Raw genomic sequence first — 57,671 nt, forward strand, 5'->3', positions numbered from 1 at the left:
GGCTACTGCGGCAACTTCCAAACCAGCTGCAACCTCGCCTGCCAAACCTGTAGCCAATGCTGTTCCCAGCGAAGCTGAGATCAAAACTTTGTTGGCCAAAAACACCTGTACTGCCTGCCATCAGACAGACAAGAAGGTGGTTGGTCCACCGTTTGCAGAAATCGCTAAGCGCAACTATACGCCTGAAAAGATTGTGGACCTGATCTATAATCCCAAGCCGGAAAACTGGCCTGGCTATGCGACGCCTATGGCTCCCATGCCCCAGGTACTACGTGAGGAAGCTCTCAAGATCGCCAGATGGATCAATTCTTTGAAGTAAGAATCTGGCTACATCACATCAAAAAACCGAAGTCTAGAGCTTCGGTTTTTTTGTGTTCTTTACTTGTGAAGAAAAGCATCGCAAAGAAGGACGTCACTGATTTCGCGCCTGCTCCCCACGTCCTTGTTGGCGAATTGAGTGGTGGTTTCTGTCAGTTAAGCTTCAATTCAAATCCAAGGCTTTAGTTTGGAAAACATACTATCTTGAGCTTGAGATCTAACCCCCAAAAAAGCTCCACAGCTCGAACAAAAATGAGATACATTTTGCCCACGATTGTCATTGCACAGTTTTTTTGTACATCACTTTGGTTTGCGGGCAACTCAATTATAGCTGACCTGGGAAAGGAATTGGAGCTGGATCAGGGTTTTTTGGCACATCTTACCAGCTCGATCCAGCTTGGGTTTATTGCAGGTACTTTGGTGTTTGCAGTGTTTACGATTGCCGACCGATTTTCGCCTTCATTGGTTTTTTTCCTCAGTGCAATCTTTGCGGGACTTTTTAATCTTGGGATTACCCTAGACGGGATTGGCCCCGCCGAAATCCTGGCATTCAGATTTTTGACAGGTTTCTTTCTTGCAGGAATCTACCCTGTTGGAATGAAAATCGCTTCCGATTACTATCAAGCAGGCCTGGGAAAATCGCTTGGTTTTTTGGTTGGTGCATTGGTTATGGGAACTGCTTTTCCGCATCTTCTGAAATACCTTACCCTCGGCCTACCCTGGAAATTTGTAATGTATGGCACATCTGTTCTGTCGCTGATTGGTGGGATGGGCATTTGGTTTTTTGTGCCGGACGGTCCCTTCCATAAATCCGGACAGGGCATTAAGCTCACTGCCTTTATGAGAGGGTTTAGAAACCGGGATTTTCGGGCATTCGCTTTCGGCTACTTCGGCCATATGTGGGAGCTGTATGCCTTTTGGGCTTTTGTCCCGGTGATGCTATCAACCTACAACAGGTCCTATCCCGAGCTTGGGCTAAATGTTCCCCTGTATGCTTTTCTGATCATTGCCTCAGGCGCATTTGCCTGCATTTTAGGTGGGGTTCTTTCGCAGTATTTTGGGGCAAAGAAGATAGCTAGGTTGTCTCTGCTTATTTCCTGTATCTGCTGTTTGGTTTCGCCTATCTTCCTGTTATCCAGTTCGCCAGTGCTGTTTTTGACTTTTCTGTTTGTTTGGGGACTTTCTGTCATTGCCGATTCTCCCTTGTTTTCAACATTGGTCGCAACGCATGCTCCTGCGGAATCTCGGGGTTCTTCCCTTACCATCGTGAATTGCATAGGATTTTCGATCACCATTGTCAGCATTCAGGCGATCAATCTTCTGTCGTCACGCATGGGCTTCCAATACCTTTATCTCTTGCTGGCAATTGGGCCATTACTGGGATTGCTGGCGCTTTCGAGAAGTGGCGAGGCATCGCGCGGTCGATCGATCGCCAACCAATGGTCATCCGGACCGCTAGGGGATAATCTAGGAAAATAGGGCCATGGGGGTCAAAAATGGAAGAAATTTTGGATCCTCGGGCTTAAATTCCCAAAGCCTTGTGAAACCAACCACCAAAGAAAATTCCACCTAAAAGCGAAAAGCTCGCAGGGGGAATTTTGATACTTGGACTGGTTTTGGGCTATTGTTGCACAAGCTGAAAAAATGCAGTGTTAAGTTGTATTGAGCTCAAAGCAGCTGCTCTCTCAGCATCAGTTTGGCTTTAATCAGGTGGTTTTTAACGGTGTTTTTTGAAATCATCAGCTTCTCGGCTATTTCCTGGTAAGAAAGGTTTTGGAAGTAGGAGAGTTCGATTACCTTTTTGCGCTGAACCGAAAGCCCTTCCAGTGCATACTCCAGGTTGGTGAAGATCTCCTCCTCCTCAGCGGCGGTCATCGAGTCGCCGGATTCAATCCGATTTTTGTAATAATCCTCGATGCGTTCCCTGTCTTTTTTGAGTTTTTTGAAGTAGTCGATCACTTCATTCTTCGCAATGGTGAACACGTAGGCGTTGATGCCGTCATCCGTGCAAAGCTTCTCCCTTCTGCGAATGATCTTCATGATCACTTCATGGAAAATGCTTTCTGAGTCGTTGGTATCCTTGACCATGGATACAATAAATCGCATGACAGGCGCTTTGTAGAAGGTATAGACCGCCTCGATGGCGTGCTTTTCTCCGTTCCTGAATGCTTCAAAAATTGATCGATCAAGTGGGTTCATTTTTATTGTGTTTTTCTTTCGGGTGAAATTTTCAAAAAAATAAACACAAGTTCTTACGCATATCACGCATATTAGACCTCAATTTGCGAAAAGTTTGTCGGCCCAAGATTACTGGTATATGTCTTAAAAATCAGAAGGTTGGCGTCGTTTTACCAAGAAGTTATCATTCTGGGAATTTTTGGATGGTTTTGTTGGTGAATTAGCAAGGATAGACCGAAATGTTAACGGGATGTTGTCTTCTGCGACCTCTTGGCAAAAAGTAGAAATCATGGTTCGGGCACCGGCCAGTCGACGTCACCTCTAGGTGTTTTCAGAAGAAAAAAAAGGAAGACAAGAAACCCGTCTCCCTTTTTCGATAGTTAATCCGCCATAGTTATTGGATGACTTCCAAGTATCTGCCCATCCAGTAGGGAAGAAGCCAGATATCGCCTGGACTATATTCGACCCGTCCATCATTGCCGCCATCTAGGGCAAAGCGGTTGGCATTGTGTCTTGCGATGCGTGCCTCGCTAGGCGGAAGCACCTCCTTGGTCGTCTGGTTTCGAAAGTTCGGCTCCATCAATTCTATGTCTTTTCTGTGGCTGTTTTTGACATTCCAACTGATCAGGTCGATAGGATGTCTTTCGAGAAACCAGATCGCTTCCTCCAAGTCAAAGTTTTCGGGCTGAACTAACGCAGTCATGATATTCCAAAGCCCTTCCTTTTCCGGACGTTCTGCTTCCCAATGATCTACGATGCTTTCCTTGTACTTTGCTTTGAGCTTTTCATCAAAGGCATAGCGGTACAAGCCCCAATACCCGACGTAATACATTTCATCGTCTGAATGGTTCCAGCCGTCTGATAGCATTTTGCTCCAGTCATCGCTGCCCTCGCCGGATCTGCCGATGCCAGCCATCGGACGCATCATGTTTTCTAGATAGCCGTACTTGTCCATCAGCTCAAAAGCCTTGTCCTTGTACATTTGTTTGCCGGTAAAATAGTAAGCGGTCTGAAGCATACCGGTGATGTTGGAGGAATTGAGTTTGCGGTCGCCTACGCTTGTGGGGAAGCTGTTGACGTAGTCCGGGTTCCACTTACCCCAGAGTGTTGGCTTGCCGTCGTAGTCGATGAGGTACATGTCGTTTTTCACGATGTGGGTCATGAGCGCGTCAAGAAGCTCTATAGATTTGGCTTTGACCCAGGGGTCATCGACTACCTCAGCAAGTACTCCGAAAACAAATACGTGTCCGATGGCCTCATCCGATGAAGTGGTAGCCTTCCAATCCCACTCCGGGTCAGAGGCATGCTGCCATCTCTCCGGATCAGAAAGCTGCTCGATATAGCCTCTGCGCTCAAAGGATCTGGAGGGAAAGCCCTCGACTGGATTGATGGTGAACAAGCGCTCCATTGCCAAGAGGGACTCTTTGCAGTTCTGCAGGGCTTCAGGAGATTTGGTGACCGCATAGCGGAAAGCTTCTCCGGCAAGGTACATCGTGGTCCAAAGACCGTCGTTGTCGGAATCGGTCAGTCGGGCGGTGCCAAGATTCCCCGGCTCCAGGAGGTCTATGGAGGAGTTGAAGCCATGGCGGATATGGCGCTCCCGCATCTGTCTGTCGAGGATGGCAGCTTTTTGTTCCAGAGTCATTTCCTCAAATACGATAGTTCCAAGGCCATTTTCGGTCAGCACGTGGGTCTTGTTGTCTTGGACGATGAGGTCTTTTACCTGCTCGCCGGGCATCCATCGCTTGCCGTGGTAGTAGCTGAAATGACCGCCCGCATCCATTTTGAAAGCCCCCATGCTGGAGCCAAACCAGATGTCGTCGCCATTGCTCTGCACCGTGGTGATCTCCGTCCACGGGAGTTTTTGGTTTATTTCGCTTTGTTTTTTAGCCTTGACGTCGTAGGTAAAGTAGCCGTTTTTCGTGCCTACGACCAATTGGTTTTTGGCAGGGTGAAAAGCCAAGGCAGTCATCCTCTCCGCGCTCAGGGCTTTGTTGACCGTTTTTCCGCCAGGAGAAAAGGAGTAGATCTCTTTCTCGGTCAGGATCCAAAACAGGTTTTCGCCAGCGTCAAAGACAATGTCCAAGACTGTGAAGCCCGCAGGCAGCTCAAAGGCGTGGGGTGCTTGGTCTTTTTGGAGAAGCTGCAGTTTGTTTTTTGCGGCAGCCAAGAAGACGAAGTCTTTTCCACCGACAAAGGCAGTAGGAGCTACGAGACTATGCTGAAAGTAGACTGACCCAGCCCAAGCATTGCTGAACACAGCCTTGTCGTCCAGATAAACCAGTTGGTCTTGGTAGCGATCTATCGCCAGGACCTTTTTGTCCTTCATGGGAAGGTAGGTTTTGTCCGGGACAAGTTTGCCATCCAGCTGGAAATACCCCCCATAGGGCATCAGAAGTTGGTTTGCCTCCAAGACTTGCACTACTCCGTTGCGGTCAGCGGCGAGGCTATACTGGTGGGCAGTGCTGAGACTTGCGTTATTCTTGACCGCATAGTCCTGCAAAAACACCCGGTCTTTGTGAACCTCTTTTGTGGCTGCATTCTGTGCCGAGGTCTGCATCCCAACTTGGGTAGCCAGAGCCAAGGCCAGCATCAGTGGTTTTTTCTTCATCTTACTTTAGTGATTCGGGATTGATACGCTTATATACAATGGTTTTGCCTCCAGGCTTATGGCTGGAGTAGGTGATGTGGATCGTCCCAGACACGTCCTGAATGAGGGACGGGTAGGAGAAGCCTCCATTTTTGGTTGTGTCATTCTCCAAGTAGAGGGGCTGACTGGACCAAGTTTCCCCTTCGTCGGAGGATATCCAGAGGGCAAGTTGGTAGCGCCCATCGGGAATGTCATTGCCCACAAGTATCCACCTGCCATCCGCAAGCCGAAGCAGTTCCACGCTTGCGGTGTTGGGCAGGGAGGTTTTGGTAGCGGGTGTCCAGCTTAGTCCTTGGTCTTTGGAAATACTCTTTTGGATAAAGTTGGGGCCGTCACCCGAGTCCCGGAGCATGGCTACGATTTCGCCGTTTTTGCGCTGGGCCAAAGCTGGCTGGATAGGGCCTCTGCCAACCAGTGGCAGACTGGGCTTCCAGGTCTCCCCATGGTCTTCCGAGATTGCCATGAGCGAAAGGTTGAATCCGTCGGAGTAGAGCGGCAAGATGATTTTTTCTCCCATCACCAAAGGCTTGATTCGCGTCATCCATCCAATGCTGCGGTATTTGGGATTTTTGGAGGCCTCGACCGTGAGTTTGTCGTAGTCGGGCGCATAGGCTGACCATCCGTGGTGGCTGTCGGGAAGTTGTTTCAGTTTTGTCTCCACTTCTTTTGCAAATTCCTCACCGGGCTTAAGAAGAATATTGTCCTGCCAGTTCCAGATAGGTGCTCCGGCTTGGTCGTAGTTGTTGCTTTTGCGGGTTCTCAGGATGGACTGTTCCCATTGGTTGCCCAATACGGCGATCCAAGCGAGGGTCAGTTCGTTTTTGGAATTGAGAAATAGTACCGGGTTGCAGTCGGGGATTCCCGGCGTATCGGCCATTGGGAAAGGAGCGGACCAGGTGGAAGCGCCTTTGCTTTTACGCGCGCCCAAAATCCGTACATCATCCGCTGTCCGTTCTCCCGACCCTTGGAACCAAGCTGCAAGAAGGTCTCCATTTGGTAAGGCTACAATGCTGCTGCCGTGGGCATGCTCAGCCTGGGGGGTGAAAATTTGCTGGCTGACCTCTGTCTGGACGACTGTTTGTGCCGCGAGTTCCCCAATTGCTACCATGAGAAAAAGGATTGGTAAGCATCGGGTTATTGTGCGCTTGAACTGCATCTTTTGATTTTTTTGAGACAAATCCGCCTAGCCCCCTTTGATTCCGTGAGCATGCGGGAGGGGAGTGCGGTACTACAATGTTGAATGTTGTTTCTTTACTTTTCAGCCAGCGGTATCCGCAGCTGAGACTACAGTCCTTCGACCTTGAATTTCCAGAAGGCGACTTTCTGTCGGTTCCAGGTGTAGGTCATGATCAGATTTTCACCATCGAAAATGATGCTGGGGTAGGAAAACTCGGTCTCGGGATCTTCGCCTTTTTCAATGGTCTGGTCAATGGCCCAGGTTTTTCCGTTATCCAGGGAGATGGCGAGGTTGATCGGGTTTCGGTCACCCCAGTTTTCACCAACGGGGTTGTAGATAAGGGCGATTTTTTCTCCTCCAAGATGAGCGACATCAATCCCGCTGTTGTTGTTTGGCAGGTCGGTCAGGTAAATGGGTGACCAGGTTTTCCCATAGTCTTTGGAGTCGGTGCGGGCGATTTTTCCACCGGACGTTCTGAGTAGGGCGTGGACATTGCCAGGAGAGGATTCCCAAACCGTAGGCTGTATGACGCCTTCTTCGGGAATGAGTGTTCTGTCCAGTTCGATGAAGGGTGTGGCTTCCCAGGTTTTTCCGCCATCAGTACTTCTGTCCATAAAGGCATTCCAGACTTTGTTTTTCTCGTTGGAAGCTGGAGCTAGCCAAGTACCGTCCGACAATACGATATTATGATTTCTAACAGGGCCTCTTCCGCCTTTGTCACCGGGTACCAGTTCCACGGGTGTGGTCCAGGTTTTTCCCTTGTCTTCGGAGGTTTGCACCCAGGTTTCCCAATCGTCGATTTCCTTCCCGACTTTGAAATACAGGTAAATCTTTTCGTCGGGAGCGTTGAAAAGCACCGGATTCCAATGCGGGTCGTTTCGGATCTTGGCTACTTTCCGGGGAACTTCCCAGTTGTTTCCATCGCCTTTTGCCATCCAGATGCTCACATCGTCGTGCTTTTCGTGTGTGCCTCCAAACCATGCCACTAGGTATTCTCCGGGATTTGCCTCTATAATCGTGGAGGCATGTCCTTGGGCAAATTCCGGATGGCTGTCAAAGATCTTGCTCGAGCTGACCTGGGTCAAGCTCAGGGAATCAGAGGCCACAGCATCGGATTCTTCGGAGCTGCTGGAGCCAGCACAGCAGACAAAAAGTAAAGAGCTCGCAAGGGCGCAGCAGACTACGGACAGCAGGCGAAATGGAAAAGGTGTCATTCGTTTCTTTATTTTGGATTAAATACTAGATGAGCTTCAATTAGGACTAATCCGCCCACATAAAAATGGGTTTTTGCCAAAAAATATTTCCCCTTGCAGTATGAATAATTAATAGAAACGAGTCATTATTGGAGGTCTAAAAAATCGCCCGTCCCCCACCCATGAAGAAAAGAACTTCCTTACTTCTTCTGATTTTCCTGATCTTCTTTGTAATCTCCCTCATGTCCAATATCCTGGGGCCGATCATTCCGGACATCATCAACAGCTTTTCCCTGAGCCTCTCCCTGGCGGGATTTCTGCCCTTTTCCTTTTTTGTTGCCTATGGGGTGATGTCCCTTCCATCGGGGCTTCTGGTGGAAAAGTACCGGGAAAAACCCGTCCTTCTTCTGGCTTTCGGGCTGGCCGCGCTTGGGGCCTTGGTTTTCGCCTTCAACCCGCAGTTTAGCTTTGCACTTATTTCCCTGTTTGTGATCGGCTTGGGCATGGCCATGTTGCAGGTCGTGATCAATCCCTTGCTGCGTGTGGCAGGAGGTGAGGAAAACTTCGCCTTCAACTCGGTCTTGGGACAGCTGGCTTTCGGAGCGGCCTCCTTCCTTAGTCCCTGGCTCTACAGCTACTTGGTTCAGAATCTCCACACGGGAAATGATGCCTTCCATTTTCAGTTTTTGGAAAGGCTCGTGCCCGCCGACTTGTCCTGGGTTTCGGTGTATTATCTCTTTGCCCTGATCGCCCTTTTGATGTTTTTGTTGATCCTGGGGGTGAAGTTCCCCAAAGTCGAACTCAAAGAAGATGAAAAAGTCGACCTAGGACAATCTTTGAAGGCCTTGATGGGACAGCGCAAAGTCTGGCTGTTTTTTATCGGGATATTCTGCTACGTAGGATCCGAGCAGGGAATAGCCAACTGGGTGAGCAAGTTTCTTCAGGAGTATCATGGTGCCGATCCGGCGACTACCGGCGCGCAGGTCATTTCCTATTTCTGGGGATTGCTTACTATTGGCTGTCTGCTGGGATTGCTATTGCTCAAGCTGATGGACAGCAAGCACGTGTTGATGCTTTTTTCCCTCGCTGCAATCGCCGCGTTGGTCATAGGTCTCACTGCCGGGGGAAACCTCGCCTTGATTGCTTTTGCACTGACCGGATTTTGCCTTTCCGTGATGTGGTCCATCATCATTTCCCTTTCGCTCAACTCGGTGTCTTTTGCCCACGGAACCTTTGCGGGGCTTCTGTGCAGCGGGATCATCGGAGGAGCGGTCGTCCCTTTGGTGATCGGAGCAATCGCGGATTTCACTGGGCTGAGGGTGGCAATGTTTTTCCTGCTGATTCCACTGGGCTATATCTTTTCTATCGGGATTTGGGCGAAACCCCTGATCTCCAATGCCCGTGTGGGATCATTAAAAGAGCTTTTCTCCTAGCGCCACATGTACAAAGTCATCCTGCTACTCGATTTCGGGGAGGAATACAGCAAAGCCCTGCTAAAGGGCATTAGCAAGTATTCTTCTGAAAACGGCAACTGGAGCTTTTGCCGAATGCCGCTCTACTATCGGGAGACTATGGGCGTGAAGGGCATCGTCGAATGGGCCAAGGAATGGAAAGCCCACGGCATAATCGGGCAGCTGTACAACGAAATGGAGACCGAGTTTTACGAATCCCCGTTCCCAGTCATCGCACAGGACTTCAAGGAACGATTTAAAAAGCTTCCCAACATTACCGGACTTTACCGACAGACGGGAAGGATGGGGGCGGAGTATTTTTTGAAGAAAGGCTACCAAAACTTTGCCTTTTATGGCTTCAACAACATCGTGTGGTCCCGGGAGCGTGCGGAGGGTTTTGAGACGGCGGTGAACAAAGCCGGCTATCAGGTCCATTACTTTGAGCACAAAAAAGCCCGATCCACAGACATCTGGTACTACAAAAGCAAGTCACTCAGTAAGTGGCTAAAAAGTCTTCCCAAGCCGGTCGCACTGATGGCTTGTGACGACAACCAAGGTGTACACATCACCGAGACCTGCAAGCACAACGACATTCGGGTGCCACAGGAAGTGGCAGTGCTGGGCGTGGACAACGACGTGATGCTCTGTGAGCTCTCCGACCCGCCGCTGTCGAGCATAGAATTGGATATCGAAAAAGGCGGATATGACGCGGCCCGGGCCTTGGACCTGATGATTCAGGGAAGGGTGAAGTTCTACCGGGATATCCCCGTGCCACCGCTGAAGGTCATCACCCGCACCTCGACCAATATCTACGCCTCCTCGGACGACCATGTAGCCGACGCGCTGGACTTTATTCACCGCAATATTGAAACCAACCTGCAGGTGAGTGACATCGTCAAGGAGGTTCCCATGTCCAGGAGATCCCTTGAAAAGCGTTTCCTAGAGGTGACAGGCATGCCCGTGTACAAATACATTTCCAATCTGAGAATAGAGAAGATGGCCGAGAAGCTGATCAGTTCCGACCAGACCATTTTTGAGATAGCCCTGGACATGGGCCTACAGGACAGCAAAAACATCGCCCGCCAATTCCGACAAGTGATGGGCTACACACCGGTGGACTACAGGAGGGTTTTTGGGGAAAAGAAGGCGGTGGGGACGAAGCAGTGATCAGTAGTACAGTATGAAATTTAGTGGAAGGGATAAAATGCGAAAGTCGTCAATTGAGACCTCGACTCCGTTCGGTCTAGCAGAAAGCTATTTCAATGGCATAGACTTCGACTTGGCTTCGGCAAACTTCCAGACAGATAGCTTTGAGACAGGATTGACGAAACTCTCCCTTACCCCTACTACTTCCCATTAGCTTTTCTACTCCAAGACAGGATTTCAATGGTCTTGTGAGGCAAGCTTAGGGTAGTAATTAGCAGCAGACAGGAATATTTTTTTGATAGGGGTAGCTAATAGGAGCTCAAAAGACAGAGGATTAGCCCTGCTACATTTGATGGGGGGATCACACAGCCACGCTCTCCTTAAAAACGGATGTTATATCTCGTTAATAGCCTTGTTTATCATTGGGGAGAGGCGGGAATTAATCTATCTTCCTTGAAACATTGGCATGGATTCTTAATTTCTCATTGGCCATTGCTCCCGGACAAAGATGTCACGGGGATCAACAGGAGTATTTCTTCGGGATTGTCTTTTTGGATCTGGTTTATTTATTGAGTCTTTAAAATCGAATAGAATGAAAAATTTATTTTTTACCGCCATGCTGTTTGGTTTTTGGGTAAACCTGGCTCTTGCCCAATCTTTTGACAAAGCGAAACTGGACAGATACTTTGACGCGCTGGAAGAGAGCAATAGGTTTATGGGGAGTGTAGCGGTTTCAGAGAATGGACACGTGATTTATTCCCGTTCCCTCGGCTATGTGGATGTGGAGAGAGCAGTTAAGGCAAATGAAAACTCCAAATATAGAATTGGGTCCATATCCAAGACTTTTACGTCAGTTTTGGTCCTAAAGGCTGTAGAGGAGAATAGACTGGGTTTGGACCAGACGATTGAGAAATATTTCCCTACTGTTCCAAATGCAGAAAAAATCACCTTGAAGCAATTGCTGTCCCATAGAAGCGGCATTCATAATTTTACCGATGACCAGAGTTACATGACTTGGTTTACCCAGCCCAAGAGTGAAGCGGATATGGTAGCTATCATCGCAGCTGGAGGTAGTGATTTTGAGCCTGAAAGCAAGGCTTCCTACAGTAATTCCAATTATGTCCTCCTTACCTATATTCTTGAGAAAGAGTTCGGAAAATCCTACGGAGACCTAATTCAGGAAAACATTGTACAGCCCATCGGATTGAAGAATACCTATTTCGGTGGCACTATAGATTCTGCTGATAATGAATGTAAGTCCTACAGTTTCGATGGAGCCTGGGTGCTACAACCTGAAACGGACCTCTCCATTCCTTTGGGAGCGGGAGGGATTGTTTCCACCCCGATAGATTTGAATAAATTCAGCGATGCCTTGTTTGGAGGGAAGATACTTCAGCCGGAAAGCCTAAAACTGATGACCGCCATGAGAGACAATTTTGGATTTGGCTTGTTTCCGATTCCTTTCTATGAAAAGATTAGCTATGGTCATACTGGGGGCATTGATGGGTTTACTTCCGTGTTCTCACATTTTTCGGATGGTAGTGTCAGCTATGCCCTGACTTCAAACGGCAGCAATTACAATGGAAATAATATTACCATTGCGGTGCTGAGTGCTTTGTTTGACAAGCCCTACGAAATCCCAACTTTTAACATCTACGAGGTTTCTTCCGAGGAGCTGGATTCTTACTTGGGAGTCTATGCTTCTACGCAAATCCCCTTGAAAATCACGATTACAAGGGATAAGAACTCTCTACTTGCCCAGGCAACCGGACAATCAGCCTTCCCACTGGAAGCTACGGAAAAGAACGTGTTCAAATTTGATCCTGCGGGAATTGTCATGGAGTTTGATCCGGAAAAAAATGCCATGATACTCACGCAGGGTGGTCAGCAGGTTCAATTTAAAAAAGAATAATTCGCCCTGCTACATTTGTTTAAACACCCACACTCTTCTCCAATAGGGAGATAACCAGCTCTTTGCTTAGCGGCTTGCCTTGCGCCTTTTGCCGAAGGGTGTCAAAGGGATACCGGAAGCCACAGCCTTCCTTGTAAGCACTGCAGCCAAAGGCTGTCTTTCCCTTGATTATGGTGCCTTTCCGGCATAGGGGACAGGGGATGACAGGGGGAGTGTCTTTTGATTCCCGGGGAGTCGCTTCTTTCTTTTCTTCGAGTACGAGTTGAAACTGCCCATCGAAACGGAGCAACCCTTCCTTGTCGCCCGACTGGGTTTTAAATCCCTTCAAATTGACGGTAGACCCTTTTTGGAGCAATCGCAAATACTGGTTCCCCGAGATTTTCTTTCCTTCGAAAGAAAAGGGAAGTAAAAACTTGCATCCCTTTTTATAGCCGCTGCATCCATAGCTGGAATTGCCTTTTAGCAGCGATCCCTCCTTGCATTTCGGGCAGGTATATCCCACCACGGCTGCGGCTGTTTTTTCTTTTTCCACAGTCTTGGTCTTTTCGGCAACCTTGATTTCAGTGGGAGGGGCGATGGTCGTTTGCCTGTTCTCCCGGATTACCTCATAGACCAGATGCTCGACCATGAGCTTCATGTTTTTCACAAAGGAGCCCGCGTGGTAATTCCCCTTTTCTATCTCCCTCAGTTGCTTCTCCCATTGTCCGGTCAGCTCCGCAGAGGTAAGCAGGTTGTTGTTGATGATATCGATCAGTTGAATCCCGGTTTCCGTCGGCAGTATCAGCTTTTTGTTCCGTTCGATATACTGCCGTTTGAAAAGCGTTTCGATGATGCTTGCGCGGGTAGAGGGACGACCGATGCCGTTCTCCTTCATCAACTCCCGCATCTCTTCATCATCTACCTGTTTGCCGGCAGTCTCCATCGCCCGCAAAAGGGTCGCTTCCGTGTAGTGTTTTGGAGGACTGGTTTCTTTCTGGAGAAAGGAAGGCTCATGCGGCCCTTTCTCACCTGTGGTAAAGACAGGAAGCTCCTCTTTCTCCTTCTTTTCTTTTTCCAAGGATTCAAACACGACCCGCCAGCCCTTATCCAGGATTACCTTTCCGGTGGTCTTGAACGGAACGGTATCCACCTTTCCATGGACGATGGTATTGGCCACAGAGCAATCCTCATAAAATACCGCGATGAAGCGTCGGGCGATGATGTCAAACACTTTCTGGTGATTCCCATGCAAGCTCGCCTGTACGCCCGTGGGAATGATGGCATGGTGGTCGGTTATTTTTTTGTCGTCGAATACCTTGGCAGACTTTTTTAATTTCTTCCCCAAGATAGGCTGGGTCAAGACCTGATATTGGCTGAGCTTCTCCAGTATTCCAGATGCTTTGGGGTAGATGTCGCTTGGCAAGAACGTGGTATCCACCCTCGGGTAGGTGATGACTTTCTGTTCGTAGAGTTGCTGGGCAATCTTGAGCGTTTCATCGGCGGAAAGCCCGAGCTTGGTGTTGCAATACACCTGTAAGCCCGTCAGATCAAAAAGCTTCGGCGGGGATTCCCTTCCCTTTTTCTTTTCTACGGAGACGACTTCAAAATCATGCGCCTTTACCTGGTTGGCAAAAGCCTCCCCGTCTTCCTTTCTCTGAAATTTCCCTTCTTCGCAATTGAAGGTGGTCTCCCGATAGACGGTCTGCAATTCCCAATAGGGTTGGGGCTGGAAATTTTGGATTTCCCTGAACCGGTTCACGATCATCGCCAGCGTAGGCGTTTGGACTCGTCCTATGGACAGTACCTGTTTGTATCCACCGTATTTGACGGTATAGAGCCGCGTGGCATTGATGCCCAGCAACCAGTCGCCTATAGCTCTGGAATATCCCGCATAATACAGGTTGTCGTATTTGGAGGAGGGCTGGAGTTTTTCGAAGCCCTCTTTGATGGCCTCGGTGGTCAATGAGGAAATCCACAATCTTTTGACTTCTCCCTTGTACTCGGCCTGCTCGATGACCCATCGCTGGATCAGTTCCCCCTCCTGGCCGGCATCCCCGCAGTTGATCACCAATTTGGCCGTTTCAAATAGCTTTTTGACAATATTGAATTGTTTCTGTATCCCGGCATTTTCCACCACTTTGGTCTTGAATTTTTCGGGAAGCATGGGCAGGTGGCTCAGACTCCAGCTTTTCCAAAAGGGGTCATAGTCATTGGGCTCAAGCAAGGTGCAAAAGTGGCCGAACGTATACGTGACTATGTAGCCATTCCCTTCGTAGTACCCGTCGTGCTTGGAATTCGCTCCAAGGACAGCGGCGATCTCACGGGCCACGCTAGGTTTTTCGGCAATGCAAACTTTCATCTGAGGCGAAACTACCAAAATTTACATCAGCCTACCAGACCGCCGGAGCCATCAGCCAATATGAAATGAATGATGCGCTGTGACCCAAAGGGATAGATTCTGTTCATTCTATCCTGGCGACCTAATTTGACTACTGGGGAATGTGCCGCAGGGAATTTAGGAGCCTAATCCCAAAAGTCCCATCGGGACGGCACTTATTCCGTTGATGGCTTTGGTTCAGGTTGAGCCCATTTCGGATTGGGCCAGATTCTCCCTCACCAGCACCAGGCTATCATTAAATAGCAGCCACGAACTCCACCTGGTGATTAAGCTCGACGGGGGAGTGCATGATGGGGTAGAGCAGCAAGTGCATGACCTTTACCGGGACTAAGTGATCCAAGAATCTGAGACAAAAAAACACCCGAGAGAGTCCGGGTGTTTTTTTAAGTCCAGCCATACGATTTTTCCATTCCTGAATTCTTTGTCAAGATAGTCCATTGGGCTCCGGGCGACTTGAAGCTTCCGGCATAAAGCCTCTTGCTTTGCGGCGCTTTTTATTCGTTTTCCTTCGAGTCTTGATCGCCCAATTCATTGTTCCACAAAACCAAAAAAAGATCATGGAGACTCAAGGAAAAGTCATTGCTTATGAAGTAGCTGAAATCGCGCTGGGCTATTCGGTAAAAGTGAAGGGCATTCAACAACCCAGGGTATTTGTTAGTATTGTTGGCCTTCTACTCATTGGCTGCCACTTGAAGTTAAGCCGCTTGTAAAAGAGATAAATACACCGAATGAAGTGGTGGCTATGCTAGAACGCTCCTGTTTTTCCAGCCATTCCATGAGACTGAATTGGCGGCGTAGGATATAGTTTCGATCCTATCTGAAGATAGCATTTCCTATTTCCGGGGAAATCAAAGGCAGTTCACCAAAAAATATAAATTTATATATTTGCAATCTCCAAAGGTGTAAAGTCAAGAAGCACTATGTGAAAATTAATTTCTTTCAGACCATTTAAAGACAGCTAACCGCCAGGCAGTTAGTTGATTGTTTTCTCTTTAAAGAAAGAAATTATGTTGACCTTCCAACACCTTTCCTATACACTTCCCAATCAGGATTATCTGTTTACTGATCTTAATTTAACGGTAAACACCCATGAAAAAATCGCCTTGATAGGTAATAACGGATCCGGAAAATCCACTTTGCTGAAAATTATTGCAAAAGAGATCCAAACCTATGAAGGGCAGTTAATGCTTGAATCAGAGCCTTATTATATCCCACAGATTTTTGGACAGTTCAATCACCAGACAATTTCCCGGGCATTGCACATAGAGAATAAGCTGGAAGCGTTGCATCGCATTTTGGCGGGAGATACCTCTGAACAGTGCTTTACCGTTCTAAATGATGATTGGACAATTGAAGAGCGTTGCAAGGAAGCCTTGGAATTCTGGAGACTTGGAGATGTGGACTTTTCTACCCCACTTCAGTCACTTAGCGGAGGGCAAAAAACCAAAGTCTTTCTCGCGGGAATTTCCATTCACCAGCCTAAATTGATTCTTTTGGATGAACCCAGCAACCATCTCGATCTGTCCGGTAGAGCATTGCTTTATGACTTTATCAAGTCCACCAAAAGCACATTGATCGTGGTGAGCCATGACAGGAAATTACTCAATCTGTTAGATTGCATAGCTGAGTTGAGCAGAAGCGGTGTAAAACTCTATGGTGGCAATTATGAGTTTTATGTAGAGCAAAAGCTAATCGAAAAGAAGGCGTTAAGCCTAGATATCCAACACAAAGAAAAGGCCCTTCGGAAAGCCAAGGAAAAAGAGCGGGAGACAGCAGAGCGTCAACAAAAACTGGATAGTCGAGGAAAGGGAAAACAGGAAAAGTCCGGCGTTTCCCGGATTATGATGAATACTTTACGCAACAAAGCGGAATATAGCACCTCAAAATTAAAGAGTGTCCATACCGAAAAGATCGACGGGATTTCCCGGGAATTAAAATCTTTACGTGCCGCCGTTCCGGGAGTTGATAAAATGACTTTTGGGTTTGACAATTCTGACCTGCATCAGGGGAAAATCCTCTTTTCAGCTGACCACATCAATTTCAGTTATCACTTGGAACGTCTTTGGAAAAACAGTCTGAAATTCCAGCTTAAAAGCGGGGATCGCCTGGCTCTAAAAGGCAAAAACGGCACAGGTAAAACAACCCTGATTAACCTGATTTTGGGAGTTGTTGAGCCCACCTCCGGCTCAGCATACAGGGCAGATAACAAGACAGTTTATATTGATCAGGATTATTCTCTGATCGACAATACACTGAATGTTTTAGAACAGGTCCAACAGTTCAATGCCTCAGGACTTCAGGAACACGAGCTAAAAACCAGGCTTAACAGATTCTTGTTTACAAAAGAAGAATGGGCCAAACCCTGTGGTTCACTCAGCGGAGGGGAAAGGATGCGCTTGCTCTTGTGTTGCCTGACGGTATCTAGTTCTTCACCGGATATCATAATTCTTGATGAACCCACCAATAACCTGGACATCCAGAATTTAGATATTCTGACCGCGGCCATTAACGAATACCAGGGGACGTTGGTAGTAGTCTCACATGACGAGACTTTTTTGGAACAAATTAAAATTGAGCAGGTACTTGAATTAATCTAAGCAATCTAAAATAATGAGACATAAGACTACAAATTCAGGATTATTGCCAAATCCTCCTTCGGGTGGGATTTTTGTGGATTTCCAACCCTTTTCAAAAGAATTTCAGGTGCCCGACTACCGTTTTCGACAAGTTGTTGATTCATTGCAGCAGGGGAGCGAATATTTTGAAGATCTGAATAAACTGCCCAATGAACTGCGCGGTAAACTGGTTGATAGATTTGGTGGATCACCATTGCCATTGAAGCCAGCTTTCATCCATTCAGCTGAATTGGTTGACAAAGTCGTTTTTGAAACCAAGTCAAATGCAAAAATAGAAACGGTGTTAATAGCATCCCCCAATCCTTAGAACAGGTTTTGTCCCGTAACCCACTTTCAGGAACCGACGCATGAGGGAAAACCTTAGCCAATGAAATCACAAAACTACCTTGAGCAAAAAGGAGACGCGAGGGTGGTAAACCCCGGGTTTTCTTTTCCCGGAAGCCTGATAGGTGGCATATCCGCTATCATTGGCCCTTTGCTGCTCCTTGTCGGAGTGCTTTTGCGACTGGGATTTGATTTTTTCTTCCCCCAGCAGCTTGCTGCTTTTGAAGAACACCCCACGCTCCTGTCGAACTCCTATAATGTATTTGTCGCAGGAAACATTCTGTTGTGGCCCGCCATTGTCACGCTTGCCACGGAAATCGGAAAGAGGGGGAGCTCACTAGCGCTCTGGGGCGGCTGCTTTACGCTGTTTGGGCTCTTTGCCCGTGTTTTTCACGGGGGAATTGATCACCTGGCTTTTCAGTCGGTCCAGTTTATGGGAGTGGAGCGGTCCACGGAATTGGTGGCTGAATCCTACGGAGCGTTCAGCATCGTTTCCACGCTGAATGGGGCCATATTTGCGGGCTGGATTCTTCTGGCAATCGGGGCCTATCGGACACAAACCCTGAATATGACGTCGTCTGTTGCGCTGGCGCTGATGTCCATGCTGATGCTCGGGGTGTTGAAGGGGAGCTCCTGGACTTCGGTGGTGGCTGTTCTGGGATTGGTGGTGGCGATGGTGCCCTTTGGCGTCAGGTGCATCAGAGAAAGCCCGGCCATGGGGGTAAGGGGTATTTTAAAATGGCTTCTGATCATGCTGGCTACCCTTTGCGTATTGTATTTTTTGGGTCAGCAGGGCTAGACCGGGCAAAGTCACACGGGATCACCGACACCGTTGGATGCACATCTCCACCGAAAGGCCTCTTTCAGCCATGAAGACTGCCGAGCTACGCGCAGTTTAGGGTCGGTGAAAAATCAACTGCTCCGAGGGTATGGAGGGACTGCCCAACAAAACAAACAGTTAGTTGCAATTCAGCCGCCTATCTGCTACTTTTAGTAGGGGCATCTGGAAAGGTCTGAACATCAGGCCCGGGAAGGATAAACCCACTAACCGATTTTTTTTATGCCTTTACATGCAGCGGGGCAACCTGCCTCAAAAACATCCACCAAACCGGAATCGATAGGCAAACAGGACCTGGCGAATTCTCCTTTCCAGTTTGAGGACAATCGTCCCGAGACGGCCATGCAACTAAAATTTGGCTACATCGCCAACGGTGACCCTGTCCAGAAAAAGGAAAACAAAACCGGCCTTCCTGATGCGCTCAAGTCCGGAGTGGAGAGCCTCTCGGGCTACTCCCTGGATGATGTGAAGGTTCACTACAATTCCGGCCGGCCCGCCCAGCTTCAGGCCCATGCCTTTGCCCAGGGTATCGACATCCATATTGCCCCGGGGCAGGAAAAACACCTTCCCCACGAAGCCTGGCATGTGGTGCAGCAGAAGCAGGGACGGGTAAAGCCGACCATGCAGATGAAGGCTGGAGTGAATGTCAACGACGATTCGGGACTAGAGAGAGAGGCGGACGTGATGGGAGTGAGGGCCTTGAAGACCGAAAAACCGGGTAGCTCATCAAATCAAAACAAAAGCAAACCCCAAGCCTTTGAAAAGGGCATCATGCCTGTTTCACAAGGCCAGTTCATTCTTCAAAGGAAGGTGATTGCCCGTATCCGCACAAGGAAGGAACACCAGGATTTGCCCCGGGTTATCTCGGAATTGCGGATTGAAGGCAGGGCCCCAACCACCGTAGCTGGAGCTCAAGGTGACCACACGGTCGCGGAAACTCTCATAAACGAATCCGTAAAAAGGGAAGTTATGGATCAGCAGCCAAAAGTGGCCTTAAACAACTTGATGGTTTTGGCGAGTTTGACTTTGCCTGAAGAAGGGGTGCAAGAACTTAATGGCGATTTCTTTTCCCGCTACTGGAATATGATGGATGGTATGGAAGGAGAAGATCAAAACACGGTCATAGAGGAGATGATCCAGAGATACATCGAGCTTGCCAATAAAAGGGAAGGGACCGCTTTTTTGAGGGACGAAGAACTGACCCGGGGCAACAAAGGAGAACGAAAAGCGATTGGGGGAGTGCGTGAGCTTGCTGATAAATTAGAACAGGGAGGTCGGGTAGATACCTCCGACCTCGCCCAAGTAGCCAGCAATTTGGCTATTTTGATAGATATGCGGTATTATCCTGAGGAACATGATCGTTATAAAATGGTGGTAGAGCGTGCCGTGCAACATGCTGTATTGTCGGTTTTGCCGCAGCTGGGACCGGATCACGTACATTTTTTGCTCGCCAGGTTGATGAGCGTTGAGTTGGGGCCTAGGGACGGGATAAATTCCGAAAATCAGAATAGAATACTAAAGGAGATCATGGATGATCTTCGGAATTTGTAGCCTAATGGACTTTTAGCGATCCAATGGGTGGTAAGATGACGAAATCGCAGAGTTTTGGTCTTTGATTTAGGGGGTCAGAAGGGAAAAAGTGAAGTCTGGACGATTTTCAAATATTCCCAATCAATTATCATCGTGCCACTGAGATAGCACAGATCAAATCCCATGTCACTTTAGCAGTAGATTCATTGTCAACTTATTTGACTACAGATTTTTTGTCACTTATTAGACCCTGACCTACTCCGACAACCTTTTTTACGGTGCTTCACTACTAACTCGTCAAAGAGGAAGGGGCTCACACCAGCTGAGCGGATGCTTTGGGAAGCTCTCAAAAACAGGCAGATGGAAGGATACAAGTTCCGCCGCCAACACCCGAACTTTCGCGATATATCCGACTTCTACTGCAACGGACTCCACCTGGCGATTGAGCTCGACGGGGGAGTCCATGATGGGATAGAGCCGCAAGAGCATGACCTTTAGCGGGACCAATTGATCCAAGAATTCAGCATCTGGATTCTGAGATTCAAAAACGAGGAAGTTGTGAACGAGCTAGAGAAGGTATTGGAGAGAATAAGGGCGGTTCTGCCTTGATTTACCCCACCCTAACCCTCTCCATGTGGAGATGGGGGACAAGCCGTTAAGAAATCTTCCTGTTGAGGGCCGAGCGTAAAAAATCTTACCTGAGGAAAGATTTAGCAAGGAGCCAGTCTGCGGGGAGGGGAGGCTTGGGCCAGTCTGTAGGGTGGGCTGTGGTGGGTGAGGTATAGGAGGGGTGAGGTAGAATAGGCAGCGCCACCACCAAGGCAGTCTCCCGGTGCTCTCGAAAAGCATCGGCTGGAAGTAGCTATCGCTGGCAGCATGCGGGGTAGAATCATAGACCAATCGCTCCCGCCGATAGCACGGGACGGCGAAAACAAGAGGGAGGAATTGTTTCCTACTGCTTTACAGCCTTCCAACCAGCGGATATAGGAATTCAATGGTTTGGGACCTTTAAAAGTAGGCTTTGTAGGTGGTTTTCAATACCCTGTTGTAAACTGAATTCGGAATTTGGCCTACCATGACAAAGCCGTGTTCATAAACCAACTGTATTTGAAATCGATTGGAATTGGAATACCCCAGACCAATGACACCTGCAAAATCACTATCCTTCCATAATCCTTTGGCATCGGATCCCTTTATGACAACTTTATTGTCCCCTTCTCCAAGAACTCGCGTAGAGGTTAACAACAGGGAAGGTTGAGGTCCTCCTATAACGCTAAACTTTTCCGTCATTTGGAAATTGAAAAGCAGAGGGATATCCATGTATCCATTTCTATAGATCGTGTTGATCAGATTTAAATACTCTGTTTTGGCACCTTTGCTATTAAAGTCAAGGCCTGGCTCAAAGCGTAATTTGGATGTAAGGGGAATAGATGAAAAGGCCCCCAAGGAAAAACCGTTCCTGAAATTTGTTTCACCTCCTCCTATTTCATCCCCGCCAAAAGTAGCAATTGAAAATCCAATTCGAAGTCCATATCTGATTTCTTGGGCAGTTACTGAGGTAGCGATACCAAATGCAATTGCCAAAATAATGATCCGTAGCATGTCCTTTGAGAGAGGGAGAAAAGATAGGTTGAAACTGAAAAAGATTGCCATTATTATGCGGGAGTAGCTGTGGTTATTTGTAAACGATCGGTGAATTGAATGAAGATCTATCCTTTGATTCATCTTTCAATTTACATAGTATTAGCGTTTGACTTAGTTCAATATAGGGATTCCTTTCCGAAAACTAAAAGCCTACTGGATTTCTCAAGTAGGCTTCTCAATTCAACACCAAAAACTCATTAGGACTGGGGAGAAACCCAGATCGGACCCGAATTTCTGAGTCTAATACCGCTTGCAGCAGAGGTGCGAAGCAATCGAGCGTGGAGGATTAGACCGCCGCGGCGGGCTAACCTAGAGAGGGGCCAGGTTGCAGGGTTAGTTTTCTCCTAACTAATTCTTTTCTTAGCCCTTACCAACTCACAGCCAACCTTCTGCAATCCATTACTCCATCCGATGATCTCTGCATTGCGGCCTTAACCGATTTTTGAAATTTGCTTTGTTTTCACCGATCACAGCATAGCTTTCCAGAATGTTTATTTTATTGACAATTTAAAGTTAATAAAAACGACATTTCTTGTCTTTGGCCATCCACCTTCCGGCTTTTTTGCCATAGCTTTGTGGGGTACCCAACGCAGCATGCCATGGATCTTCGCCTGAAACCTTGCCCCGCGATTGCCCTTTTTCCAGCAGATACTGCCAGTACGTTGGAAATCCCGTTTTTCCGGGAGGGCATCAGCGCGGGCTTTCCCTCCCCGGCCATGGATTTTGAGGATCTGAAGATTGACCTCAACAAACACCTGGTCCGGAACCCCTCGGCAACCTTCTTCGGGAAGGTGAAGGGGCAGTCCCTGAAGAATGCCGGGATTGACGACGGAGACCTGATGGTGATCGACCGCAGCGCAGTCCCGCGCAACAACAAGATCGCGGTGGTGTTTTTGGACGGGGAGTTTACCGCCAAGCGTATCCAGAAGAAGGGGACTGAGGTCTGGCTGATGCCGGAAAACGAAGCCTATCCCCCCATCAAAGTCCACCCCGATAACCAGTTTCTGGTCTGGGGCATCGTCACCTTCGTGATCAAAGCCTTTTAGCCCATCCGCCATGTACGCCCTGGTCGACTGCAACAACTTCTATACATCCTGCGAGCGGGTGTTCAGGCCTGATCTGAACGGCAAGCCCGTGGTCGTGCTGAGCAACAACGACGGCTGTGTCATCGCCCGCTCCAACGAGGCCAAGGCCCTGGGCATTCCCATGGGGGCACCGGCCTTTCAGTACCAGAAACTTTTCGACCAGCATTCGGTAAGTGTGTTTTCGGCCAATTTTACCCTCTACGGGGACATGAGCCGCCGGGTGATGGATATCCTCGAGTCCTATGCCACCGGGTTGGAGATCTATTCCATCGATGAGGCATTCCTGAAAATGGACGGGTTGAAAGTAGGCGATCTGCTTCGCTACGGGAACGAAATGCGGGGGAAGGTCTTCCAGTGGACAGGCATCCCCATTTCGGTGGGCTTCGCGCCGACCAAGGCCCTGGCCAAGGTCGCCAACCGGATTGCGAAGAAATACCCCGAGCATACCGGCAACGTCTATGCGATGGACAGCGAAGAGAAAAGGGTCAAGGCCCTGAAGTGGCTGGACGTCGCGGACGTCTGGGGAATAGGAAGGCAGCATGGCAAAAGGCTGGAGAAACTTGGCGTCAAAACAGCCTATGACTTCACCCGCATGAAGGACGACTGGGTGAGGAAAAATCTTTCCATTGTTGGGCTGAGGCTGAAGCGCGACCTGCAGGGCATCTCCGTGCTGGGACTGGAAGCTGTTGTGGCAAAGAAAGCCATCGCCGTGACCCGGTCCTTTGACACCAACTACACCGAGCTGGAGCAGATCAGGGAGCGGGTGTCGACCTTTGCCTTTACCTGTGCGGAAAAGCTGCGGAGTCAGGGAAGCAACTGCAACGCGCTGACCGTGTTTGTCTACACCAATGGCCACCGCCCGGATCTTCCCCAGTATGGAAAAAAGATCACCGTGGACCTTCCCTTTCCCACCAACTCGGGCATGGAGCTTTCCAAGTTTGCAATCGGGGCGCTGGAACGGATTTTCCGGCCGGGATTCCATTACAAAAAAGCGGGGGTGATCGTCGAGAAGTTCACGGCCGAAAAGGAGCCCCAACTGAACCTGTTCCACAACCGGGATCCGAGGCAGATCCCGCTCATGAAGACAGTGGATCGGCTGAACCTGCTCTATGGGAAAAAAGTCCGGCTGGCCTCGCAGGACCCGGGCAAAGTCTGGAAGATGAGGCAGGAAAAACTTTCCCCCAGGTATTCGACAGACCTGGACGAGGTGATCCGGATTATGCTGTAGGCTCGGCTACTCGGCCTTTTCCGCCTCCAGTTCCGGGGGCGTGGCCACATCCAGTTCCCCGGCAAGCCAAAGGTCGCGCTCGGTTCTCGATACGAGCATGGGCATGCGGAGTTTGGTGTTGTGGATTTCCCGCATGATCCCTTCCGCCTCCCGGGTGACGATGGAGAAGGTGGGGATGATTTCCCCGGTATCGGGGTCGGTCCAATTGCTGTAGATGCCGGCAAAAGTAAACCAGGGCTCGCCTTTTTCCCGGATGCGGTACTTCTGTTTGGTCTTTCCCTTGGGATCCAGCCATTGCCATTCCACAAAGCTCTCGGCAGGGATCAGGCAGCGGTTGCCGGTGTAGGAGCGGAAGCTCGGCTTCTCCTCCAAAGTTTCCAAACGGGCATTCAGCGTGTTTTTCTGGAAGGATTTGTCCTTGGACCAATGGGGAAGCAGCCCCCATTCCATCTTGGCGATGGGTTTTTCGAAGTCGTTGGTCAACACATCCAACCTGGGATGGGCAAAGCCTATATTGTAATGCTCCCCTTCAAAGGCATCCAGTTGCTTGACCCAGGGGCCGTACAGCTCATCGGTCGAAAGATCGGCCAGCCATTTGTCATCAGAGAAGAAGTAGAAGCACATGTTCGATTCGAATTGGTTCGCCGAAAACCGACAACCCGTTTGAAGTAGCCTTCGAAAGATTTTATATGGCTACAGGCTGGCAGTAACGAAAAATAGGATTTTTGAAGGGAAAAGACAATGTCAAAAAGACGTTGATGGGTTTTGTCTAGCAATCCAGCAAGCTAGGCTCAGTGTGCTTGGGTTTTCAACAGTAAGCCACTTGATTGGTGTACTGTTCAACAGGTTAGCGATTGTGCAAGAATTTTTTCATTACCTGCAAATACTGTGAAATTTCCATTTAGCAGCTTGGTCTACCTTTATTGATATGGTTTCCACGATACAGATCAGTTAGGATAAATCATTTTAAAAAGCTCTTTCTATCAGTTTAAAATAACCCAAAATAATATGGAAAAGAATATTTACTTGCTAACACTAAGGAAGATAATATTATCCTTAACTCTTGCGCTGGTATTAATTTCAAGCAGTTCAAGTTATCTTATTGCATTCGAAAATCCCGCTCTCCCAAAGCCAATAGGGCATGATATTGATATGATTTATCAGCCTAATATTAGAATGGAATATGACTTAAATAAAGTCGGCGATGGGCTCTTTGAAATTGCCGTTTCAGGGGTGGTTTTGGATGATCTTGGGGCGGCTTTGCCTGGTGTTTCGATCCTTGTCAAAGGAACGACCACAGGTGTGGTCAGCGATTTGGAGGGAAAGTATTCCCTTGTTGTTCCGAATGAAAACGCCACGCTGATATTCTCTTTTATCGGTTTTCAGACGCAGGAGGTACAGGTTGGAAATCGAACGGAAATTGATGTTAGGCTGAGTGCCGACACGTCCAATTTGGATGAAGTGGTGGTAATCGGATATGGAACTACCAAGAAATCCGATTTAACGGGCTCCGTGATTTCGGCTCCCTTGAAGAATTTTGAGGAATCACCCAATACCAATATCCTCCAAGCCTTAAGCGGTTCGACACCTGGTGTAAATATAGGGCAGGTAGCAAAGGCTGGAGAAGACCCTTCCATCGAAATCCGTGGGCAGACTTCGCTGAATGGTAACCAACAACCGCTGATTGTACTCGACGGGATTTTTTACCGGGGCAGGATTTCCGATCTCAATCCAAAGGATATCCAGTCAATAGATGTGCTGAAAGATGCAAGCAGTAAAGCCATTTATGGCGCACAGGCAGCAAATGGAGTCATCATCATCACGACCAAGACCGGAAGACAGGCACAAAAACCAGTCATCAGTTACTCGGGCTTTGTGGCTACACAGACACCGTCGACGCAACTCAAGCCACTTGGAAGAGAGGATTATTTGAAAAGTGCCAGAGATGTTGACTGGCAAAGAGGGTACCTCGCGCCTGACTACCTCACCGAAGATCCCGATTGGACGCTTCAGAACAATACCGGTTTTTTTCCTCCACTAATCGAAGGATTGAATAACGGCACCGATTACAATTGGTATGAGGAAGTAACTGATCCGGGATATATCGTCGACCATCAGATCAGTATCCGGGGCAACTCGGATAAGACTTCTTATTTCATCTCGGGAGGCTATACAGACCAGACTGGCTGGATGCTCAACGATAAGTTCAACCGGGTTACTGGCCGAATTAACCTGGATACGGATATCACAGAATGGCTAAAAATCGGGGTTAACACTTTCGGTTCGTTTACCGACTATTCCGGAGACAGCCCTGACTTTAATGTACTGCCTACCATGAGTCCATTGGTGACTCCCTATAATGAAAATGGGGAGTTTATTATCAATCCTTTGGGGGATTTCAGGCTAAATCCTTTTTTGATCGCCCAAGCAGACAACCGGGATTTGAGAAACAATATATCCGGGATCCTGTATGCTGATGTGAAAATCCCTCCTATTGAAGGACTTTCCTATCGACTTAACTTCAGCAACAACTATAGATGGTCAAACTTCAGTACCTCGAATCCCTACGACGGAGGTTTGGCTGGAAGAGCCCAAAAGAACAATAGCTGGACCAACGATGTGTTGTTCGACAATATCCTCACCTACACCAAAGAAATCAACGGCGACCACAGGATAACCCTGACGGGATTGTATGGTATGAACAAAGTCAAGTATGATGAAACCAGAGCCGTTGGTGTCGACTACTCCAATTTGATTTTGTCCTACAACAGCCTTCAGCAGGCCCTGATCCAGCGAATCGGGTCAAGCGCCTGGGAAGAAAGCTTCCTCTATCAGATGGGAAGATTAAGCTATGACTTTAAACGGAAATACCTTTTGACGGCTACCATAAGGAGAGATGGCTTCAGCGGTTTTGCGGAGAACAATAAGTTTGGAACCTTTCCCTCGATAGGCTTAGGATGGGTTCTGTCTGAAGAATCATTTCTACGTGATGTGGAAAAGATTGATTTTCTGAAGTTCAGAGCTTCTTATGGAATTACGGGAAATCTGACCAATCGCTATAGTTCATTGGCGACCGTGACCTCCGGACCGGCTTCTCAGTATGTTTTTGAAGATGGTGGATCAACTGTCAATGGACAGCGTATTACCTCTCTTTCCAATCCGGACCTATCCTGGGAAAGGACCTCCGGTACAAATTTTGGATTGGATTTAGACCTGTTCAACAGCCGCGTTTCTGCCAATGTCGACTACTACTTCTCAACAACCAACGATCTCCTTTGGAACTTCGTCCTGCCCAATATCACCGGGTTTTCCAGCATTTCCTCAAATGTGGGAGAGATAGAAAATAGGGGATTGGAGATCGTATTGAACACCCAAGCCATACAGTATTCTGATTTCTCCTGGGATATAGGGGTGAATTTTTCGCGAAATGTGAATGAAGTTGTCAGTCTGATTGGGTTGGACCGAGATGGTGATGGAAGAGAGGATGACCTGATCGCCAATAACTTATTTATCGGGCAGTCCATAGGAACCATCTACAACTATGAAGTGGAAGGTATTTGGCAGATCGGTGATGAAGTGCCAGCAGGTTTTCAGCCGGGCTTATACAAGCTAAGGGATCTGGACGGAGACGGGTCCATCACACCTCAGGGGGATCGTAGAATCTTGGGGAGAACGGAGCCTGCGTACCGATTCGGGATTCAGAATACCCTGCGTTATAACGAGTTTACCCTACGTTTTTTCATCAACTCCGTCCAGGGCGGGGAAGATGGATACCTCGGTCTCAACAATCCCTGGGCGGGTGTCAACTATGGATCAATAGGCACCGCTCAAAGCAGCAATTGGTTTTCAGAAGTGGATTACTGGAGTCCATCCAATCCCGACGCCACGTTCAGAAGGCCGGGGCCTGATGCGGGGATCGCCGGCCAAAGGTATTTTTCGAGAAGCTTTGTAAGACTTCAGGACATATCGCTGTCTTACTCGCTAAAAAGCGAAACCCTCCAACGAATTGGAATGCAAAATTTCAAATTCTATGTCAGTGGAAAAAACCTTCTGACTTTGACGGACTGGGTAGGATGGGATCCGGAAACAGGTCAGGGATTGGGCGCCGAGTCCGGCCAAAGTTTGCCAGTAATGAAAGGATTTTCCGTGGGTCTTGATATTTCTTTCTAATTCTTAAAACGAAACCAAAATGAAAACCTTATTAAAAAATATAAGCATTGCCATCTTATTTTTGGTTGTTCTTACTTCCTGTATGGAGGAGGAATTCCTGAAAGAAGTCCCCCTTGATTTCTACAGCACGGATAACTCCTTTGTGACCTATGAAAATTATCAAGCGGCATTGGTGGATATTTATGCACAGGTCAGGGACATGAAGTTTAATCCAGGGGAAATTGGATATGCCCACCTCTATGGGACCGACATGATGTTTAATGCGAGGAGAACAAGCGACGGCCTCAGATTTGGGAACTATGTCGTTGCGCTCAACCCAACGAGCAGTATTCCGGCATACCATTGGGACAGGCTTTACAAAATCGTCACCAGTGCCAACAGCATCATTGAGCGGCTTGAAGAAAACACGGTTTTGACGGATGAACAGAAGGTCCAGGTTGATGCCGAAGCAAGGTTTTTTAGGGCCTTGGGGTACAGAAATCTGATGTACCTTTTTGGTGGCGTCCCATTGCTTCTCAATGAAGTCACCTCCCCAAAGACTGATTTTACGCGTGCTTCGAGAGAAGAAGTGGTCAATCAAATCGTGTCTGACTTGCAGGTTGCCGCCGCCAATCTTCCCGAAATAAACGAGGTGGAAGATGGACGGATTTCGAACCTTGTTGCTAATCATTATCTGGCTGAATTGTACATAGTTCAGGGAAAATGGGAAGAAGCTATCGCTGCGGCTTCCATAGTTATTGATGACCCTGGTACCGCTTTAATGACATCTCGTTTCGGGTCCCTTGCCAACCAGCCAGGCGATGTATTCTATGATCTTTTCAGAGTGGGTAATCAAAATAGATCCGGTGGAAATACAGAAGCGCTTTGGGTGGCTCAATTTGAAGTGGATATTCTGGGTGGAGTGCTGACCTCTACCGGATTGGGCGGGAATATTTTCGAGCGGGTGCATGCACCGGCAGTTTTTACGCTGACGGATCCTGACGGAAAGACTGCATCTTTGGGGTCCAGATCCAATTTGAATTCCGGAGGCAGAGGCGTTTCTTTTATGAGGCCGACTTCCTATATGGAACAGTTCGTTTGGAAAGAAGATTTCGAAGGGGACATGCGAAACTCTGAGTACAATTATGTCCGGGACTTTATCTATGATGATCCCAGATCCGCATGGTTTGACTCCAGTGCCGTGAAATACCCGGGCAAAAACCTGGTGGCTGAGAGCTGGAGATGGTATCCCTGGATTTCTAAAGTGACTACGCCCGGACAACATCCTGCAAATTTGATTGCCAATTCTGATACGGGTTTGCTCACCAATGGTGCGGGATCAACTTATAGCGATCAGTATTACCTGAGATTGGCGGAAACTTACCTGATCAGAGCCGAGGCTTTTCTCGGAAAAGGCGACCTCCAGAGTGCGGCAAACGACATCAATCAATTAAGAACCAGAGCAAACGCAAAACCTGTCTTGGCAGGGGAGGTGACCATAGATTACATTCTGGACGAAAGGGCCAGAGAATTATCTTTTGAAGAAGATCGGAGACTGACACTCGCGAGGCTGAATAAAGTCGTCGAACGCGTAAGAAAATACAATGACCTGAGTGGACCGACAATCTTGGATCATCACGGACTTTGGCCAATTCCAGCCCGGGAAATTGAGGCGAACATCAACGGAAACCTCGAACAGAATCCGGGATATTAACAAAGTATTGGGTTTATGTCAATTATAAAGGGGGAAGAAATTCTCCCTTTTTTTTAGCTTACCAAATGTTTTCGCTGGTATTGTTGGGGCGTGATTCCTAGTGAATTCTTGAAGACCCGGTTGAAATAGGAGATATTTTTGAAGCCGCATTCGTAGCCAATCCCGGATATGTTCAAATCCTCATGCAACAGTAGGCGGCATGCGTAGCCTATACGAACTTCGTTTAAAAACTGGGTAAAAGTCTTCAAAGTAGTGGATTTAAAATATCGGCAGAAAGCGGTTTCGTTCATGTTGGCGATATCAGCCGCTTCCTTGAGCGTGATGTCCTCCATGAAATTGTTCATAATAAAATCATGGACCTTGTTGATTCGGTTGGAACCTTTCGACTGGTAGGAATCCACAAATCCAACGCTTGAAAGTTTCCGGTATTCCTTCGTCTTTGCAATGAAATACAATATCTGAATGAATTCCAGAAGCTTCTCTCCGCCTTCCATGGCAACCAGCTTTACCAACCGTCCGGAGACAATGTCCCTAGTTTCCCCCAAGATCTGCAAGCCTTGATTGGAATCTTCCAGAAGCTCCTGAACGGAGATCATTTCAGGGAGTGAAAAAAAGTCCTTTCCGGCAAAATCTTTAGTGAATTGGGTCAGAATCAGTTCTGCCTGAATTTCTGGGACACCTTCATAATAGATTTTATCCGATCGCCATACATGGGGGAGGTTGGAACCCACCAATACCAAGTCACCGCTAGAAAAGGATTCAATGCTGTCTCCGATAAACCGGGTTCCACTGCCGTGCAAAACATGTAAAAATTCAAGTTCTGAATGGTTGTGCCAGATATCGTAGGTATGGTTCACGCTGAATTTCCCGATATAGAATGACTGCTCAAACGATCGGGTATTTTTCTTCAGAAAAAGCGGTAGCATCGGTTCCTGGATTTGGGTTTCTTGTTGTATTGGTTGAAATATGTCCAATTCTTGCCAAACAATGAAAAATATTCTTTCAAAATGGTAAAATAATACTACTTCTCGCAAAATCCGGAGAATTCCCTTTTCTAAATCCACCCTACTTTAGCAATGCTAACCTCCTGACAGAATTGTGGTAAGGGCGTTACGATTAACCGCTTTCTTGTTTCGATAGACCCAAAATCAATGAAAAACATATTCTTCTTGTTGCTGCTATTTATGGGCAGTAGGCAGCTTTTTGGACAGGCAATAGACACTTCTCCGGACCGGGTATGGACACCCTTAAGAATAGATTTTGAAAAAATAGGAACGATTAAACCACGGTCAACCCATGAAATCAAATCATCCCGAATCACCGTGGGATGTGAAACCATCGACAGGGATTTGGTGATCTGGGACAATTACAAAGGATACTTGGCACCTTTGGGCGTTAAGAAAATACGGCTTCAGGCCGGATGGGCAAAGTGTGAAAAAGTAAAAGGAGAATACGACTGGGAATGGCTTGATGAAATCATCGACTATGCCGTGGCAAACAATCTTGAACCCTGGCTTCAGCCTTCTTATGGAAACCCAATCTATGAAGGCGGAGGGGGAAAAGGCCTGCTCAACTCACTGATGACTTCGCAAGAGGCCTATGAGGCTTGGGACAGATGGGTGGCTGCTCTGGTCACGAGGTATCAGGATCGGGTGACCGAGTGGGAGATATGGAATGAGCCGGATCACCCTATGCAGGAAATCAGTCCTGAGACTACTGCCCAATTAAATATCAGAACAGCTGAAATCATCAAGTCCATCCAACCCGATGCTGAAATCGCGGGATTGGCTTTTGCCTCAAACAGCGATAAAGAATACCTGGATCGGTTTCTGAAAGTCATTTCAGACGAGGGCAAGCTGGATCTTTTCCATTGGATCTCTTACCATAGTTACACGATGCGGCCGGAGGATGCCTACTCTGACAATCGGGTATTCGGACTGAAGAAAGTGATTGATCAATATGATTCTACCCTACTGTTGCGTCAGGGTGAAAACGGTGCACCTTCCACTTACATTCCAAGTTTTGCTTTGTCCGAATACTATTGGACAGAATACACTCAGGCAAAATACAATATGAGAAGGCTGTTGGGTGATTTGGGAAATAATGTCGAAACATCGGTTTTTACCATAATCGATATTTATTGCAAGCCGGTGCTCAATACCAAGGGACTGATTCAATCGGACATTACCCAGGCAGCCGTCCGGCCCAAGGTGGCCTATTATGCCGTGCAAAACCTCGCTTCGATTTTTGACGATGAATTGGTCCTTCAGCCTGATGCCGCCTATGTTTCCAAATCCGATTTTGAAATGTCGGTGTACTGCTACTGGGATTCGGAGAATGAAACACCCCTAGTCGCACTTTGGATGGATGGTCAAGAGGTCACCAATTCCTTTGAAACCCAAAAAGCCGACCTTTCATTTCCGGGCTTGGAGTTTACTGAACCGGTTTGGGTGGATCTGATCACGGGAAAAGTTTTTGAAATTGATGCTTCTAGCTGGTCGAAAACGGAGTCGGGCACAAACTTCCAAATACCACTCTACGATTCTCCGGTACTGATCGCAGAAAAGTCCGGAATTAACTTGCAGTAAACCTAGCTTAGAATATACGCTTAGAATCAGTTTGGGAATAGGCTTTCACGAGCTATTCCTTCCCACACCCAATACCTAAATCCTTGATGGAGAAGTTACAAGCCTTAGATTACTATTCGTTTTTGATTTACATGCTCTTGATGGCGGGGGTAGGAGTGTTTTTTGGATGGTTTGTGAAAGACATCTCCCAGTATTTCAAAGGCGGGAATACCATTCCATGGCTGATTGGTGCAATCAGCAATTACATGGGCTTGTTTAGTTCATTTGTTTTTGTGGCGCATGCGGGCATTGCTTATCAGTACGGGCTGTTTGGAGTCATTATTCTTTGGAGTACGGTTTTTCCCTGTCTTATCGCCGCTAAATTTCTTGGTAAAAGATGGCGTAGGTCAGGTATAATTACTCCTGTGGAATACCTCGAAACGAGATTCAATTCCGGTGTCAGGCAGACTTTCAGCTGGATAGGATTGGGCATCAGGTTTTTGGATAATATGGTCAGGTTGTATGCCATCGGTATCTTTATAACCACCGCCACCTCGTTTTCTTTCTTCGAAGCTATTCTGATTTCCGGTTTTGTGATTACCGCATTTACCATAGTTGGCGGGGTGTGGGCAGTGGTGGTGATGGATACGCTGCAGTTTGTGATCCTGATTTTTGCCTCACTCTTGCTGGTTCCCCTTGCTTTGGATGCTGCTGGCGGGCTATCCAATCTGGTGGATAGCCATCCGCAACATTTCAACCTGCTCAATGGTCCCAATGCCACGCCATTGTGGATACTGGTTTATTACCTGCTGATCAGTCTGAAGTATAATGCCAATTGGGTGTTTATCCAGCGTTTTTACAGCGTTAAAGATGAGTCTTCCTCCCAAAAGCTGGGATATTTCACGGCGGCTTTGTTTTTTGTTTTTCCCATTTTCTTCCTGATACCTGCTATAGCTGCTCAGGAGATTTTGCCTGGACTCGACAATCCTGAAATGGCCTACGTTGGTGTTGCCGTCAAATTGCTTCCATCGGGATTGATGGGGCTGATGTTGGCAGCCATATTTTCCGCCACCATGTCTTCGCTCAACTCGGAGTTTAATGTCATGTCCGGAGTTTTGACCAGTGATATCTATAAGCGGCTGGTGAAAAGAGACGGTAGTGAACGACATTACATCTGGGTAGCGAGACTGAATATTGTTCTCGTGGGAATCGTGGCCACTACCGGGGCCTTGTTTGTAGGAAGATTGGGAGGGGCTTTTGAAGCCAACAAACTCCTGACTGGGATATTTTCCATCCCTCTTGCCATTCCCCTGATTTTCGGCATTCTTTCCAAAAGGCCAAGACCGATAGGTGCTATTGCCACGGTAGTTGTGGGGATTTTCCTAGGGCTGATTCTCAATGGAATGTCCGGAATAAGTTGGGAAATGGCAACCTTGATTGAAATCACCGTCTGCTTTGCCATATTCTTCGGATCAGGATTTTTTGTCTCCAAAAGCAGGGAATACATTGACCGGGTCAATGCCTTTTTCCTATTGCTGAGGACCCCCTTGACCAAGGATGAAATCCCCGTCATTTCCCCGGATTTTTTGCATGTCTTGTTTTTGGTATTTGTCGCCGCTTTGGCGATAAGCGGGGCATTGATCCTGGGAATGGCTCTCCTTTCCATCGGTACCATGGGTAGTGACATCGCCCTGGTAGGATCGGTTTTCCTTTTGGTGCTTTCTGCCATCCTGTTCTTTTTCTCTAGGAGATTCAAACCTAAAAACAAATCTATAGCATGAGTGAATTCATCCATCCCAACTGGCTGATCAGGAATAAAATAGGAGAACATCTTTTTCATAAGGTGGCTTCCGTTCTGCCTGTAATTGATTATCATAACCATATTAATCCGGGACTTTTGGCTGCCAACAGGAATTTCGAAAATCTAACGGATGTCTGGATTTCCGAGGATCCTTACAAGCATCGTGCAATGCGTATCGCAGGGATTCCCGAAGCCGGGATTACGGGCGTTTCTACGGCAAAAGAAAAGTTTGATAAATGGGCCCAGACACTTCCGAAGACTTTGGGAAATCCGCTTTACCATTGGAGTGCCCTGGAACTGAAACGTGTTTTTGGAATCGATGAATTGTTGACTCCTTCCAACGCCGATAAAATTTGGAACCAATGCAACGAACTTCTACAACAGGCGCGGTTTTCTCCATCGGGAATTGTGGAAGGCTACGGCACCGAGATGTTGGTGACCTCGGATGATTTGCTTGATGAGCTGAAATCCCATCAGGAGTTAGAGGTTTCCCAACGTTCGTTTAAGGTGCTCCCTTCATTGCGGGCGGATTCGATACTTGATTTCAACAACCCGATATTTCGGGAATGGATCACCTCGCTTTCCGCAAAAACGTCCGTTTCAATTCATTCACTTGAAGATTTTCAGGGCGCTATAAGCCAAAGACTGGATTTCTTCAACGAGAATGGTTGCATCTTTTCGGATCATGCCGTCGATTCTGGCTTCAGGTTTTTTCCCACAGACCAGTCGGAGGCAGCCGGATTGTTTAACTCCCTGCTTTCCGGGGATTTACTGGAACCCAAAAGCCTGCTAAAGCTCAGATCTTATCTGATGCATTTTCTGGGTCTGGAATACGCGCGCAGGGGTTGGATCATGCAGCTGCACATCGGTGCCCAGCGCCAGACCAGTGTCCGTCTACGCCATTTGGCTGGGGCTGCGGGAGGATTTGCCAGTATAGGCAAAGCCTGTGACATCAATTCAATCGCACTTTTCTTGAATGGCATGGAGCAAGTTGGGTTACTGCCTGAAACGATACTGTATACGCTCAATCCTGCGGATAATGCCGCGCTGGCAAGTCTTACTGGTTCCTTTGCCGAGGATGGTGTGGTAGGGAAGATCCAGTTTGGCCCTGCTTGGTGGTACAACGACCATTACGCCGGAATCCGAAAACATCTCAACGACATTTCAGCCTACGGCCTTCTCAGCACCTTTATCGGTATGACTACCGATTCGAGAAGTATTCTTTCGCTCTCCCGTCATGAATACTTCCGGCGAATTCTTTGTGATCAGATCGGGGCATGGGTAGGGGAGGGAAAGCTTCCTGATGACCGCGAATTGCTTACCCAACTGATTGCGGATATCTCCTACAACAACATTAAAAACAGAGTCCAAAACAGAAAAACTATATGGCAGTCCTAGACAAAAACAAAAAGATCGCAGTAGTGACAGGTGCGGGTGGGACCTTGTGTTCTGCCATGGCTCTTGCTTTGGCGCAGCAGGGAATCGCAGTAGCCTTGTTGGGAAGGGATTTGGGAAAGCTGGAAGATGTAAGGGAAAAGATACTTCTCAATGAAGGCTTTGCGATTGCCATTAGCACGGATGTGACCAGTGAACGTGAAGTTTTGGCCGCCAATGATCTGATCCTAAGGCAGATGGGAGTGCCAAGTATACTTATCAACGGAGCAGGGGGAAATCAAGCTGCTGCGGTGACTGACTTCACTACCTATGAACCTGAGGAATTGACCGAAGAAACGGAGAGGACCCGGGGCTTTCTGAATATGGATCTAAAGGTCTTTGAGTCGGTCCTCCAGACCAACACCATGGGGACGGTGATCCCCTGTCAGATTTTCGGAAAGGAAATGGCGAAAAAAGGTGGAGGCGCGATCATCAATATCGCCTCGATGAACAGCTTTCGCCCATTATCGAGGGTGGGAGCTTACGGGATGGCCAAAGCCGGCATCGCCAATTTTACGCAATGGCTGGCTTCTTATTTAGCTCCCGCAAATATCCGTGTCAATGCCATAGCACCGGGATTTTTTGTCAATGACCGAAGTAGGAGAATTCTGTTTACCGAGGATGGTTCCTATTCCGAGAGAGGAAACAGCATTTTACGGCAGACGCCTTTGAAGCGCTTTGGTGATGCAAGTGAACTGATCGGTTGTATGAACTGGCTGGTCAGTGAGGAAAATGCAGGATTTGTAACCGGAACTGTGATTCCGGTTGATGGGGGATTCTTGGCCAATTCCGGGATATGATGAACTGGATTAGACTAACGGGCTTGATTTTGTGGCTTTCCGGATCTGTCTTGGCACAGGAAGGATTTCCTTTGATTGGAAAAATCAAGCCAAGAAACGCCAATGAAATCGAGGCTTCAAACTGGCTGATTGGTTGTGAAACACTAGACCGGGATTTCACTGACTATGATGAATACAAATCCTACCTGAATCCGCTTGGTATCAAGCGCCTAAGGATGCAGGCAGGCTGGGCCAAAACGGAGAAAGTCAAAGGCCAATACGACTGGGCTTGGCTCGATCATATCGTTGACGATGCCAACGCACGAGGACTGGAGCCCTGGCTGCAGTTCTCCTATGGGAATAGCATCTATGAAGGAGGCGGTGGGATTAATCTTGCCGCGGGTGTACCGCATTCGGAGGAGGCCTTGGAAGCGTGGGATCGCTGGGTGGAGGCTTTGGTCATGCGATACAAGGATAAAGTAATCAACTGGGAAATCTGGAATGAACCCAACTTCGGCGACAACCTGGAAAACACCGCTGAAAAAGCAGCCGCTTTGAATAGCAGGACAATAAAGATTGTCAAACGAATTCAGCCGGAATCCATTGTTTCGGGCTTGGCTTTCGGACACATTGACCTGGAATACGCGGACCGGTTTTTTATGGCCCTTGATCAAGCCGGTACGCTTTCCCTTTTTGACAATATGACTTACCATGACTATGTCTATAATCCTGACGAACACTACCCCAAAGTCATGCGCTTGAAGGATATTCTGGAAAAATACAATACCGTGATTAAGTTGAGACAAGGTGAAAACGGTGCACCGTCGTCTGGGGGATTTGGCCGGGGTGCGATAGGGGATTACGACTGGACGGAACTTTCTCAGGCAAAATGGAATACCAGAAGGATGTTGGGGGATCTCGGACACGATGTCGAATCGAGTGTGTTTTCCATTATTGACATGGCTTATACCGCCGGCCCGATAAAGCGACTCAACGTCAAGGGGCTAATCATGTCCGATTCTACCAAGAAGGCTATCCGGCCAAAGATGGCCTACTACGCAGTCCAGCACGTTGCTGCAATCTTTGATAATTCTCTGGAGCGAATCGTAAATATCAAACAGACGCATAACCGAAATTATGTGCCTGAAAGCAAACTGGATATTGCTGTTACAAAGGGGACCGACCGATCATTTGCCATCTATGGCTACAGACATGTCGATTCTGACTTGCAACTCTACACGATCTGGAACAGCGATCAGATACCGAACAATAGTATGGAGAAAAGGGAACTGGACTTCAGCTTCGCCAACGGCCACTTCCTTGACCCGGTGTATGTCGACATCATCTCTGGTGATGTCCATGAAATCCCCAAGGAAAATTGGAGTAGGGAAGGGGAAAAGTTTGTGTTCAAAAATATTCCAGTCTTTGACGGCCCGATTCTGATCGCCGACAAAAGCCTGATCCCAATCATGCAAAATTGATTATTCAACCAAAAAACAGAAAATTATGAGCGTCGAAAACTATAGAAAGGAAGTGGGGATGATGAATCTTGAGAAGCTGATCGAAGTCCGAGAAACCATTTCGAGCGTATCGTTTCCCGTTTCGGATGAAGAGTTGCTTTCCCGATATGAAAAGATTTATACGGGAGCCATCAATGATGTCCTGAGGGAGTTTACGCTGCTTGATCAGGCTCTTCCCATACGCATCAAAGCTTTGAGGGAATATCGTACGGTAGCGGGTTTTGCTTTTACCGTCAAGAGTTCCACCAGTACCCGTGTCAGTGGAGAGATGGAGTTTCGGACCAAGATGCTCGATGAAATGCATCCCAATGCTTTTGTGATCTATGACACCAGCGGCGATGAAGAATCCACTTCTTGGGGAGGCGTCATGACAGCGACTGCCAAGGGGAAGGGCGTAAAAGCAGCATGTATTGACGGGGGAATCCGCGATACCCATCAGATTTTGGAAGCTGATTTCCCGGTTTTTTACAAATACAGATCTTCTAACGGAAGTTTGGGAAGATGTCTGATCACCGACTATCAGGTTCCCATCCAAATAGGAAAGTGTTTTATCAAACCGGGAGATGTCGTCATGGGCGACGTGGACGGAGTTTTGGTCGTGCCAAGGGGAATCGCCTATGATGTGCTGGTAAGGGCGGAAGAAATCAAGGAGAATGAGAAGAAGATCTTTGGGTGGGTGAATGAAGGGCAGACCGCTCAGGAGATATCGGACAAAGGCGGCTATTTTTGAGGTAACGGTATGAAGTTTTCAATGCTATTACCGGCAAAAATCGACGAGAAAAAGTGGACACTTGCCAAGCAGATTGGTGTGGATTATGCCATCACCAAAGCAGCTCCGGAGTTGACAGGTGAATTGCCTCCCTATGATTTTGGGACATTAAAAACGATCAAGACCAACTTCCAAAACAAAGGCCTTCAATTGATCGGCTTGGAGGGAGACCAGTTTGACATGTCCTCGATTAAGCTTGGCCTACCGGACCGGGATCAATGGATTGAGAAGTACATCCTTATGCTTCAAAACATGGGTAAGTTGGAAATTCCCCTGCTCTGCTACAATTTCATGGCAAGTATTGGATGGTTTCGTACCCGTGTTGATATTCTGGAGCGGGGAGGAGCGCTGGTAAGTGGTTTTTACTCGGAGGATGTAGCCGGTCAGCTGGTAGAAGAACGTCTTCGGGTATCTGAAGAAAAACTCTGGGACAACCTTTTTTATTTTTTGGACGCGGTATTACCGGAAGCTAAATCGGCAGGGGTTAAAATGGCCCTTCATCCGGATGACCCTCCCGTCAGTTCTTTGAAAGGTGTCGCGAGGATTCTGACCTCCGCATTGGCTTTTGAAACGGTGTGGGACAAATTTCCATCGGAAAGTAACGCCATCACCTTTTGCCAGGCCTCTTTTCTTTCGATGGGTGAAAATGTTGCAGAGCTGGCTGAAAGATGGCTTGCTCAGGAGCGAATTGCTTTTTTACACATCAGGGACATAGCAGGCGACAAAAACAGTTTCAGAGAAACCTTCCATGATAATGGACCAACGGACATGGTCAAGATGTTCCGCATTTATGGAAAAGGTGGATTTACCGGTCCAATAAGGCCTGACCACGCACCGGCTATGTATGGTGAAACACAGCACTCCTTCGGGGGAAGCACTACCGTGGGCTACGAAATAACAGGGAAAATTTTTGCGGTCGGGTATATGAGAGGGATTTTGGAGGCGGTCAAAACTGAGGGTTAAGAATATCCTCAAAGTTCTTGTTTGACTTCAGTTATTAAAATCCCTTTCCCATTTTAATTGCCTATTTGGTTCCAAGCCTTTCATTTTTGGCTTCAAGTATTAATTCTTTGATCGCAACCTGATCGATGTCTGCTATTTGTTTAATTTTCAAATGACGAAGAAGTGCGCCAGAACCCTTGAGAAGCCTGTTTTTGTCAGACAAAATCGCTCCTCTAAAGAAACCGAGATTGACACTGTCCTTGAAAGGTGCGATGTAAATAATCAGGTCTTTATCGGATCTGCTCTCCCCGGTTCCATAACTTACATTTTTCCAACCTTCATACAGGATTTCCTCGGCATCAGGAAGAAGTTCCAAGGCTAATTTCCTTACCTGGAGAAAAATACCCTGAACTTTTGGATCATATTGATTTATAAATTCTTCAATAGTCACAATGATCTGTTTTTATCATTTTAATAGCGTCAATTTCCGTTCCCGATCAAATAGCTGATATTATATCTTAATTATTTCCAGCAGCTCTCCCTCATATTCCTTCAAAAGCTCAATTTCAAAACCCTTGGTGGCAAGATCATTTCCCGTCATGTCAGCTATAGGTTTGCCATCATGGGTCAGTATTTGATATACTGCTGTGGGGTCAAGGTATTTGACCAAAATTCGCCTTTTTGAGTCTACAGAACCATGTCTGAAAACCCCGACGATTCCCCCGCTTTTTGTTTCGGTATTGATCCGCTGAAATCCATCCCATTGTCCCTCCATTGGCTCACCAAATCCATATAAATCCTGTCTATAGCTCATAAATCCATGTTTTTCTTCCATGGCTTGTAGCCAATCCGCATAAGCACGATACTTTTTGAGATCTTCCAAATTCAATTGTCTCGGATCTCCCAGCATGATTGGTAGTGCCCCTGCAATGGACTTAATGTGCATTTCCCAACCCTTGTCCTGCATTTGTGGATTACCGATGACCAAAGCTGTTGCAGGCATTGCTGGAGATCTCCACCAAGCCATGTTTCTGACCCGCATGTCTGTTTTTTCGCCATTTGTACCTTCAAAGTTGGACATCCAGTTGCCTTCTGCATGCTTGAGCATCGCAAAATCAATAAGCTGTAAACCTCCCATCGCCTCAAAAGTGCAATCAATGAACAAGTCAGGCTTTGCAGCATGCAGTTCGTCGAAAAGCTCCCACATCCGCTCATAGTTTGTGTACATGGATTCATGATGGTCCCCGTGATGGTCATGGTCTGTTGCATAGCAGCCTGAGATTTCGGGGTTAAAAACATAGGCACTCGTTACCACGGCAAAGTCAAGTTTGAGGTATTCCAGACCATAATCCAAGCTCAATTCCAACAGGATATCCTTAATGTAATCCTTCCAGCCTGTGCTGAAGCAGGCGGACCTGATTTCTGAATTATCATCTTCGACATGTAGATTGCTAAATTCACCGTCCTTTCCTTTCACAAACCACTCCGGATGCTCATGGTAAACTTTGCTGTCAGGCGCTGCGCTGCCTACACTGATCCATAATCCAGGTTTCATACCCAGCGATTTGATGTAGTCAAAAACAGGCTTGAGTCCATTTGGGAATTTGGTTTTGTCTATTCCCCAATCTCCGTAATTGTTTTGCCAGCCATCATCGATCACAAACTCCTTCATCCCGGCAGCAGCGGCCGCATCGGCCAATTCCATGATCAGCTTTTCATTGATGTCCTTTTTGAAGGGATTCCAGGTGTTGTACACAAAAGTTGGTTTTTCTTCCAATTCCGAAAGCCTGATTCCCATATGTTTCCTTACAAAATCCGGAACTGTTAAATTGAGAATATCATGGGGTTCTCTTTGGTTATTGTAAACCATGCTGAATACCTGTGGCGTTTCAAAAGACTCTTGGGGTTTGATCCATTTCCGGAATGGGAATCTGGCATTTTTGTGCGTAAGTCCTGCGGATATTTCAGGGGATTCCCAAAAAACCGATGTTCTTTTCAATACTCCCGTGGCTTCATTTCCAATTAGGATTCCCGCTTCCCAATCCATATTGTGCACGATCAGCAAGGCATCCTGCATATTTCCTTCATAAGGGCCAATAGATCTTCGCCGGCCATAATCACTGTAAATCCAACTAAAAGTCGATGGTTGATAGCTAGTGACCGAAAATCGTTCCACATCGACAGCTTCCAAGGCTGATTCATCAATGCCCAGATTTGTTACAATCAGGCTTTTTCTGATGACAGGGAGGTTGGGGTAGAGAAGGAACTTGATAGCAACCTGAAGTTTACCATCGCCGCTTTGAAGAGAAACTACAGCACCATTTCCTTCAAGCGAATCTTTGGCTGCTTCGATATTGAGTAGTTTCCAATCGCTCTTTCCAGAATATTTTTCACCCCCAAATTCAAATTGAAAATCAAGATTGTTTGAAGTGAAATAGGAGAATTTCCCTTCAAGGGGTTTATAGGATGTAGTGATAAAATTTCCTCTGCTGGATGGGAGGGCAATAGTTCTCTCGACCACACCATTGTTCAAAATCAATTCACTATCAGTCCATTTGGCGAATTGAGCTCTGGATTCAAGGCAAAAAAAGAAGGCTATAAAAATGATTGGCAAAAGCTTTTTCATTTTACGGAGGGTTAATATTTAAAATTCTGTTTCCGTTGAAGTATCCACACTAAACAGATGGGAATATCGCTTTTTGAATAAATTCATCATCCACATATTTACGTCCCATTGAGAGGCTAGTGGCTCTCCACTTTCAGGATGATTTATCAGATAGGGAGGAGCGCCGAACTCCGGTGTCACGGTGAAGAATTCCTTTTCTTTGTTCACCTTGATTAGTCGATCCCACCACTCTAAATGGAAGTTTAAAGCCGATCCCCAATCCGGAACACGAGGGTCTGGCACCTGAGGACCTTCGGTATATCCAACTCTTGCATGAAGATGTGCTGTTGATCCAATGGCTTTATTCACAGCCTCTTTTTGATCCTGCAAGAATGATTCAGCTGTCACACACCAATGGGAAATGTCCAGTGTGATTTTCAGATCAGGTAGTCGGTCTAGGTATTCTTTGGTAATGTGGGCTGCAAAACTCCATTTGCCCCGATGGGTTTCATGGATGATGGGAACACCTGTTTCTATTGCGATTTCATTTGCCAAATTGAACAATTCACAATTTTGGTCAAAAGTATAATAGTCCTTACCGGTCTGGGAATTAATGAACAGGGGATTTGTGGAGGCCAGATTTCGGAGTCGCTTTTCAAAATTATGACGATGAAGTTTCGGATCCTTATCCACTGTTTCCCAATGTTGCGCGATGAGTTTCAGCCCCAATGAATCAATGAGTTTAGCCTTTTCATTTCTTTCTTTTTCGTTCAAAGGAAAACTCATTTCAACCCCATCGTATCCTGCATTTTTCGCCTGCTGCAGAAACTGCTCAAAAGGCATGGTTTCAGAACCCCAAAGCGGACAGAAATACAGCAAATTCATAAGTATTGGTAATTGAGGATTTTCATGATAAGTGTTTTTTGATTAACTGAATCTCAATCTCTTCAAGGGACTTTCCTTTGGTTTCAGGAATGTTCTTTTTCACAAAAAGAAAATAGACAAAACAAATCCCCGCATGGATGGCGAAGGTCCCAAATAATCCAAACTGTGACTTCAATATCGGAAAAGAGGCTGTGGTAAAGAAGTTGGCAATCCAAAGACACAAAGTTGCCAAGGCCATGGAGTTGCTTCTGATACGATTGGGAAAAATTTCCGATAGAATTACCCAAGTCACTGGACCCAGAGTGGCGGAATAAATGCCAATGAATCCCAAAACAAAGATTAAAATTAGCAAACCCGGAGCTTCTATAAAAAAGCAAAATGCCAATGCCAGCGCGTCGAGACAAAGCAAAACTGAACCGTAAAGAAGCAGTTTCCTTCTTCCGATTTTATCGATGAAATAGATGGCAAAAAAGGTGAAAATGAAATTAACCAGTCCGATGATTACCGATTGAAAAAATGCTGCCTCAGTAGCCACACCAGCCTGCTGGAAAATGACCGGAGCAAAGGAAAAAATCGAATTTTGCCCTCCAGCTTGTGAGAATATGGCAACCATGGCTCCAATGAATACGATGTGTCTCACATCCATTTTGAAAAGGTCAGCAAGGCTTTCCCTTACCTCTGACAAAAAGCTGTTTTGTATGTTGCGTGCCTCGGTTTCCCCATATTCCTTTCCCCCGATTTTGGATAACACTGCTTGGGCTCTGGTAGGAATACCCTTCTTAATAAGCCATCTTGGGCTTTCTGGAATGAGAAATAGCCCGAAGAAAAACAGCGTCGCAGGAATAGCCTGAGAGGAAAACATCCAGCGCCAGTTGTTGATTCCAGAATCAAGGAGAAGGTAATTGGAAAAATAAGCCAGTAATAAGCCGGATACAATTGCGAGTTGGTAAAATGAGACCAGCCGTCCCCGCATCGGAGCAGGAGCAACCTCTGCGATATACATCGGACAGACCAAGGCCGCTATCCCCACCGCTATTCCGCTTGACAATCTCGCAATGATAAACCAAGTAAAATCACCTGCCCAGCCTGTCGCTACTCCGGTGACTGCGAAAAGAAATGAACAGAATAGCAGTACTTTTTTTCTTCCTATGGCGGCACTGAGTTTTCCTGCTGCCAAAGCTCCAACTGCAGCACCCAGATTGATGCAACCTACTGCCCATCCCGTAGCAGCTTCGCTGAGTCCGAAATGCTCTGTAAAAAATGGTACTGTACCAGAAATGATGACTAAGTCAAATCCAAACAGGATTCCTCCCAAGGCTACAACTGCGCTGATTAGGTAGACAAATTTCCGGTTATACTTGATTTTTGTTTCTGGGTAGACTTGAGAATGCGATAGTATGATTGCCATTTATGAAGTGAAGGTTATTTGATAGGTAGAGGCTATCGATTAAGAACGGTGTGCCACATTGAGCGTAGTCGAAATGTAGTTTTCTACTAAAAGGAAATGGCCTTCGTACTGCCCAACTCACGTGGGTCAGGTCAGGCTGACACCGAATTGCATTTTGAGACAGCCTCTCTGGTTTTTGGGTTTACTTAAGTACTGAAAGCAAATGTTAGTAAGACTTTTAGGAGGATTTTACCTCTTTTTCCCATCCGGTTTCTTTCAGGGCAGGGTCATTTTCCTTTTTCAAAAAGTCAGCTGAAGAAAGCGAATCTGTCTCCCAAGTCAGAATCGCCTCATCAGGCACTACGTCCACGGGAGTTTTCCAGGAAGTCGAGGTTTCGTTGTATGCCAGGTTAGACTGGGAACTGTAGCAGGAAATGATGGACCATCTCGGATGATCAGAAAGGTTAGCTTCTGATCTGTGAAGTAGGTTACTATGAAAAAACAGGGCGTCACCGGGCTGGATCTCGCAGTAAACCAACTCCATGGTTTTGAGGGCATTTTCGACCATCACTAAGTCTGCGCCGACTTGTTCGCCGGAAAAACCATGATTGACTCTGCCCAATTTATGGGACCCTTTGATGACCTGGAGGCATCCGTTTTCTTTTGTTGCTTCAGTCAAGGCAACCATGACGCTGATCAATTGATCCGGAAACATAAACTGGTTTTTGTACCAGTATCCATAGTCCTGATGCCATTCCCATGCACCGCCGACTTTTGGCTCTTTTTGCATGAGTTTGGAGTGAAAGTGGCAAACCGGTGCATCACTGTCCAGCAATTGAGCCACGGAATTGATCATTTTCTTACTTCTCGTCAAGTAGCCAAACACGTCATTTCCAGGCTTAAACCACAGCGAAAGTTTCGTTTTCTTTCCAGAAAGGTCATTAAGGTCGAGCGCATTTTTCCTCATTGCATCGTCCTCAATTGCTGTACGATACATTTTTGTGACTTCCTCTTTTGAACAAAAACCTTTGATCAGGATATAACCATCTCTGTTGAAATCAGCTACTTGGTTTGATGTAAGTTTGGGATCGTTCATGGTTCTTTGTTTAATAATGGAAAATTACCGTTCATCCTTCAGGGGCACTACATTGTTTTTGCTTTAAAATGATACTTTTTATTCATCATATTCTTATTTTTGGCTTGATCCATATCAAAATAAGTAGATTTTGAAAGCCGTATTAGAGCATTTACCTCCAGAACCTGAGGAATCCTTTGTGGTCAAGGCTTTTGAATATCCTTTTTTCCCAACTCCATGGCATTTTCATCCCGAGTACGAAATTGTCCTGGTACAGGAGAGCTCCGGAAAGCGTTTTATCGGGGACTCGATTTCCGATTTTTATGCAGGTGATTTGGCATTCATTGGACCAGATCTTCCTCATTTATACCGGAATGATGATTCCTATTACGAAAATGATAAAGCAAGTTCAAAAGCTGCAAAATCCATTGTGGTTCACTTTCTTGAAAAATCCCTCGGCCCAAATTTTCACACTCTTCCGGAAGCCAAGAATATCAATATCCTGTTTGCCAGATCCCAACTTGGATTGGACATTCATGGTCACACCAAAACGGAATGCATTGAAATGCTTCAAAAGATGCTTTCACTCAAAGGTTTGCCACGCTGGATAAAACTGATTGAAATTCTGCTATTGCTATCCGAATCCACAGAACTCACACCCATTTCCCAGTCTTATATGGTGGGGAAAAATGAAGCTGAATCTGTCCGGATGAACAGGATTTTTGAATTTGTAATGCACAATTTCAAAAATGAAATCTGCATCGGTGAAGTGGCTGATCTGGTGAATCTATCTCCCAATTCCTTTTCAAGATATTTTAGCCAGCGGACCCGAAAGTCCTTTATCAATTTCGTCAATGAAGTGAGGCTTAACCATGCGACCAAACTACTTCAGGAGAATACCAAAAGTGTGGCAGAGATCTGTTTTGAATGCGGATTTAATAATCTTTCCAATTTCAACCGTCAATTCAAGAACAAATACCAGATTAATCCTTTGGCTTACAATAGGCAATTTCACAAGTAATTTATTTCTAGAAGCTGAAAGAAATAAAATGCCCGAATTGAAATTCAATCCGGGCAAGTTGGTAAATAACCCATTAACTATCTATTTGATCTCATAAATCCTGAGTGAGATTAAGGTTGTTTTATGCTGGTTTTAAAACTCAAAAGCTCCTAAATCCCATGTGTCCGCTCCTCTGTTTTTGCCATTGAAATCCGTGGTAAATAGCGGCGAACCATCAGGTAATTTGAATGGGACTCCTTTTCCAATGGCTGGGGATGCTGCCTGAAGGCTGAAATCCTTGGCGCCAATAGTTGAAAACAATGGATCTGCCTGTACATCAGCGGCAGTCAAATTTGCCTGACTGAAATTGTTTTCTCCACCAGCCCAACCTGGCTTGAAATCAAAATAGAGATTATTGGAGATTACATGTGGTGCTGCAATGTTATGAAAAATGGAGAATCTATAATTGGCCGTCTTGTTATAGAAGATGTTGTTTACAATTTGAATATTTTCATTCAGCCCATTTTGGCTGAAGTTTGCAATATCTCCAGCAAAACCTGCTTGGCCATTGTTATATAAAGTGTTGTTTACAATATAGATATTGCTAAATCTTCCATTTCCGATGTTCTGAAAAAGTACACCGGATCTCGTGTTCTCCGACAATAAATTGTTGTATAAATAAGTATCTTTCAAATGTCCTCCCAGTTCTCCTGCCACGGACAACCCGCCACCGCTTCGTTCTACTTTGTTGCTGTATACACGGATATTATAAGATTCATGACTACCTGCGTCCACATAGATGCCCACACGTGCAATATCGTGGATGTAATTGTAGGAAATCTCTCCGTTGAAGCATCCGCCTTTGGCATCAATTCCTTCGCCACCTTCACCTTGGAGAGGCACATCCCATATCTCATTGTGGCTAATCAGGAAATTGTCAGTTCTTCCTACTGTGATACACTCTTGGGTTCCATTCCCGGCCGCATCTCTTTCCTGGCCTTGACAGGCTCTTCGAATCTTGTTGTTTGTGATTTCAATAAATGAGGATACTCTGGCGTAGATTCCGGAGGCAATAGTATTGTCTGTAGAAAGGCTGTCAAACTTGATGTGCTTAGTCTGATCAGCACTGAACCCATACCACACACCGTTAGTAGCTGAAAGACCTTTTATAGTAATATGTTCAGCATCAGTGATTTTCAACAGACTTTCCCATTGAGAACCTTCATTTTTTCCATCGAGAATTACTGTCTGACCCGGAATATTTCTGATCAAGGTTGGCTTTTGGGCAGTTCCGCTAGCCGATCCGGTAATTGAAACCTTTTCGTAATAGGTGCCTCCTGCGATTAGGACAGTATCACCTCCAGAGATGTTATCCACGGCTTTTTGAATGGTTTTCCAAGGGGTCAAAGGGTTGTTTGCCTGTTTTGGAGTTCTGCTGTCGTCGCCATCAGGCGAAACAAAAAATCGCGTTGAAGTAAGTTTTGCTCCACCCACCCCTGGCGGTATCTTGTCAAAGTCCGGAAAATAAGAACACGCGGAAAATAGTAAGGCAAATAAAATAATGGCTGTGAATTGTTTGTTGATTTGCATAGTGCAAGTTGTTTTAGGTTATTGATAGATTGAATATTCTTTTGGATTTTTGGTTAGAGGGCATAGTTATCCCATCTATTAATTGTTATTTAATTTTTAAAGTAAGAGATAGATGAAAAATAAAATCGATTAAATGATTTTAGTAGGTGGCTTTCTTGAGTCTGTTGTAAAGTGATTGGCTATTTGTTTTGTCAAAAATTCGGAATATAATCTTGTGCAGAACTTTCTGCATTAGTTCTTTTGATTATCATAAACAATCACGAACTCCACGCTTGCATTTTTGTTGAGATGGATCTCTTTTTTGCAAATACTTCCTTCAGAATCTGTAAGAGTCAATTCATACTTTCCGAAAAATCCCCTGAAGTCCACTTGGCCATTTTGATCAGATGTTAATTGTAGCCCTTTTGTCATCCAATCTTCTTTGATCAATTTTTTCAACCGGTGGTAGACTGGCTTTGGATTGAAATCCCGATCGATTAATCCCCCGCTTTTTAGCCAAATGAACCGATCGGACAATCCCCACCAATGGATGGAAGCCATGGCAGGATGGCCAAACGCCAGTGTATAAAACTGTTCGGCAAATTCTGCCTGGGCTTCTTCAGTCCAAACCCCTTCTCTCCATCCCGTGATTGTTTTTCCGGAAGACTGGGGCGTGAATTCGGTAATGTGGAGAGGTAAACCTAGCTCCTGGAATTTATCAAAAGTTGCAACAAGCTCTACTGGGGAAAACCACATTTCCCTCGGTTCATGCCCCTGAATGCCAATCCCGGTGACCGGAACTTCTCTTTGAAGTAATTCCGTGATGAGGTTAAAATACTTCTCCCTGATCTCCGGTTTGGCAATGGTATAGAACTCGTTGATTATAAAATCACCATCAGGATTTGCTTCATAGGCCCAGCGATAGGAATTTTCTACCCAAGGGATAGTCTGATTCAGGGTGATTCCATCCACCTTATACCTGATCCCATCGTCGATTTTATTCTGACCTCCGACTGTGTCCAGCAGTGCCAATTCCCAGGGAATTGTTGTGACCGGTTCATTGATAACATCCCATGAAGTGATTTGATCCCGGAATCCACCCACCAGATTTTTGATCCGGGCTTCATAGAGTTGAGTGGCTTCCTCGGGAGAATAGTGATACAACCATTCTGGAGTACCCGCATCGTGGGTCCAGCCAAGGGTATGTCCCTTAGGAACCACGCCACTTGCAAAACACCAGTCCAGCTTTTCCTGAAGTTTTTCCCACTCCGGTTTTCCTTGCTGAGGTTCGTAGGGAGCCCACTTTACAGTCAATTCGGTGAAATTGAAAAGCCCGGTAAACATCTCGGTGAACTTGGTACGCTCTGAATCAGTCAATTCAGGACGGAATACTTCCTCGCTCAAATTTCCAAACAGAAAATCGTGCGAAATCTGATTGATTTCGATTTTCATATTGCTTTCAGGTTCGCCTTGTGCATTCAGCACAGTAATCTGAGCATTTCCTTTCCTGTGTTTTTCAATATTGGACTTGGCTTCCAACAACAGCTTTTCTTCGATTTGTCTTTTGTTCTCCTCCTGAGAAAAACAAAGAAGTGCCGGCACAAAACATATCAGGAACATAACTCCGGTTCTCGCTTTAAGAACCGGATTTATCCTTTTACTTTCATCAATGACAAGGTTCTCAGTTCTTGAATTTTTACCGGTGAAAAGTCTACCCATCACACTAACTCGTCAACACTTTCCACCCGTTTTTTGTAGATATCGCTTACCTGGTCCATCCCTTTCTTTAGGTATCCTTGAGCAGTTGGATATTCCGTCCAGATGTTTCGAAGTGAATCTGTAATCTGATTTCCGGTGGTTTCTTCGATTTCGAAAATCCAGTCGTTGAAACCCAAATCATAGTACATATTTCCTTTGATTGTATCTTCCGGCTGCCGGAGGTAGAAGAAAGGTGTTCCGTTTACAGCTGCGATGATAGGGGAGTGGCATTCGAAACTCAGGACTGCCAGTGCTTTTTCGTAAACTGATGCTGCCTCGTCGGGAAACCAATAGCCTCGTTTCACCACATGGGGTTTTATTTCTTCCGGTAGCGGATCGATCAGCAACTCATCCATGATGTCCACTTGGTAGGTCATCTCCGGGCAAACCAGGATTTTATTTCCCGTCTCCTTGACATAGGCAATCATAGCCGCCCGGAGCTTGGCATGATCTTCTTCCTTCTTAGCGGCATTGACAGTCTCGACTTCCTTGATTTTTTCATCAGTCCAGCCGTTGTTGTTAGCGTTAAATTGATGGTAGGGGGTGTAGCGCAGCCTGGGAATCACGCAAATGAATTTTTTCTCTTCCAGACCTTTTTCGGACATGAAGTTGCCAGCCAGTGAGTCATTCTTGATATCCATGAAAAAGGTGGCATCGGGCGCAAACTGAATGTGGTCGCCTTCAATTCCCACTTTCTTTAGATGTTCAATGGAAAGTGTTTCCCTGGTATAAATGAAGCTTGCCTTTTTGAGAATACTTTGGTGGTACTCGCTCGGACTTTGAAGTGTGGTGCCAAAAACGCCAAAAGGTTTATCGGTATTTTTCATCCAAAATGCCAGATTATCAGCGCCTACCAATAGCGGGCCAGATCCGTGAACCATCAAATCGGCCTGTTGTAAAGCGTCTAAAATTTCCGGATTGTCCACGTTTTTATCCTGGTCCACACTTCCGTAAAGAATTTCCACTTTTGGGAAATTCTTCTTCAGGAGTTCCCCGACCTCGGTTCCTTTGCTTCTTTTCCAAAGAATGATTTTTGCTTCAGGCAGGTAGGTTTGGAAAACATTCAATAGGCCCGGGGTATGGGCGATATCACCGATGTTGACGTCTTGCCAGCCGGATACCAGCAAGATGGTTTTGGCGGATTTTACTTTCTGGGAAAAACCGGAAAAGGGATTAATGATACCGGCCAAAACCACTAGTCCGGCGTTTTTTATAAGTTCTCGTCTGGATAGATTTTTCATGTAGTTTTCAGAATAGAGTAATCAGGCATGCAGCCAGGGCATGCCTGAAAAGTGAAATAAGCGATATTAGGCGCCGGGATAACCTGGATTTTGTGGGATCTCAACCTGATTGTTGGCGTCAATAAATGCCTGGGGGATCGGCCACACCTCGTTAAAAGGCTGTATAGTGCTTTGGGACCTGGCATTGTATTTTTTGGTTCTTTCGTACAGCTTGTTGAGTCTCGTCAATGTTCGTCTTCTCGGTTCCTCTATGATCAACTCCCTGGCTCTTTCGTCCAAAATAAAATCCAGCGTAACGTCCTCTGCAGCGATCGGATACGCATTGGCCCGCTGACGAACCACATTTAGATCTGCAGCTGCGAGAGCTAAATTTCCTTTGTGTAAGTAGGCTTCGGCCCGCAGCAAATAGGTCTCCGCCAAGCGCATTCTGATCTTGTCATTGGAAGTTCTTCCCGAATTGGCTCCTGCGGGATATTCTCCTTCGACCTTCCTGATCATCGGAAAAAACACCCGGAGCGTATCGACGGCGATTGTACTGGGACTGCCGTCTGGCTTGGCCGCATAGAGCTTTCCGTCTGATCCCTTGACGGTCTTGTACTCTTGTCCAAAAAGACTGGAGGCAGGATTATTCACAAACCACTTTCTGCGAATGTTGAACTGGGAGTTTCTCATATCATTTGCATCATCCCAAATCTGATAATGGAAGTAATCCGTTCCTCGATTTCCTCCCTGGGATCTCCCTAGACTGTCAGAAACGAGCAGCGCATTTTTGTTGTTCAAATCCTTTGCATCCTCAAACTTGGGACCCCACCAACGGACATGGGTATTTTCCATCTCGCCTCCCCCCGGAGTTCCAAACTCAAATTGAATAACCCAAATCGTTTCCAGGTTTCCCGAAGCCCGATTCTGTTGGTTTGTCCAAAACAAGTCGGAAAATACATCCCCTGGACGGCTGAGATTTCCAAATCTTTCAGTCATCAGTTTGTACTCGCCTGCGGAACCGTCTATAACATCAGATGCTGCTTCAATAGATTTGTCGTAATAGGAATTATCTCCTGTTTCCTGACCCAAACTGATATATACTTCAGACAACAGATGGAGCCCTGCAGCTTTGTAAATCCTGCCATTGGAAGAAGAATTGGTTACGATGGGCAGATGAAGCACTGCAAATTCCAAGTCTTCCTTGATGAAATTCAATACTTCCAACCGAGTGGCTCTTGAAAAATCAAAGCGGGGCTGAACCAGTTCCTCATCTATAATAGGTACTCCGCCGAATAGATTGACCAGCGCGTTATAAGTGTAAGCTCTGAAGAATTTTGCCTCGGCCAGTATTTTGTTCTTTTCCTCTTCAGTCCATTTTACTTCAGGATTTTCGGCTCTTGTAATGATCAGGTTGCTGACCTTGATCATCTTGGTGTAAGCCCAATTCCACATGGCGTTTATTTCTCCCGACTGAGCATTGATCAACGTATAGTCGGAAAAGAATCTGCCATCAGGAACTCCACTCATACTTACATCAGTCCCATTGCTCATGGCATCCGGTCTGTCTTCAAAGTTCTCTTCCCGGGCGAACCTGTGAAGGGAAACGATATAAGCTTCAAAGCCCGCGTAGTCAACAAGCGAGTTTTCTGGGCTAAATCGGTCAAGAGGTTCTTCTTCCAAAAACTCGCTGTTGCAACCAACCAGGAGAAGAAGTGCAAACAGATTCACCAGGATTAATTTTATATAATCAGTTGTCTTTTTCATGTCAAAGTGTCTTTTAGGGAAAAACTTAGATTGTGATATTGAATCCAAATACAATGGATCTCAACAAGGGACCGGAAAGCTCCGGATTGAATGTCCCAGCTTGACCATGCTCGGGGTCAAATCCCATCCAGTCAGTCCAAGTCTTTAAGTTTTTGCCGCTAACATAAAACCGGGTCTGGGATAACTTAAGCTTGGACATAAGGGTGCTCGGAAGCGAATAAGACAAGGTCACATCCTGAAGCCTGACATAGTCCCTCTGCTGGTAAAATCCATAGCCGTAAGGATTTGGATAACCAACCGCAGGACGGTCATTCAGCGGATTCTCCGGTGTCCAATAGGGCAGGTCGATGATGTTAACCCGGTCGTAAAAATTGGTGCCCGGATTGATCATTGAATTGGGAGAAATTCCACCAACTCTGCCATTGACCAAAAAGGAAAACATCAACCCTTTGTATTGAACTGAATTGGTAATCCCCCAAAAGAAATTTGACTGATTGTTTCCAACTATCTGTCTGTCATCAGGCGTTATTTTCCCGTCTCCGTCGATGTCCTTGAAGCGAAGATAACCCGGCTTGGCAGTTGGGTCGATTGAGGTATCGTCGCCTTCTTGCCAAACTCCGTCAAAAACATAATCAAAGTAGGTGCCCAGGGGATGACCGATAAACCTTCTACTTGCAATGTCATCTTCTTTTCCATTCAATTCTACAATTTCGTTTCTGTTCAGGGAAAAGATCAGTGTGCTATTCCATTGAATGCCGCCCTTGTCGATGTTTACCGTATTGAGCGTCAACTCTATGCCCTTGTTCTTCATTTTGCCGACATTGGAGAAGAATTGGCTATAGCCATTTACATTTGGGACAGAAAGCTGCAGTAGCAGGTCGGAGGTATTGTTGTTGTAGACCTCAAAGGAGCCATTGATACGACTTTTGAAAAAGCCAAAGTCTAATCCGAGGTTGGATCCAAGTGTCGTTTCCCAACCGAGGAAAGGGTTGGCGAATGAAGTTGGGTAAAGCCCGATACTCGGCGCCGTTCCGTCACCATACACATATTGCGTCACGGCGATGGAGCTTTTTGAAGCATAAGGGTTTACACCCCTGTTCCCATTTTTGCCATAGGAAAACCTTAGTTTCAATATGTCAATGACATTGGAATCAAAGAATTCTTCATTGGACAGAACCCAACTTGCGCCTGTCGAAGGGAAAACGGCATATTTTTTATCATCTCCAAATGCGGAGAATCCATCTCTTCTAATCGTAAAATTGAACATATATTTCTCCTGAAACCGATACCCAAATCGCGCCATACTTGATACAGCTGAGGATTCAACCGCACTGGTTTCTACCTTCTGGTTTTCACCGATTCCCAAACCGTGATAACCCAATGCATCATTGAAAATATTGTTGGAAGAAAGCTTCGAAGAATTACTGTTGGATGACTCAATTCCATATAGGAAAGTCAAATCAATGTTGTGGTCTTCAGCTATACTCTTTTCATATTTTAGAATGTTTTCAAGAACAAGGTTGTACGTCTTGCCATGAGATTTGCTACCGGATGCCAAAATGTTAAAACCTTCTCTGTTAAAAGAGGGGTTGAAATTAAAAGCCTCATTTTGAAGTAAGGTATTTCCGTTGCGAATCATATAACTCAGACCTTCTATAGGAAATTTTACCTCTGCATAGATGTTGCTGAAAAGATTATTTCTTACGTCGTGATTTTGGTTTTGATAGGCATTAAACAAGGGGTTGACAACCAAGCCATCATTCATCGGCAGTCGATAGATTTGGCCTTCCTGATCAAAAAGTTGGGAAAACGGACTTAAGAAGTTGACAGCAGAGATATCCGCCTCATTTCCAGAGTAGTCTTTAACGGTGTATCCTGTGTTTGTCCCTACTTTGAGCCAATCCGTAACCTTGATATCCAAGTTAACTCTCCCCGATATTCTGCTGAATTCATCACCATACAGTGGTGAGGATTGATTGGTATAACTTCCTGATAGATAATAGTTCACTTTTTCGGTCGATCCGGAAATGCTCAATTCATGGTTTTGCATCGGAGCATTTTGCTTGATCGCTTCCCATGGATTTATCGTCCATCCGTTTTCAAGACTTTCCTCTTCTAATGGATTCAGTTGAGTCAAATCCCTTCCCGTGAAAGCACTTGCGTCTTCTTTCAGCTTCAAATATTTATCTGGTCCCAAAGAATTTGGAACAAAAGCAAAATCTGAAACCCCGAAGTACCCGTTGTAGTTAAATTTCGGTTTGTCATTCTTGCCTTTCTTCGAGGTGATCATAATGACCCCATTGGCTGCCCGTGAACCATAAATAGCAGCGGAGCTGGCATCTTTTAGAATGTCAATCGTCTCAATGTCATTGGAATTGATATCTGATAATCCGCCATAATAAGGAATCCCATCCAATACGATGAGTGGGGCATTGCTGCCGCTGATTGATGAAATCCCCCTGATGATAATGTTTCCGTCGGATCCGACTTTTCCATTGTCGGTTACGGAAACACCCGCTGTGGTACCTCTCAGTGCCTGAACAAAGTTTACATTGGGTTGAAGTTCAAAATCCTCCATTTCCAAATTGGATACAGCTCCGGTGAGATCAATCTTCCTTGAGTTTCCATATCCTACAACCACGACTTCTTCCAAGGAGCTGGTATCTTCCTGGAGAATGATTTCCAATTCAGTTTGATTACCCACAACTATCGATTGTTGTTCATATCCGATGAATGAAAATCTTAGGGAACTTCCCTGTGGGGCGTCCAGAGAAAACTTTCCGTCTATGTCGGTCACCGTTCCCGTGGTGGTTCCTGATATTATGATGGTTACTCCAGGAATGGGAACCCCTTTGGCATCCTTGACCGTCCCTGATATGGCAACACGATCCATTACTGTGTGCTCTGCAGGCGAGGGAGTGTTTTTGACGTTCTCGCCGACAAAGATTGAATTGTCAACTTGCTTAAATTTTAAGTTGGAAGATGTGGCGATGTCTATCAAGATGTCCTTTACAGACTGCCGTCTTTTTTTGACTTGGACGATGGAAGGGTTTTTTAAGATATCCTCAGTATACACGAACTTGTAGTCCGTCTTGCTTTCGAGATTTTTGAACAATTCCTCGAGTTCCCAGCTATCTTTTTGGAGAGCCACAATCTCTTTGTCAATAGGTTTGACTTGGGCTTTTGTTCCATGAGCCATTGCTGCCGTCAAAAACAGGCATTGGGCAATGAATCCATACATGAGGTTCTTGGATACCATTTTTATTAGGCACTGTAATTTTATTTCCATAATTTGAATTGGTTTTAGGGTTTACGCTTTAAGACTTTAGGGTAAAGGATTTCATTTGGCGATGGAGACTTTACCCTTTGTAGTTTTAGATCATTGGGATGGGTTTTTTACATGGACATTTTTTCCGTTTATTTCAAAGTTGAAGTTTAATGAGAAGCTCAAACCGGTGAGCATATCCTCAAGGTTTTTGTTTTGAAAAGTGCCGATCACTTTTTTGTTGACATCTACTCCTTTATCAATCTGTATATCAACGGAATACCACGCGGCTAAATCTTCAAGAATATCACCAAAAGGCTTCCTGTCAAATACCAAGTTGCCTTCTTTCCACGCGGTGACCCTTTCGATGTCAAATGATCGAACGGCAAAGTCATCACTTCCTTCTTTGGAATTCCATACAGCCATCAGTCCTGGCGTCAGCTCTATCTGGTTGTCAGTCTTTCCCACGGCTACTTTTCCCTCGACCAGCGCTATTCTGTGGTCCCGATTTCGGGAATAGACATTGAATTCTGTACCTAACGCAGTTGTGGTCACCTCTTCTGTAATCACCTTAAATGGTCTGGAAGGATCGGAGGCTACATCAAAAAATGCTTCTCCCTTCACTGTGATGACTCGGTCTTTTATACCATAATCCGACGAAAAACTGATTTCAGATTCTGAATTGATTATAACTTTAGTCTTGTCGGAAAGTATCATTGTCAGTTTTTCCCCAGGCCCAGTCGTCCTCCTGGTATGTGTAAGGTGGGCCTGAATCTCATCGGTTGCCGGAGTTCCCCGATCTCTATAGCTTTCAAATAGGGCATAGGAGCAAAGCATGAACAGTAACAAACTTGCCGCGACTCTTAGACCCCTGTATAGGAAAACTCTCTTGGAAGATTTGATTTCATGTGGAGGAACTTCCATTCTTTTGTGAATAGCGTCCAGAATTCCACTGTAATCGACATCATTAAGGGTGCTGGGTGCAGTTTTTTCCCAATAGCGTTCCATCAGTGAATCAAATTCCTTTCTAGATTCCTGGAGTTTCAGCCATTCCCTCACCTCATGCTCTTCCTGAGATGAAGCGGTTCCTTTCAAAAATTTTATGATTTTATATTCTTCCAAAGCAGGCATTATTTGCTTTAGAAAACAAAACGCAGAAAAATTACTTAACGGGAGAGTAAAAAAAATCTAAAAAATTCAGAAAAAGTGATTTTTACAGAATTGATGAGAGATGAGTAAGAGCTATTGCAAGTGAAATCCGATAGGAAATTCGGGTTTGCATCTCCTTTTTTATGGTCTTGGAAGCTAGGTAGATATGATGCTCTATGGTCCGTTGGGACAAGTTCATTTGAATCGCAATCTCAGTTGCTGAAAAGCCTTCCAACTTATTCAACTTATATACTTCCTGTTGAACTTTCGGCAGCTTTTCAATACAGGAATTTGTTATTGACTGAAGATCCCGAAAGTCCATGTCACTCTCCACCATGCTCTCGTTTAGAATGGCATGTTCGGGAACCTCTTCCAGCGTACAGGCACCTCGCTTGTCCCTGGCGTAGTTGTACATATAGAACTTAACGGCCTGGAACAGGTAGGTCTTAAAACTTTTGGAAGAATCTAATTCAGCGCGATTAATCCATATTCTGGTAAAAATGTCCTGAACCGCATCCTTGGCCAATTCTTTGTTCGGAAAAAACGTGAGCGCAAATGCCATTAGTTTTTTCACATAGCGAAAATACAGCTCATCAAAGGCGGGGACATCACCCTTTCTTAATCTGATC

General features: G+C 46.2%; 43 protein-coding genes and 1 pseudogene (2 of these 44 only partly in view). 23 read left to right on the forward strand and 21 right to left on the reverse strand.

All coding sequences use genetic code 11. The annotated features are described in order from the left end of the window. Positions 1–319 carry the 3' portion of a c-type cytochrome gene (locus J0A67_RS04180; protein WP_206568009.1) on the forward strand. 1,613 nt of this gene lie to the left of the window's left edge, so 319 of the gene's 1,932 nt are visible here — the last part of the coding sequence; the start codon falls outside the window, past its left edge; the stop codon is at positions 317–319. A gap of 251 nt (positions 320–570) precedes the next feature. Next, positions 571–1,797, forward strand: coding sequence for an MFS transporter (locus J0A67_RS04185; protein WP_206568010.1), 1,227 nt, complete (start codon positions 571–573; stop codon positions 1,795–1,797). A 189-nt stretch (positions 1,798–1,986) separates the two neighbouring features. Here the strand turns inward: J0A67_RS04185 and J0A67_RS04190 are convergent, their stop codons facing one another. The 4 genes from J0A67_RS04190 to J0A67_RS04205 form a co-directional block, all read right to left on the reverse strand. After that, a complete protein-coding gene (locus J0A67_RS04190) occupies positions 1,987–2,517 on the reverse strand; it encodes an RNA polymerase sigma factor (protein ID WP_206568011.1) in 531 nt (176 codons plus the stop codon). Between the two features lie 373 nt (positions 2,518–2,890). Then, positions 2,891–5,107, reverse strand: coding sequence for a hypothetical protein (locus J0A67_RS04195; protein ID WP_206568012.1), 2,217 nt, complete (start codon positions 5,105–5,107; stop codon positions 2,891–2,893). Between the two features lies 1 nt (position 5,108). After that, positions 5,109–6,254: a sialidase family protein gene (locus J0A67_RS04200; RefSeq protein WP_206568013.1), complete on the reverse strand. Its 1,146-nt coding sequence runs from the start codon at positions 6,252–6,254 to the stop codon at positions 5,109–5,111. Between the two features lie 176 nt (positions 6,255–6,430). Then, positions 6,431–7,537 (reverse strand): sialidase family protein, encoded by a 1,107-nt coding sequence (locus J0A67_RS04205; protein ID WP_206568014.1) that lies wholly within the window; start codon positions 7,535–7,537, stop codon positions 6,431–6,433. Positions 7,538–7,698: 161 nt separating this feature from the next. On the opposite strand from J0A67_RS04205, the gene J0A67_RS04210 reads away from it, so the two are divergent. The 3 genes from J0A67_RS04210 (at position 7,699) to J0A67_RS04220 (ending at position 12,025) form a co-directional block, all read left to right on the forward strand. Then, positions 7,699–8,949 carry an MFS transporter gene (locus J0A67_RS04210; protein WP_206568015.1) on the forward strand — a complete coding sequence of 417 codons (1,251 nt, stop codon included), beginning with the start codon at positions 7,699–7,701 and terminating at the stop codon, positions 8,947–8,949. 6 nt (positions 8,950–8,955) lie between these two features. Continuing rightward, on the forward strand, positions 8,956–10,134 hold the full coding sequence (locus J0A67_RS04215; RefSeq protein ID WP_206568016.1) for an AraC family transcriptional regulator: 1,179 nt from the start codon (positions 8,956–8,958) through the stop codon (positions 10,132–10,134). Between the two features lie 571 nt (positions 10,135–10,705). Further along, positions 10,706–12,025: a serine hydrolase domain-containing protein gene (locus J0A67_RS04220; RefSeq protein WP_206568017.1), complete on the forward strand. Its 1,320-nt coding sequence runs from the start codon at positions 10,706–10,708 to the stop codon at positions 12,023–12,025. 19 nt (positions 12,026–12,044) lie between these two features. Here J0A67_RS04220 and J0A67_RS04225 read toward each other — a convergent pair whose 3' ends face one another. After that, positions 12,045–14,363: a DNA topoisomerase 3 gene (locus J0A67_RS04225; RefSeq protein ID WP_206568018.1), complete on the reverse strand. Its 2,319-nt coding sequence runs from the start codon at positions 14,361–14,363 to the stop codon at positions 12,045–12,047. Positions 14,364–14,959: 596 nt separating this feature from the next. Here J0A67_RS04225 and J0A67_RS04230 point away from each other — a divergent pair. From J0A67_RS04230 to J0A67_RS23275, 6 genes and pseudogenes are all read left to right on the forward strand, one after another. After that, a complete protein-coding gene (locus tag J0A67_RS04230) occupies positions 14,960–15,112 on the forward strand; it encodes a hypothetical protein (RefSeq protein ID WP_206568019.1) in 153 nt (50 codons plus the stop codon). Positions 15,113–15,409: 297 nt separating this feature from the next. Beyond that, entirely contained in the window at positions 15,410–16,999 is a 1,590-nt protein-coding gene (locus J0A67_RS04235) for an ABC-F family ATP-binding cassette domain-containing protein (RefSeq protein ID WP_206568020.1), read from the forward strand. Positions 17,000–17,012: 13 nt separating this feature from the next. Beyond that, the gene (locus J0A67_RS04240; RefSeq protein ID WP_206568021.1) at positions 17,013–17,345 is read left to right on the forward strand and encodes a hypothetical protein; all 333 of its coding nucleotides are present in this window, start codon (positions 17,013–17,015) and stop codon (positions 17,343–17,345) included. 60 nt (positions 17,346–17,405) lie between these two features. Beyond that, entirely contained in the window at positions 17,406–18,161 is a 756-nt protein-coding gene (locus J0A67_RS04245; RefSeq protein WP_206568022.1) for a hypothetical protein, read from the forward strand. 261 nt (positions 18,162–18,422) lie between these two features. Then, a complete protein-coding gene (locus J0A67_RS04250) occupies positions 18,423–19,751 on the forward strand; it encodes an eCIS core domain-containing protein (RefSeq protein ID WP_206568023.1) in 1,329 nt (442 codons plus the stop codon). Positions 19,752–20,090: 339 nt separating this feature from the next. Next, positions 20,091–20,339: pseudogene (locus J0A67_RS23275) on the forward strand (endonuclease domain-containing protein). Positions 20,340–20,440: 101 nt separating this feature from the next. Here the strand turns inward: J0A67_RS23275 and J0A67_RS04265 are convergent. Further along, positions 20,441–20,725, reverse strand: coding sequence for a hypothetical protein (locus J0A67_RS04265; protein WP_206568026.1), 285 nt, complete (start codon positions 20,723–20,725; stop codon positions 20,441–20,443). A gap of 13 nt (positions 20,726–20,738) precedes the next feature. Continuing rightward, a complete protein-coding gene (locus tag J0A67_RS04270) occupies positions 20,739–21,383 on the reverse strand; it encodes a porin family protein (RefSeq protein ID WP_206568027.1) in 645 nt (214 codons plus the stop codon). Between the two features lie 590 nt (positions 21,384–21,973). Between J0A67_RS04270 and J0A67_RS04275 the strand changes: the two genes are divergently transcribed. Then, entirely contained in the window at positions 21,974–22,420 is a 447-nt protein-coding gene (locus J0A67_RS04275) for a LexA family protein (RefSeq protein ID WP_206568028.1), read from the forward strand. Positions 22,421–22,430: 10 nt separating this feature from the next. Further along, positions 22,431–23,687, forward strand: a complete 1,257-nt coding sequence (locus tag J0A67_RS04280) for a Y-family DNA polymerase (protein WP_206568029.1) — start codon at positions 22,431–22,433, stop codon at positions 23,685–23,687. Positions 23,688–23,693: 6 nt separating this feature from the next. Here the strand turns inward: J0A67_RS04280 and J0A67_RS04285 are convergent, their stop codons facing one another. After that, entirely contained in the window at positions 23,694–24,311 is a 618-nt protein-coding gene (locus J0A67_RS04285; RefSeq protein WP_206568030.1) for an SOS response-associated peptidase, read from the reverse strand. Positions 24,312–24,863: 552 nt separating this feature from the next. Here J0A67_RS04285 and J0A67_RS04290 point away from each other — a divergent pair. Together J0A67_RS04290 and J0A67_RS04295 are read left to right on the forward strand one after the other, a co-directional pair. After that, positions 24,864–27,857 carry a SusC/RagA family TonB-linked outer membrane protein gene (locus J0A67_RS04290; protein WP_206568031.1) on the forward strand — a complete coding sequence of 998 codons (2,994 nt, stop codon included), beginning with the start codon at positions 24,864–24,866 and terminating at the stop codon, positions 27,855–27,857. A gap of 19 nt (positions 27,858–27,876) precedes the next feature. Further along, positions 27,877–29,550, forward strand: coding sequence for a RagB/SusD family nutrient uptake outer membrane protein (locus J0A67_RS04295; protein WP_206568032.1), 1,674 nt, complete (start codon positions 27,877–27,879; stop codon positions 29,548–29,550). Positions 29,551–29,603: 53 nt separating this feature from the next. Here J0A67_RS04295 and J0A67_RS04300 read toward each other — a convergent pair whose 3' ends face one another. Then, positions 29,604–30,476, reverse strand: a complete 873-nt coding sequence (locus J0A67_RS04300; RefSeq protein ID WP_206568033.1) for an AraC family transcriptional regulator — start codon at positions 30,474–30,476, stop codon at positions 29,604–29,606. 225 nt (positions 30,477–30,701) lie between these two features. Here J0A67_RS04300 and J0A67_RS04305 point away from each other — a divergent pair, with 225 nt between their 5' ends. The 7 genes from J0A67_RS04305 (at position 30,702) to J0A67_RS04335 (ending at position 39,383) form a co-directional block, all read left to right on the forward strand. Further along, the gene (locus tag J0A67_RS04305; protein WP_206568034.1) at positions 30,702–32,138 is read left to right on the forward strand and encodes a GH39 family glycosyl hydrolase; all 1,437 of its coding nucleotides are present in this window, start codon (positions 30,702–30,704) and stop codon (positions 32,136–32,138) included. An 86-nt stretch (positions 32,139–32,224) separates the two neighbouring features. Further along, the gene (locus tag J0A67_RS04310) at positions 32,225–33,898 is read left to right on the forward strand and encodes a sodium:solute symporter family transporter (RefSeq protein WP_241265060.1); all 1,674 of its coding nucleotides are present in this window, start codon (positions 32,225–32,227) and stop codon (positions 33,896–33,898) included. After that, entirely contained in the window at positions 33,895–35,316 is a 1,422-nt protein-coding gene (gene uxaC / locus J0A67_RS04315) for a glucuronate isomerase (RefSeq protein WP_206568035.1), read from the forward strand. Before J0A67_RS04310 ends, uxaC begins: the two co-directional genes overlap by 4 nt. After that, positions 35,304–36,152, forward strand: coding sequence for an SDR family NAD(P)-dependent oxidoreductase (locus tag J0A67_RS04320; protein WP_206568036.1), 849 nt, complete (start codon positions 35,304–35,306; stop codon positions 36,150–36,152). The genes uxaC and J0A67_RS04320 overlap by 13 nt, the downstream gene beginning before the upstream one ends. Further along, positions 36,152–37,612, forward strand: coding sequence for a glycoside hydrolase 5 family protein (locus J0A67_RS04325; protein WP_206568037.1), 1,461 nt, complete (start codon positions 36,152–36,154; stop codon positions 37,610–37,612). Before J0A67_RS04320 ends, J0A67_RS04325 begins: the two co-directional genes overlap by 1 nt. 25 nt (positions 37,613–37,637) lie before the next feature. Next, a complete protein-coding gene (locus J0A67_RS04330; protein ID WP_206568038.1) occupies positions 37,638–38,381 on the forward strand; it encodes an RraA family protein in 744 nt (247 codons plus the stop codon). A gap of 21 nt (positions 38,382–38,402) precedes the next feature. Further along, entirely contained in the window at positions 38,403–39,383 is a 981-nt protein-coding gene (locus J0A67_RS04335) for a mannonate dehydratase (protein ID WP_206568039.1), read from the forward strand. A gap of 61 nt (positions 39,384–39,444) precedes the next feature. On the opposite strand, the gene J0A67_RS04340 is transcribed toward J0A67_RS04335, so the two are convergent. From J0A67_RS04340 to J0A67_RS04360, 5 genes are all read right to left on the reverse strand, one after another. Next, positions 39,445–39,813, reverse strand: a complete 369-nt coding sequence (locus J0A67_RS04340; protein ID WP_206568040.1) for a DUF1801 domain-containing protein — start codon at positions 39,811–39,813, stop codon at positions 39,445–39,447. Positions 39,814–39,873: 60 nt separating this feature from the next. Next, positions 39,874–41,988 carry a glycoside hydrolase family 36 protein gene (locus J0A67_RS04345; RefSeq protein WP_206568041.1) on the reverse strand — a complete coding sequence of 705 codons (2,115 nt, stop codon included), beginning with the start codon at positions 41,986–41,988 and terminating at the stop codon, positions 39,874–39,876. Positions 41,989–42,006: 18 nt separating this feature from the next. Continuing rightward, positions 42,007–42,852, reverse strand: coding sequence for a sugar phosphate isomerase/epimerase family protein (locus J0A67_RS04350; protein ID WP_206568042.1), 846 nt, complete (start codon positions 42,850–42,852; stop codon positions 42,007–42,009). Between the two features lie 22 nt (positions 42,853–42,874). Then, a complete protein-coding gene (locus J0A67_RS04355; protein WP_206568043.1) occupies positions 42,875–44,260 on the reverse strand; it encodes a sugar porter family MFS transporter in 1,386 nt (461 codons plus the stop codon). 217 nt (positions 44,261–44,477) lie between these two features. Continuing rightward, a complete protein-coding gene (locus J0A67_RS04360) occupies positions 44,478–45,335 on the reverse strand; it encodes a phytanoyl-CoA dioxygenase family protein (protein WP_206568044.1) in 858 nt (285 codons plus the stop codon). Positions 45,336–45,465: 130 nt separating this feature from the next. Here J0A67_RS04360 and J0A67_RS04365 point away from each other — a divergent pair, with 130 nt between their 5' ends. Then, positions 45,466–46,335, forward strand: a complete 870-nt coding sequence (locus J0A67_RS04365) for an AraC family transcriptional regulator (protein WP_206568045.1) — start codon at positions 45,466–45,468, stop codon at positions 46,333–46,335. Between the two features lie 132 nt (positions 46,336–46,467). Here J0A67_RS04365 and J0A67_RS04370 read toward each other — a convergent pair whose 3' ends face one another. The 7 genes from J0A67_RS04370 to J0A67_RS04400 form a co-directional block, all read right to left on the reverse strand. Further along, positions 46,468–47,904 carry a right-handed parallel beta-helix repeat-containing protein gene (locus J0A67_RS04370; protein ID WP_498366370.1) on the reverse strand — a complete coding sequence of 479 codons (1,437 nt, stop codon included), beginning with the start codon at positions 47,902–47,904 and terminating at the stop codon, positions 46,468–46,470. Between the two features lie 231 nt (positions 47,905–48,135). Further along, the gene (locus tag J0A67_RS04375) at positions 48,136–49,503 is read right to left on the reverse strand and encodes an endo-1,4-beta-xylanase (protein ID WP_206568047.1); all 1,368 of its coding nucleotides are present in this window, start codon (positions 49,501–49,503) and stop codon (positions 48,136–48,138) included. Between the two features lie 98 nt (positions 49,504–49,601). Then, the gene (locus tag J0A67_RS04380) at positions 49,602–50,882 is read right to left on the reverse strand and encodes a polysaccharide pyruvyl transferase family protein (RefSeq protein WP_206568048.1); all 1,281 of its coding nucleotides are present in this window, start codon (positions 50,880–50,882) and stop codon (positions 49,602–49,604) included. Between the two features lie 66 nt (positions 50,883–50,948). Next, complete coding sequence (locus tag J0A67_RS04385; RefSeq protein ID WP_206568049.1) at positions 50,949–52,628, reverse strand: RagB/SusD family nutrient uptake outer membrane protein; 1,680 nt, start codon at positions 52,626–52,628, stop codon at positions 50,949–50,951. A gap of 25 nt (positions 52,629–52,653) precedes the next feature. Further along, positions 52,654–55,917: a SusC/RagA family TonB-linked outer membrane protein gene (locus tag J0A67_RS04390; RefSeq protein ID WP_206568050.1), complete on the reverse strand. Its 3,264-nt coding sequence runs from the start codon at positions 55,915–55,917 to the stop codon at positions 52,654–52,656. A gap of 90 nt (positions 55,918–56,007) precedes the next feature. Continuing rightward, a complete protein-coding gene (locus J0A67_RS04395; protein WP_206568051.1) occupies positions 56,008–56,988 on the reverse strand; it encodes a FecR family protein in 981 nt (326 codons plus the stop codon). 118 nt (positions 56,989–57,106) lie between these two features. Next, positions 57,107–57,671 carry the 3' portion of an RNA polymerase sigma-70 factor gene (locus tag J0A67_RS04400; protein ID WP_241265061.1) on the reverse strand. The gene runs 2 nt beyond the window's last position, so 565 of the gene's 567 nt are visible here — the last part of the coding sequence; the start codon is cut by the window's right edge — 1 of its three bases falls inside, at position 57,671; it ends in the stop codon at positions 57,107–57,109.

The sequence above is a fragment of the Algoriphagus aestuariicola genome (assembly GCF_017254835.1).
GTDB lineage: Bacteria > Bacteroidota > Bacteroidia > Cytophagales > Cyclobacteriaceae > Algoriphagus > Algoriphagus aestuariicola.

Bases quoted from the DNA above. Each gene is read 5' to 3' on its own strand.
- J0A67_RS04185 (WP_206568010.1), top strand. From the start codon at position 571: ATGAGATACATTTTGCCCACGATTGTCATTGCACAGTTTTTTTGTACA.
- J0A67_RS04190 (WP_206568011.1), bottom strand. From the start codon at position 2,517: ATGAACCCACTTGATCGATCAATTTTTGAAGCATTCAGGAACGGAGAA.
- J0A67_RS04195 (WP_206568012.1), bottom strand. From the start codon at position 5,107: ATGAAGAAAAAACCACTGATGCTGGCCTTGGCTCTGGCTACCCAAGTT.
- J0A67_RS04200 (WP_206568013.1), bottom strand. From the start codon at position 6,254: ATGGTAGCAATTGGGGAACTCGCGGCACAAACAGTCGTCCAGACAGAG.
- J0A67_RS04205 (WP_206568014.1), bottom strand. From the start codon at position 7,537: ATGACACCTTTTCCATTTCGCCTGCTGTCCGTAGTCTGCTGCGCCCTT.
- J0A67_RS04210 (WP_206568015.1), top strand. From the start codon at position 7,699: ATGAAGAAAAGAACTTCCTTACTTCTTCTGATTTTCCTGATCTTCTTT.
- J0A67_RS04215 (WP_206568016.1), top strand. From the start codon at position 8,956: ATGTACAAAGTCATCCTGCTACTCGATTTCGGGGAGGAATACAGCAAA.
- J0A67_RS04220 (WP_206568017.1), top strand. From the start codon at position 10,706: ATGAAAAATTTATTTTTTACCGCCATGCTGTTTGGTTTTTGGGTAAAC.
- J0A67_RS04225 (WP_206568018.1), bottom strand. From the start codon at position 14,363: ATGAAAGTTTGCATTGCCGAAAAACCTAGCGTGGCCCGTGAGATCGCC.
- J0A67_RS04230 (WP_206568019.1), top strand. From the start codon at position 14,960: ATGGAGACTCAAGGAAAAGTCATTGCTTATGAAGTAGCTGAAATCGCG.
- J0A67_RS04235 (WP_206568020.1), top strand. From the start codon at position 15,410: ATGTTGACCTTCCAACACCTTTCCTATACACTTCCCAATCAGGATTAT.
- J0A67_RS04240 (WP_206568021.1), top strand. From the start codon at position 17,013: ATGAGACATAAGACTACAAATTCAGGATTATTGCCAAATCCTCCTTCG.
- J0A67_RS04245 (WP_206568022.1), top strand. From the start codon at position 17,406: ATGAAATCACAAAACTACCTTGAGCAAAAAGGAGACGCGAGGGTGGTA.
- J0A67_RS04250 (WP_206568023.1), top strand. From the start codon at position 18,423: ATGCCTTTACATGCAGCGGGGCAACCTGCCTCAAAAACATCCACCAAA.
- J0A67_RS04270 (WP_206568027.1), bottom strand. From the start codon at position 21,383: ATGGCAATCTTTTTCAGTTTCAACCTATCTTTTCTCCCTCTCTCAAAG.
- J0A67_RS04275 (WP_206568028.1), top strand. From the start codon at position 21,974: ATGGATCTTCGCCTGAAACCTTGCCCCGCGATTGCCCTTTTTCCAGCA.
- J0A67_RS04280 (WP_206568029.1), top strand. From the start codon at position 22,431: ATGTACGCCCTGGTCGACTGCAACAACTTCTATACATCCTGCGAGCGG.
- J0A67_RS04285 (WP_206568030.1), bottom strand. From the start codon at position 24,311: ATGTGCTTCTACTTCTTCTCTGATGACAAATGGCTGGCCGATCTTTCG.
- J0A67_RS04290 (WP_206568031.1), top strand. From the start codon at position 24,864: ATGGAATATGACTTAAATAAAGTCGGCGATGGGCTCTTTGAAATTGCC.
- J0A67_RS04295 (WP_206568032.1), top strand. From the start codon at position 27,877: ATGAAAACCTTATTAAAAAATATAAGCATTGCCATCTTATTTTTGGTT.
- J0A67_RS04300 (WP_206568033.1), bottom strand. From the start codon at position 30,476: ATGCTACCGCTTTTTCTGAAGAAAAATACCCGATCGTTTGAGCAGTCA.
- J0A67_RS04305 (WP_206568034.1), top strand. From the start codon at position 30,702: ATGAAAAACATATTCTTCTTGTTGCTGCTATTTATGGGCAGTAGGCAG.
- J0A67_RS04310 (WP_241265060.1), top strand. From the start codon at position 32,225: ATGGAGAAGTTACAAGCCTTAGATTACTATTCGTTTTTGATTTACATG.
- uxaC (WP_206568035.1), top strand. From the start codon at position 33,895: ATGAGTGAATTCATCCATCCCAACTGGCTGATCAGGAATAAAATAGGA.
- J0A67_RS04320 (WP_206568036.1), top strand. From the start codon at position 35,304: ATGGCAGTCCTAGACAAAAACAAAAAGATCGCAGTAGTGACAGGTGCG.
- J0A67_RS04325 (WP_206568037.1), top strand. From the start codon at position 36,152: ATGAACTGGATTAGACTAACGGGCTTGATTTTGTGGCTTTCCGGATCT.
- J0A67_RS04330 (WP_206568038.1), top strand. From the start codon at position 37,638: ATGAGCGTCGAAAACTATAGAAAGGAAGTGGGGATGATGAATCTTGAG.
- J0A67_RS04335 (WP_206568039.1), top strand. From the start codon at position 38,403: ATGCTATTACCGGCAAAAATCGACGAGAAAAAGTGGACACTTGCCAAG.
- J0A67_RS04345 (WP_206568041.1), bottom strand. From the start codon at position 41,988: ATGAAAAAGCTTTTGCCAATCATTTTTATAGCCTTCTTTTTTTGCCTT.
- J0A67_RS04350 (WP_206568042.1), bottom strand. From the start codon at position 42,852: ATGAATTTGCTGTATTTCTGTCCGCTTTGGGGTTCTGAAACCATGCCT.
- J0A67_RS04355 (WP_206568043.1), bottom strand. From the start codon at position 44,260: ATGGCAATCATACTATCGCATTCTCAAGTCTACCCAGAAACAAAAATC.
- J0A67_RS04360 (WP_206568044.1), bottom strand. From the start codon at position 45,335: ATGAACGATCCCAAACTTACATCAAACCAAGTAGCTGATTTCAACAGA.
- J0A67_RS04370 (WP_498366370.1), bottom strand. From the start codon at position 47,904: ATGCAAATCAACAAACAATTCACAGCCATTATTTTATTTGCCTTACTA.
- J0A67_RS04375 (WP_206568047.1), bottom strand. From the start codon at position 49,503: ATGTTCCTGATATGTTTTGTGCCGGCACTTCTTTGTTTTTCTCAGGAG.
- J0A67_RS04380 (WP_206568048.1), bottom strand. From the start codon at position 50,882: ATGAAAAATCTATCCAGACGAGAACTTATAAAAAACGCCGGACTAGTG.
- J0A67_RS04385 (WP_206568049.1), bottom strand. From the start codon at position 52,628: ATGAAAAAGACAACTGATTATATAAAATTAATCCTGGTGAATCTGTTT.
- J0A67_RS04390 (WP_206568050.1), bottom strand. From the start codon at position 55,917: ATGGAAATAAAATTACAGTGCCTAATAAAAATGGTATCCAAGAACCTC.